The sequence below is a fragment of the Sphingopyxis sp. A083 genome (assembly GCF_001468495.1).
Taxonomy (GTDB): Bacteria; Pseudomonadota; Alphaproteobacteria; order Sphingomonadales; family Sphingomonadaceae; genus Sphingopyxis; species Sphingopyxis terrae.
The window spans coordinates 1-56,986 of record NZ_LNSK01000001.1 but is presented as its reverse complement, the minus strand read 5'-3'; the positions used below and the strand labels follow the sequence as shown (position 1 = coordinate 56,986).

The window sequence follows — 56,986 nt, the reverse complement described above, 5'->3', positions numbered from 1 at the left end:
ACCTGGCGCACGATATGGACGAAGGCATCGTGCAAGCCGGGGCGGGCGATCGACAGGCCGGCGACGCCATGCCCGCTTGCGGTGATCCGCGCGAGCAGCGGTTCGACCCCCGCGTCGTCGATCGCAAAATGCCAGGCGTCGCCGCGCCGCTGCGCATCGGCGGGCAGCAGCGCCGCGATCACGCCATCGTCGGCGCCGGTGCGCGGCGCGTAGCGCACCTGCATCGGCAGCAGCGCGCGCGCCTCGTCGACCGTGCCCTCGAAGCGGCGCTGCGACCGCGCGATGATCGCGAGCCGGTCGCACAGTCGCTCGGCATGCGCCATGACATGGGTGGAGAAAAGGATCGTCGCGCCGCGATCGCGTTCGCGCCGCACGAGCGTTTCAAGCCGCTCCTGATTGACCGGGTCGAGTCCCGAAAAGGGTTCGTCGAGCACGATCAGGTCGGGAGCATGGACGATCGAGCCGATGAGCTGGACCATCTGGGCCATACCCTTCGACATCTTGCGGATCTTTTCGTCGATGACGCGCTCGAGCCCGAGTTCGGCCATGAAGGTCGCGGCGCGGCGGCGGCCTTCGCCCCAGTCGAGTCCGCGCAGCGCGCCCATGAAAGCGATCGCCTCGCGCGCCTTCATGCCGGGATAGAGGCCGCGTTCTTCGGGCAGATAGCCGATGCGGTGGCGCACCGATTGCGGCTTGTGGCTGCCGAACAGGCGGCTCGTCCCCTCGTCGGGATCGATGATGCCCAGCGTCATGCGCAGGCTGGTGGTCTTGCCCGCGCCATTGGGACCGAGAACGCCATAGATGCTGCCGACCGGCACCTCGAGGTCGACATGATCGACCGCCTTGAATTCGTCGAAATATTTGGTGAGGCCGCGCGCCTCCACGCAATAATCGGTCAAACGCTGGTCCCCGCTCGCTGAATCGGCCCGCATATCATCACTGTATCATCGCTCTATGGCACGGCCCGCCGCCTGTCGTATAGGGGCGCAATGCTTTCCAATGCCTTGCCCCCGATCGAAGAGCGGCTCGCGGCCACCGCGCGCGCGTATGGCTTCGCGGCGTTCGGCATCGCGCACGCCGACGCGGCACCGCAAACCGCGGCGCGGCTGAGGCAATGGCTCGCCGAGGGATGCCATGGCGACATGATCTGGATGGAAAGCCGCGCCGAACAACGCGGATCGCCGCAAGGGCTGTGGCCCGAGGTGCGGTCGGTGATCGCGCTCGGCATGAGCTACGCCCCCGGCACCGATCCGCTGGCGCTCGCGGGGGCGCCCGACCGCGGCCGCATCTCGGTCTATGCGCAAGGGGCCGATTATCATGACATCGTGAAAAAGGCGCTGAAGCATGTCGCGCGCTGGCTCGTCGCCGAGGCGCCGGGGGCGGAAGTGAAGGTCTTTGTCGACACCGCGCCGGTGATGGAAAAGCCGCTCGCCGCCGCCGCCGGGCTTGGCTGGCAGGGCAAGCACAGCAATATGGTCAGCCGCGAGCATGGCAGCTGGCTGTTTCTGGGCGCGATCTACACGACGCTCGATCTGGCGCCGTCGGTTCCGGGGCGCGATCGGTGCGGCAGTTGCACCGCCTGTCAGCAGGCCTGCCCGACTGCGGCCTTTCCGGCGCCCTATCGCGTCGATGCCCGCCGCTGCATCTCCTATCTGACGATCGAGCATGATGGGCCGATCCCGACCGAATTCCGGCGCGCGATCGGCAACCGCGTCTATGGCTGCGACGACTGCCTAGCGGTGTGTCCGTGGAACAAGTTTGCCGACACCGCGGCGCGGCACCGCGCCTTTCTGCCGCGCGGCGAACTGGCGGCGCCCGCGCTCGCCGATCTGCTCGCGCTCGACGATGCGGGGTTCCGGCAGGTCTTTTCGGGATCGCCGATCAAGCGGATCGGGCGGGGCCGCATGGTGCGCAACGCCGCGATCGCGGCGGGCAACAGCGGCGATCGCAGCTTGCGGCCACGCCTGATGCTGCTGGCGAGCGACGAATCGCCGATGGTCGCCGATGCCGCACGATGGGCGCTCGAGCAACTGGCGGACTGACGGCGGGAGACGGCGATCGTGCCGCCCCCCTCCGTCGCCGGTCCGCCTTCTTGCTTAGAATCCCCGCATGAAGGTCGCGGTGATCGGGGCGGTAATCGCGCCGATAACGAGTGCGACGACAATCGCCGCGACCACGATCAGGATCGTGTACGTCATCGCCTTGTCCTGCGGCGCGCGCATCAGGCGGGGCAGTCCGAGGTAAAGGAGATAGAGGCCGTAGAGGCCGAGCAGCGACAGCCAGGATAGTGCGGGCAGGATCGCGAAGATGCCCGCAACCCAACTCGCGGTGCCCGAATAGGCCGCAACCTTGAACGCCTGAACGCGGTTCTGCGTCGCGCCGAAGCTGGGGGCGAGCGCGTCGATGATGAGCGCGAGGATGAAGACCCCGATCAAGGTCGTGGCATATTGCACGACGGCCGAGGCGACGGCCGAGCCGACCGAGGGGCGATAGGTGAAGCCCATTACCGAAAAGCCGAAGGCGAGCATGCCGATCAGCCCCGCCACCGCGGGAATCGCCGCCAGCGGGATGATATAGCGGCGATAGAGGCCGCCGATCGTTTCGGCTTCGCCGTCGATCACCTCCCACTCGCGCGCGGGCTGGAGCAAGATATTCTTGACGCGATCGACGATCGAGCGCGGCTGCTGGTCATTCCCTGTCATAGTCGGTCTCCACCCAATGGCTGAACCGCGACCCCGGATGTCTCCCCCGATGGACCGCGATACTCTCGCATTCGGGGATAGGGCGCAAGGGTGTGCATCGCTGTGCGCGGGCGCACAGGAGCAGCTACCAGCGGTTGCGCACTTCTTCGGCAAAGCCCGTGAGCCCGGCAATGTCGAGCGCGCTGCCGTCGTCGAGGATGATGCGCCCCGAAAAGCGGCCGAAAACCTGATCCTGCACCGTCCTGAACAGGCCGAGGTTGGTGCTGTGGTGGCGATTGACGATCGGGTCCATCGTCATTTCGAACCGTCCGTCGTTGCTCGTGAAGCGCCACGGCCCTGCGTCGGGTCCGCCCGCCGGCATATGAAAGGCGATGCGGTCGAGCTTGTGCGCGGTGCCGTCGACGAACACCATATTCTCGGATGCCGCCGCCGTGTCGCCGAAGCCATAGCCGATGTTGAAACCGATGCGGCGTCCGTCCGCCATTCCCGAGGCCGATCCCCAATACCAGACATTGTCGTAGGTCCAGACGCCGCGCCCCCAGTCGAGCACGCCAAAGGCGCGGTCGGGGCTGAAGCGATGGAGGGTGTTCCCCACCCGAATCTCGCCCTCGGCGGCGAGGCAGTTGATCTTCTGATTATAATAGAAGGCCCTTGGCGCCTCCGAGAAAGGTGTGGCGATCACCATGCGGTCCATCGGCGGCTGCGCGAGCCATAATTCGCCCGAGAGCCCCTGTCCGCCGCCGAAATGCGGGGCCTCGACCGTCAGGCGCCGGCCGCCCGGTTCGTGCCGGAAGCGCAGCAGCATGCCGCCGCGGCGCTGTTCGATATCGCCCGCATCGGCGCTTTCGGGCAACCGCATGCGGCCCATCGGCCAAGGGATCACCGCGCCATCGTTGATCGCGGTGCCAGCCGCCAGATCCATCCACGACACGCCGAGGAAGCCCAGATAGCCATTGTCCGCGACGGTCAGCGCGATGCCGAAGGCGTCAGTCAGGATGCAATAATAGTCCCATTCCTTGATCCGCAGCTTGCCCGCCGCGATTCGCGCGCGGTCGTAGCGGCGCACCTCGGCGGTCGCCCAGCCGCGTTCGGCGAGCTGCCCGCGCGCGTCGAGCAGCGGTCCCGCTCCCATTTTTGTCTGCATCCTCGCCTCCCTGCGGGGCCGTCTATGCCAGCCGCGCACGGTGGCTGGCAACGGGCGGCGCATCTGATAGGCTGCGCGCGACGCAGGATGCAGGAGGATGGCATGGCGCAGGGCAGCGCGCGAATCGGCAAGGACCGCTATCGCACCGAGATCGATGTCGGCGGCCATGCGCTGATCGCCGACGAGCCGCCCGCGCTCGGCGGCGGCGGGGTTGGCCCGGCGCCCTACGATCTGCTGCTCGCGAGCCTGGGCGCCTGCACCGCGATCACGCTGCGCATGTATGCCGACCGCAAGGGCTGGCCGCTCGAATCGGTCGAGGTCGGCCTGCGCCTGTCGGGGCGCGACGAGAAGCGGATCGACCGCACGCTGGCGATCGTCGGGCTCGACGACGAACAGCGCGCGCGCATGGCCGACATCGCCGAGCGTACGCCGGTCACGCTGACGCTGAAGGCCGGGTTGCCGATCGCCACCACGCTCGCCTGACGGCGCGGCGCGCGGCGGCTGCGGAGCGCATCGTTTACGCCACTTTTACCACTGTCGGTGCATGACATCCCCGATGTTTGCGACTGGGGACGAATGATGGACAGCATGCGCGGACTGCTTTCGGGCAGCCACGATCAGGACGATGGCGCGATCGATGCGCCGCCGGCTGTCGGTGTCGACGAACGGCGGATGCAGGTGCGCGCTTATAATCATTGGGCGTCGCTGCTTGCCGACCGCGCCTATCCGTCGGTCGAGGATCTCGACCTCGACGGCGCCGACTTCGGCCCCAATGCGGTGCTGCTCGACTTTACCGCGGGTATCGAAAATCCGGGCATCTCCTATCTCGGCGAACGGTTGCGCGAAGAATCGCAGATCGACGAGGATGTCCATTATATCAGCCAGATTCCGGGGCGGTCGCTGCTGTCGCGGCTGACCGACCATTATCTCCAGATCATCGCCAACCGCGCGCCGATCGGCTTCGAGGCCGAGTTCGTCAACGATCGCGGCGCGACGATCATGTACCGCGGCATCCTGCTGCCCTTCTCGACCGACGACGACACCATCGATTTCATCATGGGCGTCATCAACTGGAAGGAAGCGGTCGCCGCCGACGAGGCCGAAGAGCTGCAACTGTCGGTCGAGCAGGCGCTGCGCAGCGCTGCGCCGCTGACCGCACCGGTGCCGGTGTGGGCCGATGGCCCCGATTCGGAGCATATCGACGACGAAGTGGCGCCGGGTTTCGCCGCGCTTGGCGACGCCGAGCCCGAAACGGTTGCGTTCGGCGACGCCATGCTGCTGACCGAGCGGTTCGACGATCCCGCGGTACCGGTTTCCGAAAGCGACGAAGCCGCCGACGAGACTGCCGACGACGGCGCGGCCGGGCCGGGCGACGATGCCGAGCTGGCCGACTGGCTGGCCCTGGCGCGCGAGACCGCCGAACGCGCGATGGCGGCCGACAGCCGCAGCCGCAGCGCGCTCTATCAGGCGGTCGGCAAGGCGTGGGATTTCGCCCTCGCCGCCGAAGCGCAGCCCGACGCCTTTGCCGAATTGCTCGAGGATGCGGGGCTGCAGGCGCAGGAGCGTGCGCCGATGACGCCAGTCGTCAAGCTGGTGTTCGGCGCCTCCTACGACAAGACGCGCCTCGCCGAATATGCCTGCGTACTCGGCCATGCGAAGGACGCGGGGCTGGAGCGCGGGTCGCTTCCTGCCTATCTCGACCGCTATCCGGGCGGGCTCAAGGGTCTGGTCAAGGATGTGCGCGCGCGCCGCAAGCCCGCGGGCGATGCAGCGGCGAAGGTCGATGAGCAACTGGCGGCGCTGCGCACCGCGCACCCGGCGCTGATCCTGGAACATGATGCGGGCGATGCCGAATTCGTGGTGCTGATTGCGCGCGCGATGCCCGGCGGACATATCGGCATCGTCGCCAAGGCGGCCGACGATCCGGCGCTCGTTGCGAAGCTGGCGAAGAAGGCAATCGCGATCACCCCGGCCGATTGACCCGCATAGCGTAACAGACAATCCAAAAGTTGAAATAATTTTGCGCGGCATGCGCGGGGGGTCTTGAGCCTTTCGCGGCGCGGGCGCATAGGGAGCCGTAGCGCAAGGCGCCGCCGTCCCCCCGGCGGATGCTCGCTTCAACTTGGTCCGGGATGCTGCAACCCTATGCCTGAAAAATCGACTGAAGACACCGCAGCCGGCACGTCGTCGGCGGCGCAAGTTCCTGCGAAATTCGCCAAGGCCTATCAGGCCGCCTTGCAGGGCAGCGCGCTGCCCGGCGAGAGCGACGACCTCGATGCCAAGGCGCTCGCCGAAGCGGGCGAATTCGCCGCGCGCGCGTCGCTCGACCGCGCGCCGGGCCAACCGTCGTTCCTGCTCGAACCGGTGGCGGCCGACGGCACCGACCGCCGGATGCGCCTGGTCGTCGTCAACGACGACATGCCCTTCCTCGTCGATTCGACCTCGCAGATCGCGGGCGCACAGGGCCTTGCCGTGCACCGCATTCTCCACCCGGTGGTGTCGGTCGAGCGCGACGCGAAAAATCATCTGACCGCGGTCGACGCCGGCAAGGACGGCGCGCGCGAGTCGGTCATCTATATGGAACTCGAACGCGGCGACGCGCGCGCCCGGCGCCGTCTGCTCGATGCGCTCGAAGCCTCGCTCGCCGATGTGCGCGCCGCGGTCGCCGACTGGAAGGCGATGCGCGCCGCGATGCTCGCCGATTCGACGATGCGCGCCGACGGCGATGGCGCCGAGCTGCTGCGCTGGTTCGAAAGCGGCGCGATGACGCAGCTTGGCCACGAATGGCGCACGCGCGACGGCAAGCGCCACGACCCGCTGGGTATCTGTGCCGCGGGGACGAGCGAAATCCTGTCCGAAACCGCACTCGAAGCGGCCTTCGCCTGGTTCGAAAAGGGTCGCACGGCGCCGCTGCTCATCAAGTCGAACCGCCTGTCGTCGGTGCATCGCCGCGTGCTGCTCGACTTGGTCGTCGTTCCCGAGATGAAGGGCAAGACGGTCGAGCGCCTGTCGATCCACGCGGGCCTTTGGACCAGCGCCGCGCTGTCGACGCCGCCCGCCAAGGTGCCCGTGCTGCGCGCGCAACTCGAGGCGCTGATGGCCAAATTCGGTTTCGATCCCGGCGGCCACGCGGGCAAGGCGCTCGCGCATGCGCTGACCGCGCTGCCCCACGACCTGCTGATCGCGTTCGACGCCGAATCGCTCGAGGAGCTGGTGCTCACCTCGATGTCGATTACCGATCGCCCGCGCCCGAAGCTGGTGATGATACGCAGCCCGCTCGGCCGCCATCTCTTCACCTTCGTCTGGCTGCCGCGCGACGAGGTGTCGACGGGACGCCGGCTGGCGATCGAATCGCTGTTGGTGCGCGAGGCCAAGGCGGGTGTCATCGGCTGGACGATGGCGCTCGAAGACGGCGGCGCTGCCTTGCTGCGCTACACGCTCGACCTGCGCGGCGGCGGCATCGTCCCCGATACTGACGCGCTGAATGCGCAGCTGGAGCAGATGGTGCGCGGCTGGCAGCCCGAGGTCGAGGGCGCGCTGGCGCGCCGCGGCGATCCGGGCCGCGCCGCGGCGCTCGCGGCGCGGTTCGCATCGCTGTTTCCGGCCAATTACCGCAATCTCTATAATCCCGAAGAGGCGGCGCGCGATATATTGCGTCTCCGCGACCTTGATGCCGACCGCCCGCGCAATGTGCGGCTGGCGAAAAAGAGCCTCGACGGCGACGACCGGCTGCGGCTGAAAGTCTATAGCGCGGCCGGACCGCTCGCGCTGTCGGACGTGGTTCCGGCGCTCGAACATTTCGGATTCGAGGTGCTCGAGGAAATCCCGACCGAGTTGCACGTCCATGGCGGCGGTGAGGGCGATGCCGAGGCAACCTTCATCCACGATTTCTCGCTGCGCCTGCCCGCCAATGTCGACGAAACCGCGCTGATGCCGCATGTCGAGACGATCGAAGGCGCGATTGCTGCGGTGCTCGATGGCAAGGCCGAAAACGACGCCTTCAACCAGCTCGTGCTGGTGACGCAGACCGATCCGCAGGCGATTGTGTGGCTGCGCGCCTGGTTCCGCTACATGCGCCAGGGCGGATCGAGCTATGGCATGGATACGGTGGTGGCGGCGCTGCGCGGCGCCCCGGCGCTGACCGCCGCGCTGGTCGATCGCTTCCGTGCGCTCCACGACCCCAAGGCAAAGGATGCCGCGCGCGCCGAAGCGCTTGCCGCCGAAATCCAGACCGGCTTTGCGGCGATCCAGTCGATCGACGACGACCGCATCCTGCGCCTGTTCCATGCGGTGATCGGCGCGACGCTGCGTACCAACGCCTTTGCGCCCGCCGCCGCCGAGGCGCTGGCGTTCAAGATCGATTCGAGTCTGGTTCCGGGCCTGCCCAAGCCGCTGCCTTGGCGCGAGGTGTGGGTGTACAGCCCGCGCGTCGAGGGCATCCATCTGCGCGCCGGCCCGGTCGCGCGCGGCGGCCTGCGCTGGTCCGACCGGCGCGACGACTTCCGTACCGAAATTCTGGGGCTGATGAAGGCGCAGCGCGTCAAGAACGCCGTCATCGTCCCGACCGGCGCGAAGGGCGGCTTCTATCCCAAGCAGTTGCCGAGCCCGGCCGAGGATCGCGACGCCTGGTTCGCCGAAGGCACCGAATGCTATCGCATCTTCATCAGGTCGCTGTTGTCGATCACCGACAATATCGTCGGCGGCAAGGTGGTGCACCCCAAGGGCGTCGTGATCCGCGATGGCGAAGACCCCTATTTCGTGGTCGCCGCCGACAAGGGCACCGCGACCTTCTCCGACGTCGCCAACGGTCTTGCGATGGAGCGCGACTTCTGGCTCGGCGATGCGTTCGCGAGCGGCGGGTCGAAAGGCTATGACCATAAGGCGATGGGCATCACCGCCAAGGGCGCGTGGGTTTCGGTCCAGCGTCACTTCGCCGAAATGGGCATCGACGTGCAGACCGACACGATCCGTGTCGTCGGTTGCGGCGACATGTCGGGCGACGTGTTCGGCAACGGCATGCTGCTGTCCAAGGCGATCAGGCTGTGCGCGGCCTTCGACCATCGCCACATCTTCCTCGATCCCGACCCCGATCCGGCCAAGAGCTGGAAAGAACGCGACCGCATGTTCAAACTGCCGCGGTCGAGCTGGGACGATTATGACAAGAAGCTGATCTCGAAGGGCGGCGGCGTTTTCGCGCGCAGCCAGAAGAGCATCCCGCTGACCCCCGAGGTGCAGGCGCTACTGGGCCTGTCGGTTGCCGAAATCGACCCCGCCGGGCTGATCTCCGCTATTCTGCGCGCGCCCGCCGATCTGCTGTGGTTTGGCGGCATCGGCACTTATGTGAAGGCCGCGAGCCAGAACAATGCCGAGGTCGGCGATCCCGCCAATGACGCGCTGCGCGTCGATGCCGAGGATCTGCGCGTCCGCGCGGTGGGTGAGGGCGCCAATCTGGGCGTCACGCAGGCCGCACGTATCGCCTTTGCGGCGAAGGGCGGGCGCATCAACACCGACTTCATCGACAACAGCGCCGGCGTCGACTGTTCGGATAATGAGGTCAACATCAAGATCGCGCTCAACCGCGAGATGGCCGAAGGCCGGCTGAGCCAGGACGATCGCGACGCGCTGCTCGTCCGCATGACCGACGATGTCGCGGCGCTGGTGCTCGAGGACAACCGGCTGCAGGCACTCGCGCTGTCGATCGCCGAAAAGGGCGGCGCCGCCGCGGTGCCGTCGCTGGTGCGGATCATGGAGACGTTCGAGGCATCGGGCCGGCTCGACCGCAAGGTCGAAGGGCTGGCGGCGAACGACGAGCTGCTGCGCCGCTCGGCCGAAGGGGGCGGGCTGACGCGGCCCGAACTCGCCGTGCTGCTGTCGACTGCGAAACTGGCGCTGCAGGATGCGATCGAAGCGAGCGCGCTGCCCGACGATCCCGCTCTGGCGAGCGATCTTGCCGCGGCCTTCCCGGCCGAGATGCAGCACGATTTCGCCGGCGCGATCGCCGATCACCAGCTGCGCCGCGAGATCATTGCGACCAAGCTTGCGAACCGCATCGTCAACCGCATGGGCATCGTCCACCCGCTCGAACTGGTCGAAGAAGAGGGCTGCTCGCTCGGTGAGGTCGCGGCGGCATTCGTCGCCGTCGAACGCTTGCTGGATATGAAGGGGCTGTGGGCTTCGCTCGACAGCGCAGGGATCAACGAATCCATCCGCTTGTCGCTGTTCAGCCAGGCCGCCTCGGCGATGGCATCGCAGATGGCCGACCTGCTCCGCGTCAGCCCCGGCCTGGCGCAGCCGGGCGCGCTCGTTGCGCGGCTCGAACCCGGCGTCGACCGCCTGACCGCGACCGTCGACACGCTGCTCAGCGCGTCAGTGCGGCGTCAGTGGGACGCGCTGGCGCAGCAGCTGCTCGATGCCGGCGCGCCCGAGGCGCTGACCGCGGCGGTCGTCCGCTTGTTCAAGACCGACGGCGCGATCGGAATCGTCGACCTTGCCGAACGTCGCGGCGACGACGAGGTCGGGGTGACGCGGGCCTTCACCCATCTGGGCGACGCGCTCGGGCTCGACTGGGCGCAGACGCTGGCGGCGCACATGAGCCCCGCCGATCCATGGGAACGCCTGCTCGTCAACAGCCTGGCGCGCGATTTCCAGCAGATGCGGCTGAGCTTCCTCGCGGGGTTGCCCAAGGGCGATCTCGATACCGGGGTCAGCAAATGGCTGGAAGCGAACGCACCGCGCGTCGCGCAATTCCGCACGACGGTCGACCGCGCGCGCACCATCCCCAATCCCAATGGCGCGATGCTGTCGCACATTGCGGGGCAGGCGCGCGGGCTGCTCGGCCGGTAACAGGTCTGACCCTCCCCTTCGGGGGAGGGCTTCAGGAGGCTCTATGCCGTTCCAACCGCGCGTCGCGATCCTCGTCCCGGCACCCGATTATGAGGAAAATTGGCGGCCCGCCTTCGCGCGCAAGGCGGCGGCGCTGGCGGCGGCCGGGCTTGCGGTCGAGCAGCGCGTCTGGACCGACCCCGGCGACCTGACGGGGTTCGACCTGATCCTGCCGCTGTTCGCCTGGGGCTACCAGCGCGACGTTGCCGTCTGGTATGCGCTGCTCGACCGGCTCGCGGGACTGCCCGTCGTCAATCCGGTGCCGGTGCTGCGCTGGAACAGCGACAAGGCCTATCTTGCCGAACTTGGCGCGAAGGGCGTTGCGGTGGTGCCGACGGTTGAGGTCGCGGCGCTGGACGACGCATCGCTGGCGCAGGCGCGCGCGGCGCTCGGCGTGGAAGAGGTGGTGGTGAAGCCCGCCGTTTCGGGCGGTGCCGACGGTACGCACCGTGTCGCGCCCGGCGCGCCGATCCCCACCGATGCGCTGGGGCAGCGCCGCCTTGTCCAGCCGCTGATGCCCGGCATCCTCGCCGACGGGGAATATTCGCTCTTCTTTTTCGGCGGCGCCTTCAGCCACGCGATCGTCAAGCGCCCGGCTTCGGGCGATTTCCGCGTCCAGGAACAGTTCGGCGGGCGCGAGACGGGATGGGACGCGAGCGCGGCGGCGCGCCGGCTCGCCGCCGCCGCGCTGGCCGCCGCTCCCGCGCCGCCCATCTATGCGCGCGTCGACATGGTCGGCGACGCGGCGGGCGTGCTGCACATCATGGAACTCGAACTGATCGAGCCATCGCTGTTCCTGCATCATGCGGCCGACAAGGGCGCGGCCTTCGGTCGGGCGATTTACGCCGCCGTCTGATCAGCACTGCGCGCGTGCCACAACCATTGGCGGATGGCCGAGGTCAGGTTGGGCGGATCGGCGGCCTCCATCCGTTCGACGTCGATCCGCGCGACGAGCGCATTGACCGGCAGGCCGCGCTGCGCCGCCGCGGCTTCGAGCGCGTCCCAGAATAGCGGTTCGAGGCTGATCGACGTCGGGTGCCCGGCAATCGTCACCGAGCGTTTGACGGGGGGGTGGAGAGGGGCAGCCATGCATCCTGTCTGCCGTTCGTATCGCGCGAAGTCGAGGGATTGTCGAACCGGCGCCGCGCCTGGCGGCGACGGCAAAGCCGTCGCCGTGACGTCAGACGGGCTCGGCGATCTTTCGGATCGCCGCCCCGCTCGCCGAGCCGGGCCGTGGCTTCGCCACCGGTTGCCAGCTCGTCGTTCGCTTTGCGAACGCCTTCACTGGCGCCCTCGGCCCGTCAATACATATGCTGGCCGCCGTTGATCGACATCGTCGATCCGGTGACGAAGCCCGCATCCTCGCTGCACAGAAAGGCGACCCCGCGGGCGATTTCTTCGGCGTGGCCGAGGCGCCCCACCGGGATTTTCGCGACGATCTTTTCAAGCACGGGGGCGGGAACGGCGGCGACCATGTCGGTGTCGATATAGCCCGGCGCGATCGCGTTGACGGTCACGCCCTTCTTGGCGCCTTCCTGCGCCAGCGCCTTGGTAAAGCCGTGGATGCCCGATTTGGCCGCGGCATAGTTGACCTGACCATATTGGCCCGCCTGGCCGTTGATCGAGCCGATGTTGACGATACGGCCCCAGCCGCGTTCGACCATGCCGCCGAAGGTGGCCTTGGCCATGTTGAAACAGCCGCCCAGATTGATGCGCATGACGTCGTTCCAGTCGTCGAAGGTCATGCGCGCCAGCGTGCCGTCGCGGGTGATCCCGGCGTTGTTGACGACGATGTCGATCGGGCCGAGGTCTGCGGCGACCTGTGCACAGCCGTCGAGGCAGGCCTGATGGTCGCCGACGTCCCAGCGATAGGCGGGGATGCCGGTGCGGTCGGTGAAGGCGCGCGCCTTTTCGTCATTGCCCGCATAATTGGCGGCGACGCGGACGCCCATATCCTTCAGCGCCAGCGAAATGGCCTCGCCGATGCCGCGGCTGCCGCCGGTGACGATTGCTACGCGTGTCATGAAATCGCTCTCCCACACAATCTTGCTTCGTTTTTGATTAGGGCGCGCGCGAAGCGGCCGCAAGTTGACCGGAACGTCAATCGCGCGGCTTTGCGGGGAAAGTTTTTCAGTTTCCGGTCAGTGCCTTCAGCGCCGTAAAATTTCCGACGGCGAGATCGGCCTTGCGGATCGCGAGGATCAGGCTGGCGCCCTGCGCGGGCGCGATGCCGGTCAGGGCGCTCGCGGGCAATTCGACGAGCATCGCGTCGCGCTCCTCGTCGAAGCCGGGTGCATAGTGGCGCGGCTGCCCGCCCACGAGAGGCGCTTCGGCGGCGGCGAGTGCGGCCCAGACGGGCTCGAACAGCGCGCGGGCCGGGGCCGAAAGCGAATCGGGGTCGGCACACCAGCGATGACGCGCGTGATCAAAGAGCAGCGCGCGATAGTCGCTGACCCACAGATCGGCATCCGGATGGTGGCGCGTCAGCGGCAAAGTGATGGTTTCGGTACGGTCTTCGCCGCTTTCGGGGTCGCTTTCGACCACCACCCGCGACCAGTGGATCGCGTGCAGCGCGGTCATCACCGCGGTCGCGTCGGAGGCCGAAAAGCCGTCCTGCCCCGCGCTTTCGTCGATGATCGCCAATATCTCGCGCGCGCGCTCGGCCGCGTCGCGGTTGGTTGCCGCGGCATCGGCCAGCGCCTCGGTCAGTTCGTCGCTTGCGTCGGGCGGCGGCGGCGTACCGGTTTCGAGTGCAGGAAGCCGGGAGGCGAGCAGCGCCGCCAGCGCGGTCATCGTCGGCCAGTCGAACGGATGAAAGGCCGGGTCGGCAAGATCATAGCCCGTGGCCGCGAAAAAGGCGTCGGCGGCGTCCGCTTCGGCCGGCGTGCCGGGCGCATCGGGGCCGCGGACGTCGACCGCCCATTCGGGAAAGGCCCGCACCGCGAGGCGGTGCAGCGCATCATCATCGAGCCCGGCGGGACGGAAATAGGCGCGGCCGACGGGCTTGGGCGCCGCGCGTGGCGGTCCCACCTCGGGCAAATGGAGCGCCGTCGCCGCGCCCGTTTCGGGATGGACGAAAAAGGCGAGCGCCCCGGTGCGCGGCCCCAACCCGTCCCAGAGTCCGGCAGGCAGGTCGGCGCAGGCGATCTGCGCGATGAAGTCGGCATCGGTACCATCGATCCGCGGCCAGGGCATTGCGTCCGGCAGGCGCGGGCGTCCGCCGACCCAGTTGCGCGTCAGTATCGCGTCGCGCGGCGGGATTTGCGCGACCAGTCGCGCCTGGCCGACAGGCACGGCGTGACCGGATATGGGATTGTCCGCGATGGGCGACGGCTCCGGTGCGGCATGGGCCTGCGCCTCGACCGCCTGAACCTGCGCCGCAAGCATCGCCTCGATCGGTTCGGGCGGCAGAGGGTCTAGTGGCGATTCGGCTTCGGCGACTATCGGAGCCACCTCGGTCGGCGGTTCGTCTTCGGGCAACGGATCATAGACCGGCTGGGCGCGCAGCCGCGCGAGGCGCGCGGGCGCGATTTCGACCGGCTCGATTTCGGGTTCGGCGCGGCGCGACAGCCGTGGCATGCGGATTTCGCGCGGCATTTTGGGGCTCTTGGGCAGCGTAACCAGCGGGCGGGGGCGGCGTATCCACCAGACGATGGCGACGGCGAGCAGAAAGGCCAGGGTCAGGCCGGCAAGCGTCATGGCTGCCCGGTCGAGTTCGCTCATCGCATGTCTCCGCGCGGGTGCCGGCGCAACATGCCGGAAGCCGCTGGAAACAGAGCTTAAGGCGCAGAGTTAAACAGGAGGTAAGCGCCCGCTATTTCAATGCCATCCGGCGAGTTCGCGCCGCACCAGCGCCTCGAGCATCGCCATCCCCGGCGGGGTGTCGTTGAGGCAGCCAAGATAGGCGAAGTCGCGCCCACCCGCCGCCTCGAACTGTTCCTTGCCGCGGATCGCGAGCTCTTCGAGCGTTTCGAGGCAATCGGCCGAAAAACCCGGCGCGAAAATCGCCACGCGGCGCCCCTCGCGGCCGAGCCGTTCGAGCAGCGCGTCGGTCGCGGGTTCGAGCCACTTGGCGCGTCCGAAACGCGACTGGAAGGCAATCTCGACCGGCCGCCCGATCGCTTCGGACAGCAGCCGCGCGCTCTTCACGCACTGGCAATGATAAGGGTCGCCCAGATGCAGCGTCCGTTCGGGCATGCCGTGAAAACTGGCGACGAGCGTATCGGGCGCGAAATCGAGCGCGGCGACCCCCGCCTCGACCGACGCGGCAAGCGCCGCGATATAAGCGGGATCGTCGTGATAGGGGGGCAGGAAACGCAGCGTGGGTTGCCAGCGCAGGCGCGCAAGATGCGCGCCGACCGCATCGACCACCGTTGCCGTCGTCGCGGCGCAATATTGCGGATAGAGCGGCGCAATCAGGATGCGGCGGCACCCTTCGCCGACAAGCTCGTCGATCGCGCCGCCTATTGCCGGAGCGCCATAGCGCATCGCCCAGGACACGCGGACATCGTCGCCGAGCGCCGCCTGCAACGCTCCGGCCTGGCGCCGGGTGATCGCGGCGAGCGGCGAGCCTTCGTCGGTCCAAACCTGTGCATAGGCGTGGGCCGATTTTTTCGGTCGCGTGTTGAGGATGATGCCGCGCAGGATCGGCTGCCACAGCAGCGACGGGATTTCGACGACGCGCCGGTCGGACAGGAACTCGCGCAGATAGCGGCGTACCGGCCCGGGTTCGGGCGCGTCGGGGGTGCCGAGGTTGACGAGCAGCACGCCGATGCGCGGCGCGGGCACCGCGGGATGGGAAGGGGGGCGTTCGATCATAGCGGATCGGGCGATAGCGGAATGCGGCGGATTCGGCGACCGGTTGCGGCGAACATTGCATTGGCGATCGCCGGCGCAACGACGGGCACGCCGATTTCGCCGACGCCGCCGGGATCGCGGTCGCTGTCGATGAATTCGACGACGATCTGCGGCACTTGCGACAGGCGAGGCAGGCCAAGCTGGCCGAGCTTGCGCGCGGTCGCGACGCCGCCGTCATAATCGGTCGTCGCGCCGACCGCGGCGGCGAGACCGAAGATCAGCCCGCCTTCGATCTGCTGGCGTGCGATCGCCGGATTGACGAGCCGCCCGGCGTCGACGACGGCGACGATCTGTTCGACCTGCAGCCCCCGGTCGCTGGGCCGCGCGGTAGCGACGAGCGCGATGTGGCTGCCGCGCATCGAATGGCAGGCAAGCCCCTGTGCCGTGCCCGACAGGCCCCCCTCCCATCCCGCAAGGCTGGTCGCGGTGAGCAGGCAGCGGGCGAGCAGCGGCGCCTGTCCAAGCATCGCCATCCGGTACGAGAGTGCGTCCGATCCGGCGCGCACCGCCATTTCGTCGATGAAACATTCGGTGAAGAAGGCGGTGTAGCTGTCGGCGTTGCCGCGCCAGCGCGCGGTCGGCAGGCCGATGTCGGCGGGGCAATGATCGACCGCGAAATGGCGGAAATTATAGGGTCCGCCCGCGCCCTCGACCGCTGCGGCGTCGGGCGTTCCCGCCGCCTCGCGCTGCGCGACGTCGGCCGGGGTTCCGTCGAACAGGCGAGCGCGGAATTCATGGTTGGTCGATGGCACCGCGATCCGCGCGACAAGCGCGTCGATCCCGCCCGCGGCGTCGAGCGTCGCATAGATTTTGGCGCGCGCCGGCGCGCGCGGAATGTCGCGCATGATTTCCTCGGCGCGCGACCAGGCGAGCTGCACCGGGCGCTTGATCTGCGTCGCGATGATCGCCGCCTGCACCGCGACGCTGTGATCGAGGCAGGCGTCGAACGATCCGCCTGCCATCATCGGGAACAGCGTCACCTTGCCCGGCGGCAATCCGACGGCCCGCGCGACCGCTTCGCGGCACTGTGCGGGCGCCTGCGTCGCGACCCACAGGCGCAGCCGTTCACCGTCCGGGGCGGCGGTTGCGGTGCGCGTCTCGATCGGCGCATGAAGCGCGGGCGCGACGGCATAATGCGCCGAAACCTTGGTGCGCCCCTCCATCGCCTCGGCGACATCGCCCTTTTTGGCGATTCGATAGCCGTCGGCTTTCAGTGCGGCCTTCAGCGCCTTGTCGATGCCGGCGCTGGAAATCGGCGGACCGGCGGTTTCGAACTGCGGTGCAAAGCGATCGAGCGCGCGATTCGCGGCCCACCAGTTGCGCGCGACGGTCGCGATCCACCGGTCGTGCAGCACGATGTCGAGCAGGCCGGGCGACGCCATCCCCGCCTTGCGGTCGATGCTCTTGAGCCGGGTGGCGCCGAACGGTCCCTGGCGTATCGCGGCGAAGACCATGTCGGGAAGGCGGATGTCGCCGGCGAAATTGGCCGAGCCGTCGACCTTTGCCGGCAGGTCGAGACGCGTCAGTTCCTTGCCGTAGAGCGGGTCATTGTTGTTGGCGCGATAGACGGGTTCGGCGGGCGGATCGAGGGTTGCGGCCACCGCCGCGACGTCGCCGAAGCGCAGCTTGCGGTTCTTCCAGGTGACGAAGCCGTCCTGCGTGTCGCAATCCTGCCAATCGGCGTCCCACCGCTTGGCCGCGGCCATCATCAGCAGCGTGCGGGCCTGCGCCGCGGCGTCGCGGCACGGCCCCTCGAACATGCGGACTGACGAGCTGTTGGCAGTCAGCATCACCGCATGGCGCACCGCCCATTCGCGTCGGACCCAGCTACGCACGTCGGCGACGACATCGGGCACCAGCGCGCGCGGCATGAAGGTGGCGCTATCCTCGTCGACGAGCAGTGTGTTGGTATAGAGCGGGCTGATCGGCGCGGTTTCGACGGCGATGGTGCGCCAGTCGGCGCCGAGCTCGTCGGCAATGATCTGCGGCAGCAGCGTAGTGATGCCCTGCCCCATTTCGCATTGCGGCACGACGACGGCGATATGCCCGTCGTCGCCGATCTTCAGAAAGGCGTTGAAGATATGTTCGTCGGGCGCAGCGGTCAGATTGGGTGCATAATGACGCGGCCAAAACGACCAGGCCAGCGCAAGGCCGCCCGCCGCGGTGGCGCCGACGAGCAGCGACCGGCGGCTGACATGCGGCAGGCGCGATTTCTTGGTCCCCACTTTGTCCCGAATGCCGGTCATGCCCGCTGCTGATAATCGCGGCGAGTCGGCGACGCAAAGCCTTTCGTAAGCGCTAGCGCAGCAGGCCCAGCCGCGGAATCTCGATCTTGGGGCAGCGGTCCATGACGACGGCCAGTCCGGCCTTTTCGGCGCGGCGCGCGGCGGCTTCGTCGATGACGCCGAGTTGCATCCACACCGCTTTCGCGCCGTGGACGATCGCATCGTCGACGGCGGCGCCCGCGTCGGCGCTGTTGCGGAAGATGTCGACGATCTCGGCCGCCGGCTCGACATCGGCGAGCGTCGCGACCACCGGTGCGCCGTGGATCGTCTTGCCGGCATGGCCGGGATTGACCGCAATCACGTCATGCCCCTGCGCGGCCAGGAAGGCGAGAACGCCGTTCGAGGGGCGTGCGGGGTTGGGCGAGGCGCCGACGACGGCAATACGGCGCGGCCGTTCGAGCAGGGCGCGAATTTCAGCCTCGTCGTTGATCGCCATCATATGCCCTTTCGCGCCGCTAGCCACGCCGCGACCTTCGCGGCTATCGCGTGGAACGGCTCGCCCAGCGGATCGGTTCCAGCGGCGGGCGGGACGCCGCCGTCGCTCGCGAGGCGGATGCCCATCGACAGTGGTACGCGGCCGAGAAAATCGAGCTCCATCTCCTTCGCCGCCGCCTCGGCGCCGCCGCTTCCGAACGGGTCGCTGACCTCACCGCAATGCGGGCAGGCATAGCCGGCCATATTCTCGACGACGCCGATGATCGGCACCTCGGCCTGCTCGAACAGCGACACGGCGCGCGCCGCGTCCATCAGCGCCAGATCCTGCGGCGTCGAGACGACGACCGCGCCGGTGGGCTTGTGCTTCTGGATCATCGTGAGCTGGACGTCGCCGGTGCCGGGGGGCAGGTCGACGAGGAGCGTGTCGATATCGCCCCAGCTTGCGTCGATCAGCTGTTCGAGCGCGCGGCCGGCCATCGGGCCGCGCCAGGCGATGGCCTGACCCGGGGCGGCGATCTGGCCGGTCGACAGCATCGGAACGCCATAGGCGCTCTGCACCGGCGAGAGCTTGGATCCGCGCGCTTCGGGCTTCACGCCCTCGCTGTCCATCAGGCGCGGCTGCGACGGACCGTAGATGTCAGCATCGACCAGTCCGACCTTCACACCGGCGCGGCGCAGCGCGACGGCAAGATTGGCGGCGAGCGTCGATTTGCCGACTCCGCCCTTGCCACTGCCCACTGCGATGATCGTCATCGCTTGGCGCTCGGCGGTCATGGCGACGCGGACGCTGGCGACGCCGGGACGGGCGAGCAGGCCGGCGCGGAGCTTTTCCTCGAGCGGCTTGCGGTCGTCTTCGGCGAGCCCGGTGACGTCGAGCACAATCGCGAGGGTGCCCTGATCGTCGAGATAACGGAGCCCCGACGTGCGGCCGCCGGTCAGGTCGGTGGCGAGGCTGGCGAGGATGGCGATGTCGGTCATGTCCGCGGCAGATAGGGATAAGCGGGGCGATTGCCACCCATTTTCGCCTGGCCCCCCTGTTAATCGCGCGCGCCGCCCCTATAAAAGCATTCATGAGCAACAAAAGTGATGGCAGCATGGGAGGCCGCGCCCCGCAGGGAGTGCGGCAATTTTTCCATCAGATTGCGCTGATGGCGAACAGTCCGTGGGGCAATGGCCCGAAGGATAACGGCGATGGCGATGACCGGTCGGGTCCGCGCAATCCCTGGGTGACGCCCGATCCCGTAGACGGACTGCGCGGGCGCAAGCCGCGCGGCCCCTCCGCACTCGACGAACTTCTGCGCAAGGGACGCGGCGGCTTCGGCGGCGGCGGTTCGGGTGGGGGCGGCGGCAATTTGCAGATGCCCGAATCGGCGCGGCTGTGGAAATGGGGCGTTGGTGCGCTCGTTGCGGTGTGGTTCCTCTTTTCCTCCTTCCACATCGTGCCGCCCGAAAAGGAAGGCGTCGTCACCCGGCTCGGAAGCTATTCGCGCACCGTCGGCCCCGGCGTGAAATTCACCTGGCCGGCGCCGATCGAGCGCATCCGCATGGAAGACGTGCGCGCGATCCGCACGATGCAGGTCGGCTCGCCCAATGCGAGCGACGAGAATTTCGTGCTCACCCGCGACCAGAGCATCGTCGATCTGGCCTATGAAGTGCGCTGGTCGATCCGCGACCCCGAACTCTATATCTTCCAGCTCGCCGATCCCGACGGCACAATCCGCGAGGTCGCCGAAAGCGCGATGCGCGCGACGGTCGCCAATTTCGACCTGGTGCAGGCGATCGGTCCCGGCCGCGTCGAGATCGAGACGCAGGTTCAGCAGCGCATGCAGGCCCTGCTCGATCAATATCGCGCCGGCGTGACAATCCAGGGCATCGCGATCCGCCAGGCCGATCCGCCGAAGCAGGTCGACGAGGCGTTCAAGGAAGTGACGGCGGCGCGGCAGGAACGCGAATCGTCGATCAACCTGGCACGCGCCTATGAACAACAGGTGCTCGAACGCGCACGCGGTGACACCTCGGCGTTCGACAAGATTTACGAACAATATAAGCTGGCACCGGGCGTGACCCGCAAGCGGCTATATTATGAAACGATGGAGAATGTTTTGTCGAACGTCGACAAGACGATTGTCGAGGCGCGCGGCGTCACCCCCTATCTGCCGCTGAGCGAAGTCCAGCGGCGCGCGCGCGCGGCGTCCGACGCCGCGTCCGATGCGGCGAAGGGAGGCCAGTGATGTTCGAATCGATCACCCGCCACCCGATGCGGCTGCTCGTCGGCCTCGTCGCCATTCTCGTCATCCTGTCCCAGACGCTGGCGATCGTTCCCGAAGACAAGCAGGCGCTGATCCTGCGCTTCGGCGAAATCGAGCGCACGGTGAATCGCTACAAGCCGAACGAGGAATTCGGCCGGTCGGGTGCGGGCCTTGTCCTGCGCGTGCCGTTCACCGATGGGATCCAATATATCGATAAGCGCATCCTGGGCATCAACATGGAGCGCCAGCAGGTGCTGTCGACCGACCAGCAACGGCTGCAGGTCGATGCCTTCGCACGCTTCCGCATCACCAACCCGGTGCGCATGTACACCGCGATCCGGACCGAGGATAAATTGCAGCAGCAGCTTGCGACGATCCTCGGCTCGTCGCTGCGCAACGAACTGGGCAAGCGGACCTTCGCGACCCTGCTCTCGCCCGAACGCGGTGCGGTGATGGACAATATCCAGGTCGCGCTCAATCGCGAGGCGCACAAATATGGCGCCGAGATCATCGACGTGCGGATCAAGCGCGCCGACCTCCCCGAAGGCGCGACGCTGCAGGCGGCCTATGACCGCATGCGCACCGCGCGCCAGCAGGAAGCGATCGCGATCCGCGCCGAAGGGCAGAAGGAAGCACAGATCATTCGCGGTAACGCCGATGGCGAAGCCGCGCGCATCTATGCCGCCAGCTTTGGCAAGGATCCCGAATTCTACGATTTCTATCGCGCCATGCAGAGCTATCGTCAGACATTCCTGGGTGAGAATAACAAGGGCGGAACGTCGATCATCATGTCGCCTGACAATGAATATCTGAAGCGCTTCAGCGGCGGATAGGGGCCGGACGGCGGATGAACCGGACGTGCAGTCGCCGTTCATGTTCAATTGCCGTTCAGCCGCACGGCCCCAAATGAAGCCTGCCGGGGTCCTTGGGTTTTTTCGCAAGAGAGAAGGATTTGCGATCGTGCGTTATGTTTATGGCATCACTTCGGCTTTGCTGGTGGGTGGCACAGCGCTCGCGCTCGTCACCCAGTCGCCCGTTATCGCGCAGGTCGCGCAGAACGAGCGCAGCGAAATCGCGAAGGCGGTTCCGCGCGCCGGCGCGCCAGAAAGCTTCGCCGACCTGGTCGAGCAGCTGCAGCCCGCAGTGGTCAACATCTCGACCAAGCAGGAAGTCACGCTGGGCGTCCGGCTCGATCCGTTCGCGGGAACGCGCGAACCGGTCACGCAGGAACAGCAGGGCGGCGGTTCGGGCTTTCTGATCTCGGACGACGGCTATATCGTCACCAACAACCATGTCGTCACCGGCGGCCCGCGCGGCGAACAGGTGAACCAGGTCACGGTGACGCTGACCAACGGCAAGGAATTTCAGGCCAAGATCGTCGGCCGCGACGTCGCCTCCGACCTCGCGCTGCTCAAGATCGACGCGACCGGCATGCCGTTCGTGAAATTCGGCGACAGCGGCAAGGCGCGCGTCGGCGACTGGGTGGTCGCGATCGGCAACCCGCTCGGCCTCGGCTCGACCGTCACCGCTGGCATCATCTCGGCGGTGCAGCGCAATATCGGCAACGGCGGTGCCTATGACCGCTACATCCAGACCGACACGGCGATCAATCGCGGCAACTCGGGCGGTCCGCTGTTCGACCTGCACGGCAATGTCGTCGGCATCAACAACATGCTGATCTCGCCCGTCGGCGCGAACATCGGCGTCAATTTCGCCATCCCGGCCGATGCGGCGATCCCGGTGATCAACGCGCTGCGCGCCGGCGAGCGCGTCGAGCGCGGCTATCTGGGCATCGGCATTGCGCCGGTCGGCGAGGATATGGCGGCGGCGCTCGGCCTGCCCAAGGATCGCGGCGAATTTGTCCAGCGCGTCGAGGATGACGGTGCCGCGGCGAAGGCGGGGATCAAGCGCGGCGACGTCGTGACCAAGGTCAACGGCAAGGATGTGACGCCGCAGCAGACGCTGTCCTACATCGTCGCGAACACCAAGCCGGGGACGCGTATCCCGATCGAGGTCGTGCGTGACGGCAAGACGATGACGCTCAACGCCGTCGTCGGAACGCGTCCGCCCGAAGACCAGCTCGCGGGCAATGATTTCGACCCCGAAGACGATCAGGCGACGCCGGATGACAATAGCGGCAGCGTTTCCGACAAGGCGGTCCAGGACAATCTGGGCCTGGCGGTGCAGACGCTGACCCCCGACATCGCGCGCGCCGTCGGCGTCGATGCCTCGACCAAGGGCCTCGTCATCGGCGCCGCGTCGAGCAACAGCGATGCCGGCCGCAAGGGCCTGCGCCGCGGCGACGTGATCCTCAGCGTCAACCGCACCCCGGTCACAACGAGCGAGGGCTTGGCCAAGGCGGTGGCGGAAGCGAAGAAGGCTGGCCGCGACGCGGTGCTGATGGAAATTCTCCGCCGCGGCGGTCCCTCGGCGTTCATCGCGATCCGTATCAAGCCGTAATCGCGCGGCATCTTCAGCGTTTCAAAGGGGCGCCCGGATATGGACCGGGCGCCCTTTTCTTTGCTTGCCGCCCGCATCGTTCCTGATATGTTCTTGCTTCAACGAATCGGGAGACGACCAATGATCGGATATGTGACGCTCGGCACCAACGACCTTGCCAAGGCGGCGGCCTTTTACGACGCGATCGCCGCCGAACTGGGCGTGCCGCGGATGATGGAATTCGACAATTTCATCGCCTGGGGCAAGGAAGGCGGCGGCGCGGGCATCGGCCTCACCAAGCCGTTCGACGGCAACGTCGCGACCGTCGGCAATGGCGTGATGGTGGCGCTGGAGGCCAGCGACACCGATCAGGTCCAGCGCCTCTATGATATTGCGCTGGCGCATGGCGGCAGCGACGAAGGCGCCCCCGGTCCGCGCGGCGAAGGCTTTTACGCGGGCTATTTTCGCGATCCCGACGGCAACAAGCTCAACGCCTTCGTCATGGGGTGACGACGCGTTGGCGGCGCGTACGGGCGTTGCACCCATAGCCAGTCCTAACGGCCGGCCGCGGCGGATTGCCGTCGTCCCGGCCGGCTGTTAGCCTGCGGCGCTCGTCCGTTTGCGAAAGGATCGTCATGCGTTGGAAATCGGCCGTTGGTGTCGCGGTGATGCTCGGCTGTGCGTCGCCTGCGATCGCGCAGGAAAGCGCGGGGCAGAGCGTCGATGAGGTCGCGCCTCAGATCGACGCGCTCTTTGCCCGCTATCAGGCCGATCAGCATATCCCGGGCCTCGTCTATGGCATCGTGCAGGACGGCAAGCTCGTCTATCTGAAGGGGCGCGGGGTCCAGGATGTGACGACCGGAACGCCGGTCGACGGCGATACGCTGTTCCGGATCGCCTCGATGACCAAGGCCTTCACCGCGCTGGCAGTGCTCAACCTGCGCGACCAGGGCAAGCTGCGGCTCGACGATCTGGCCGAAGATTATGTCCCCGAAATGAAGCACTGGACCTATCCCACCGCGGACAGTCCGCGCATCCGCGTGCGCGATTTGCTCCACCATGTCGCGGGGTTCGTCACCGACGATCCGTGGGGCGACCGCCAGCAGATATTGTCGCAGGATGATTTCACGAAGATGCTGGCCGCCGGCGTCCCGTTCACACAGGTGCCGCAGAGCCGGTTCGAATATTCGAACTTCGGCTATGCCCTGCTCGGCCGCATCGTCGCCAATGCATCGGGAATGCCCTATGCCGACTATGTCCGCATCACGATCCTCCGCCCGCTTGGGATGGATGCGAGGGGCTATGACGTGACGCGCGCGCCGCGCGCGCATTATGCGCGCGGCTACCGCTGGGAAGGCGAGGCGTGGGTGCCCGAACCCGAAATGGCCGACGGTGCTTTCAACAGCATGGGCGGGCTGCAGGTCAGCGCGAGGGATTATGCCAAATGGGTCGCCTTTCTGCTGTCGGCCTGGCCGCCACGCGACGACGCCGACGCGGGGCCGATCCGGCGCGCGACGGTGCGCGAGATCGCGCAGGGCCTGAACTTCGTCTCGCTGGCGACGCGCGCCGGCGCGAGTGGCGAGACGGCGTGCAAGCAGGCCGCGGCCTATGGCATGGGCTGGCGTGTTGCGCAGGACTGCGACCTCGGGCTCACCCTGTCGCACGGCGGTGGCTATCCGGGCTATGGCAGCCATGTGATGCTGATGCCCGACTTCGGCGCCGGCGTCTTTGCACTGTCGAACCGCACCTATGCCGGGCCGTCGGCGCCCGCCTGGGAAACGGCGGTGGCGATGGAGAGGGCGGGATTGCTCAAAGACCGGCCAGTGCCGGTGACGCCCGATATGGTCGCGATTATCGCGGTGGCGCGCGCCGTCTATGACGCGGGCGACCTGACGCCGATGCAGGACCGGTTGGCGATGAACTTCCTGATGGACCGCTCGGCGGCGCTATGGGCGAAGGATCTGGCGGCGCTGAAAGATCAGCTGGGCGCATGTCCGACCGCCGAGCCGCCGGTCGCGCGCGGCGCGCTGGGGGCGGTGTTCCGGCTCAATTGCGAACACGGCAGGCTCGACGGTCAGATTCTGCTGGCCCCGACGCGTCCGCTGACGGTTCAGGCCCTGCGCCTCCGGTCGGCACGCGATTAGCTCGCGGGGCGAACCGGAGCCGCTTTGGCCGCGCCGCGCGGGCGCCGGGCGAAAAGCGGCTTCAAGGCAGCACCGAGCTGCGCGAAGCCGCGGTCGAGGTCGGCGCTGAAGCGCGCATGATCGGCGTTCCAGCTCCGCATCCAGATTTCATCCATCATCGTCTGTCTCCATCGGTTGCGATAGGGTGCAGATGCGCCTTCGCTGGCGCCTTCGCCAATTAAAGCTTTGCACCGAGGTATAAGCTTGCCTTATACTCTGGCGATGCCGAAGCTGCCGCCCCTCGCTGCCGTCCGCGCTTTCGAATCGGCTGCAAGGCTGGAAAATTTCTCGCGCGCCGCCGAGGAACTGGGGATGACGCAGGCGGCGGTCAGCTATCAGGTCCGCCAATTGGAAGACAGGCTCGGCCGCGCGCTGTTCGTGCGTGAGAAAGGGCGCGTGCGGTTGTCGGAGACCGGGCAACGCGTGTTTCCCGCGATCCGCGCCGCCTTTGCCGCAATGCACGATGCCTTCGCTGCACTTGGCAGCGACGAAACCGACGTGCTGACGATCAGCGCCGTGACGAGCTTCGGCGGCGCGTGGCTGAGCGCGCGTATCGGCCGCTTCCAGCTCGCGTACCCCGACCTTGCCGTGCGCATGTCGATGAGCAACGATCTGGTCGACTTCGACGCGTCGAACGTCGATGTTGCGATCCGCCTTGGAATGGGGCCGTGGCCCGGCCTGCGCAGCGACTTTCTGATGCGCCAGACGCTGGCACCGCTCGCCGCACCATCGTTCATCGCCGAGCATGCGATCCGCGAACCCGCCGATCTGCTGCGCGTCCAGCGGCTCGCCCCGAACGACAGCTGGTGGGCCGACTGGTTCGTCGCCGCGGGGGTCGCGACTCCGCTGGCGCCATCGCGCCTCGGCATCGAACTCGACAGCCAGTTGCAGGAGGCGAGCGCGGTGCAGGCGGGCTTCGGGGTCGCGATGATGACCCCGCTGTTCTGGCAGGCCGACCTTGCCAGCGGCCGGATGGTCCAGCCCTTCGATACGCTCTATGCCGCCGATGCCGGCCTGTGGCTCGTCCACCGCGAAAATCGCGTCGGGGTGCGCAAGATCGAGCGCTTCCGCGAATGGCTGCACGCCGAATTGAAGAAGGATCGCCACCTGCTGCCCGAGGCGCTATGGCAGCCGTCATGACCTTCACCGCCGTCCCGCTCACGCTCTATCCCGACATGTTCCCCGGTCCGCTGGGGCACAGCATGGCGGGACGTGCGCTCGAAAGCGGGACATGGGCGTGCGCGCCCGTCCAGATCCGCGATTTTGCCACCGACCGGCACCGCACCGTCGACGATACGCCCGCGGGCGGCGGCGCCGGCATGGTGCTGAAGGCCGATGTCCTCGGCGCTGCGATCGATCATGCGACGGCGGCGCATCCGGGGTTGCCGCTGCTCGCCATGACCCCGCGCGGTGCGCCGGTCACGCAGAAGCGCGTGCGCGACCTTGCCGCGGGTCCGGGGGCGATCATCCTGTGCGGCCGGTTCGAGGGTTTCGACGAACGCATCTTCGACGCACGGCCGATCGAGCAGCTTTCGATGGGCGACATCGTGCTTTCGGGCGGCGAGATGGGGGCGCTAATGCTGCTCGACGCTTGCATTCGGCTGCTTCCCGGCGTAATGGGCGCGGCTTCAAGCGGCGACGACGAATCGTTCGAGAACGGTTTGCTCGAATATCCGCACTATACCCGGCCCGTCACATGGGAAGGGCGCACGATCCCCGAAGTGCTGCGATCGGGGGATCATGCGAAGATCGCCGCCTGGCGGAAACAACAGGCGCAAGATCATACACGGTTACGCAGGCCGGACCTTTGGGAGCGTCATGAGGACGCTCGGGCCCGACCTGCCTCTGGCGCGCGGCAAAAGAAGAAGGACTAGAGGCATGAACCTCATCCAGACGATCGAAGCCGAAGAAATCGCCAAGGCCGGCAAAGAGATTCCGACGTTCCGCCCCGGCGACACGCTGCGCGTCGGCGTGAAGGTGGTCGAAGGCGAACGCACCCGCGTCCAGAATTTCGAAGGCGTGTGCATCGCGCGCTCGAACAAGGGCATGGGCTCGAACTTCACCGTGCGCAAAATGTCGTTCGGCGAAGGCGTCGAGCGCGTCTTCCCGCTTTATTCGCCGAACATCGATTCGATTACCGTCGTCCGCAAGGGCGCCGTGCGCCGTGCGAAGCTCTACTATCTGCGGGGCCGCACCGGTAAATCGGCTCGTATTGCGGAGCGCCGCGATTACCGGTCGGAAGCCGGCGAAGGCTGAGGAGAGGTTTCTCCCCACAAAGCCGAAACAGCTTTCCAAAACGACCGGTTCCGCCAAAGCGCAGAACCGGTCGTTTTTCATTTCACGCCAAGACAAAGGACATATTTCATGGGTTACCGGATCGTCGTCGCTGGTGCGACGGGCAATGTCGGACGCGAAGTCCTCGCCATCCTCGCCGAACGCGAATTTCCGATCGCCGAACTGGCAGCGGTCGCGTCATCGCGCAGCCAGGGCGACGAAGTCGAGATCGGCGATACCGGCAAGACCGTGAAATGTCAGAATATCGAGAATTTCGACTGGTCGGGCTGGGACATGGCGATTTTCGCCATCGGCAGCGACGCGACCGCGATTCACGCGCCCAAGGCTGCGGCCGCCGGCTGCGTCGTGATCGACAACTCGTCGCTCTATCGCATGGACCCCGACGTGCCGCTGATCGTGCCCGAGGTGAACCCCGACGCGATCGATGGCTATACCAAGCGCAACATCATCGCGAACCCGAACTGCTCGACCGCGCAGATGGTCGTCGCGCTGAAGCCGCTGCACGATGCGGCGAAAATCAAGCGCGTCGTGGTTTCGACCTATCAGTCGGTGTCGGGCGCCGGCAAGGCGGGGATGGACGAGCTATGGAACCAGACGCGCCAGATCTTCGTCGGCGACGAAAAGGACATCAAGAAGTTCACCAAGCAGATCGCCTTCAACGTCATTCCGCACATCGACAAATTCCTCGACGACGGATCGACGAAGGAAGAATGGAAGATGGTCGCCGAGACGAAGAAGATCCTCGATCCGAAGATCAAGGTCACCGCGACCTGCGTCCGCGTTCCCGTCTTCGTCGGCCATTCCGAAGCCATCAATATCGAGATGGAGAAGGAACTGCCCGCCGAGGAAGCGCAGCGCATCCTGCGCGAGGCGCCGGGCGTCATGCTGGTCGATAAGCGTGAGGACGGCGGATATATCACCCCCGTCGAATGCGTCGGCGACTATGCGACCTTCGTCAGCCGCGTTCGCGACGACAGCACCGTCGACAATGGCCTGAACCTGTGGTGCGTCAGCGACAACCTGCGCAAGGGCGCGGCGCTGAACGCGGTGCAGATCGCCGAATTGCTCGGCCGCCGGCACCTCAAGAAGGGTTGATCCTGTTATCCTCCCTGTCGCGCAGCGATGGGGAGGCGGCAGCCCGAAGGACTGACGGAGGGGCTTTGACGCCGGTGCGCTCGCGGCCCCTCCACCATCCGCATCGCGGACGGTCCCCCTCCCCACCGCTGCGCGGCAGGGAGGATTGCCTTGGCGAGATCGGGGCATCCGGACTATGCCCAGTGACATGACCGCGCCCTTCGCTTTCACCCACGCGCTTTGCCGGACCCCGGCGCCGTCGGCCGTCAACGGCATCCGCGCGGGCGGCGGCCCCGATCCCGATCTGGCGGGAATCATGGCCGAGCATGTCGCCTATGTCGCGGCGCTGCGCGAGCTGGGACTGACGGTCGATGTCCTGCCGCCGCTCGATGCCTTTCCTGATGCCTTGTTCGTCGAAGACGTCGCGCTGACCTTTGCCGAAGGCGCGATCCTGCTTCGTCCCGGGGCGCCGAGCCGCGCGGGCGAGGTCGCGCATATCCGCGCCGCGCTCGCCGAACGGCACGGCCGCGTCCTTGAACTGGCCGGGCCAGGACATGTCGACGGCGGTGATGTGCTACGCCTTGCCGACCGCGTCATCATCGGCCTGTCCGACCGCACCGACCGGGCGGGGGCTGAAACGCTGACTGCGCTGCTCGGCGATCTTGGATACCGCGCGCAGATCGCGCAGACCCCGCCCGGCGTGCTGCATTTCAAGACCGGCTGCGGCCTCATCGACGACCGCCCCGTGCTCGCCGTCCCCGCCATGCGCGACTGCCCCGAATTTGCGGGGCTGGAGGTGGTGCTGACGCCGATGGGCGAAGAAGGCGCGGCGAATATCCTGCGCGTCCGCGACACGGTGCTGATCGGCGCGCGCTGGCTTGCAACGCAAGCGCTGCTGGCGGCGCGCGGCGTCCCGTTTCGCGCGCTGCCCACCGATCAGATCGCGCGGATCGACGCCGGGCTCAGCTGCATGTCGCTGCGCTGGTAATCGCCCCGCGCTCTGGCGTATAGCGGCGCGTCCCCTTCGGAGTCCTGCCATGCGCAAGCTGCCCGCCATCGTCCTCCTCGCGCTGCTCGCCGCGTGCAAGCCCGCCGCCGACAAGCCGGCCGCCGACGACCGCCCGCCGGTCGTGCCCGACGTGCCCGAGGCGAAGCTCGACGGTCCGGCCGCTGCGTCGCTGTCGGTCGCGCTCGACGCTGCGGGGCTGCGCTTCATCGACAAGGCCAGCGGTAAGGCCAGCTTGCTAGCGTTCGGCATCCCGCGAAAACAGGCCGAAGAGGCGTTGGCGCGCGTTGCGGGGGTCGTCGACGACCGCAGCGACAATGACGAGTGCGGCGCGGGGCCGATGCAATTTTCGCGCTTCGATGCAATGACGCTCAATTTTCAGGACGACAAGTTCGTCGGCTGGTTTCTGGGCGACGAGGCGGGCGCCGAATTCTATTCGACGGTCAGCGGCATCGGTATCGGCACGACGCGCGCCAAGGCATCCGCATCGGCCACCGTCGTCGATCACAAGGACAGCACGCTGGGCGAGGAGTTCAGCCTGGGCACCGGCGATGCAGCGATCGGCGGCATGTTCGCCGAACCGGGCAAGGATGCGAAGATCGAGGCGCTGTTCGCCGGGGCCAATTGCTTCTTCCGTTAACGGTCACGCAGATCGCCGGCGAGATTTGATCGACGGCGTTGCCGGGGCTAGTCTGCCGCCATGTCGGCTTTCCTTCCCTATGCGCCGCTCAACACGCCCAAAGCCTTTGGTGACCGATTGTGGATCGTCGATGGTCCCGAAATCCGCATGGATTACGGGCCGACTTCGATTCCCTTTCCAACCCGGATGACGATTGCGCGGCTTGCCGACGGCACGCTGTGGGTTCATTCGCCGATCGCTCCCGACAAGGATCTGCTTTCTGCCATCGACCGCCTCGGCCCGGTCGCCTGGCTGATCGCGCCGAACAGTCTTCATTATTGGCATATCGCCGACTGGCAGGCGATCTATCCCGGCGCGCGAACGCTCGCGGTGCCCGATCTCGCCACGCGCGCGAAGCGGCCCTTCCGCATCGACGCGACGCTCGACAGCGAGGCGGCGGTGCTGCCCGAAGAGCTGGAGACGGTTTTCGTTCCGGGCACGCTGGTCAATGAAGCGGTGTTTTTCCACCGGCCCTCGCGCACCGTCGTGCTGACCGACCTGATCGAGAATTTTGAGCCGCAGCGGATACGCAGCCGCTTTTATCGCGGGCTCGTCCGCCTCTCGGGCGCGGCGCATCCCGACGGCAAGGCGCCGATCGACCTGCGGCTGACCTTCTGGCCGCGCCGCGCGCGTGTTCGCCGGGCGGTCGCTGCGATATTGGGCTGGGATTGCGAGCGTGTCGTGATGGCGCACGGCTTGCCATATGAGCGGGACGGCGCCGCCGAGCTTCGGCGTGCCTTGCGCTGGGCCTGCTGACGCGGCGCTGGCGCGACCCTGTCAGTGCCCCATGTCGGCGGCCGAAGCCTGGGCCGCGCCGGGCCTGGGCGGACGCAGCAGGACGACGAGCGGCACGGCCGCGAGCGTGACCCACATCATCAGCCAGAAATCGTCGATATAGGCGACCATCGCCGCCTGCCGGTTGATTTCGCCATTGACCATCTGCATCGCGACGTCGCCGATGATGCCGAAGCGGTCGGCGGTCGAGGGATCGACGAGGCTGACCGAGCTGTTGGTGACATGCGCGACCAGATCCTGGTGGCTGGTCTGCGTATTCGATCCGAGCAGCGTCGTGACGACCGAAATGCCCACCGACGCCCCCATGCTGCGGAACAGATTGAGAAGGCTCGATCCGTCGGTGCGGAACTGCATCGGGATCGTGGCAAAGGCCATCGTGTTGAGCGGGATGAAGATCAGCCCCATCCCTAGCCCCTGCACCAGCCCGCTGACGACCACGGGACCGGTGCCCATCATCAGCGACCATTGGCTCATCTGATACAGCGAATAGGCGGCGATCAGCAGTCCCGAACCGACCATCCAGCGCGCATCGATCTTGCCGAGCAGGCGCCCGGCGACCCACATGCTCATCAGGATGCCGATCCCGCGCACCGCGAGCACCAGCCCTGTATCGATCACCGGCCAGCCGAACAGGCGTTGCAGCATCGGCGGCAGCAGCGCCATCGACGAGAACATGACGACCCCGATCACGATCATGAAGCCCATGCCCATGACGAGGTTGCGATCGGCGAGCATCTTGCGGTTGAACAGGGTCACCGGCGCGGTGAGCAGGTGGATGACGAACATCCACAGGCAAGCCACCGAAACGCCGAGCTCGATCCAGATTTCGATGCTGTCGAACCAGTCCTGCTGTGCGCCGCGGTCGAGCATAAGCTGCAGCGCGGCGAGGCCGAGCGCGAGCATCGAGAAACCGAACAGGTCGAACTTGCGTTCGCGGCTATGCGTTCTGGGCAGCAGCGCCCACATCAGCACCAGCGTGATCAGCCCGACGGGCAGATTGACGTAGAACACCCAGCGCCAATTCGCCGATTCGGTGAGCCAGCCGCCCAGGATGGGCCCCAGAATCGGACCGATCATGATCCCCATCCCCCAGATCGACATCGCCCGCGCGTGCCGTTCGGGCGGGTTGATGTCGAGCATCACCGATTGCGACAGCGGGCTGATGAAGGCGGCGGCGATCCCCTGCAGGAAGCGGAAGGCGACCATCTCCTCGAGATTCTGCGCGGCGCCGCACGCCATCGAGGTCAGGACGAAGCCGATGATCGCCGCAAGGAACAATTGCCGCCGCCCGATCCGGTCAGCGAGCCAACCGGTGATCGGCATCGCCACTGCCGAGGCGATGATATAGCTGGTGAGAACCCAGTTGACCGTCTCGCTCGTCGCGCCGAGCGCGCTTTGCATATGCGGGATCGCGACATTGGCGATGGTCGTGTCGAGGATCTGCATCACCGACGCGCCCATCACCGCCACCGTCAGCAGGCCGCGATAGCGCACCTGTTGATAGAGCGGGATCGACGCATCGACCGGCGATGCCGCTCTGGGCGACCGGCGGGGAAGGGCGCGGCTCGCCATCGGCCCGCCCCTATTTCGCGGTGATCACTTTGACGTCGGCGGACAGGCCGGCGATCATGTCGCGCGACGGCGTTTCGTCGAGCGCGATGCGCACCGGCACGCGCTGCGTCACCTTCACCCAGTTGCCGGTCGCATTCTGGGCGGGGAGTACCGAAAATTCGCTGCCGGTTCCGGCGCCGATGCTTTCGACATGGCCGCGTACCTTGAGCCCCGGATAGGCGTCGAAGCGGATCTCGGCGCGCTGGCCGACGCGCATGTCGGCAAGGTCGGTTTCCTTGAAATTGGCCTCGACATAGGGGTGCAGCGTATCGACGAGCGTCACCGCGGGGAGCCCCGCGACCATCATCTGGCCGAGTTGCAGCCGGTCCGACTGGGCGATTCGCCCGGCGCTCGGCGCGCGCACTTCGGTGCGGCCGAGGTTGACCTGCGCCTGCGCGCGCTGAACTTTTGCCGATTCGACCTCGGGATTCACGCCGCTGCCCCCGGTAGCAAGCTTGGCGCGCGCCTCCGCGGCGTCGGCGCGGGCCTGCGCAAGGCCTGCGCGCGCCTGTTCGACCGCATGCTTCGATGCGTCATAGGCCGCCTTGGTGGTGAAACCCTTTTCCATGAGCGCCGCCTGCCGCGCGAAATTGGATTCGGCAAAGCCCACCGCCTCCTGTGCCGCCTTGATGTCGACGCCGGTCGCGGCGAGGCTGGCCGACAGATTGCCGACATTGACCTTGGCCGCGTCGATCGCGGCATTCGCCTGCGCCACCGTCAGCGCATAAGGCTCGCCGTCGATACGAAAGAGCAGCTGACCCTTGTCGACCATCTGGCCGTCGCGCACCGCAACCTCGGTGATCCGTCCGCCGACTTCGGCCGCGATCGATACCTTGTCCATCTGGACATAGGCATTGTCGGTCGACACCGCACCGCCGCTTGTCAGCCAGTACCAGCCGCCGCCGACGAGCAGCGCCAGCGGCACGCCGAACATCAACAGGCGGGTGCGCCAGCCCGGCTTGCGGGCCTCGTCGGTTTCGGCCTCGGGCGCGGGCGGCACGGGATCGGCCTTGGGTTTCGCCTTCGGCACCGAAACCTCTTCGCCCGTGGGAGCGGCGGGAGCGGCGGCAGGACGGGAGGGGGAGAGCTGATCCATCACATTGTCTCTTTTGTCGTTTCCTTGCCGCATTCGCGGCGCGAAAGATTGGCTCGGACGCGCTCGACCAGTTCGACGAGCTGCGTGCGTTCGGCGGCGCTGAGCCCTTCGGTCGCCTCTTCGGTCAGCGCGTCGGCGATGTCGCGCATGCTGCCGACAATAGTGTTGGTGCGCGGCGTCAGATACAGCTGCCAGGCGCGGCGGTCGGTCGGATCGGCGCGGCGTTCGACCAGCTCCGCCTCGACCAACCGGTCGACCATGCGCGACAGGGTGATCGGTTCGACCTCGATCAGTTCGGCGAGCGGCCCCTGCCGGATCCCCTCGTGCCGCTTCAGATAGCTGATCAGCCGCCACTGGAGCGCGGTGATTCCGCTGTGTTTCGTGCGTGCGTTGAAGGCGCGGCGAAATAGCCGCGCGGTGTCGTTGAGCAGGAATCCGATCGTCTCACTCATGGCATGCGATATAATAGCAACTGCTATAATATTCAATGACGATTATGCTGCATGTGCGAAGCATCTGATTTGGAGCAAAAAATTGCCGTTTCGCTTGCGCGGCGCCGCATTTTTTGCAGGATGCCGCGCATGAGTCTGTCTGCTGATCTTTTCTGGTCCTTCCGCTCGCCCTACAGCTATCTGGCGATCGGCCGCTACCGCGCGCTGATGGCGAGCCACGATGTGACGATCAACCTGCGCCCGGTCTATCCGCTGGCCGTGCGCCAGCCCGACTTTTTCGAGCGCAACCACCCCAATTGGCTCAGCTACACGATGCGCGACATGATCCGCGTCGCGCAGTTCCACGGCATCCCCTTCGGGCCGCCGCGTCCCGACCCGATCGTCCAGAATGTGATGACGCGCGAGATCGCCGCCGAACAACCCTACATCTATCGCCTCACCCGGCTGGGGCAGGCGGCGTCGCGGCGCGGCAAGAGCCTGGCCTTTTGCGACGAGGTGGCGCAGCTCATCTGGGGCGGCGCGCAGGACTGGCACCTCGGCGACCATCTGGCGGGCGCAGCGAAGCGCGCCGGGCTCGATCTCGCCGAACTCGATGCGGAGGCGGAAAGCGACGCCGAAACGCTCGATCAGGAGATCGCCGCCAACCAGGTCGCGCTCGAAATCGCCGGCCATTGGGGCGTGCCGACATTGGTGTTCGAAGGCGAGCCCTTCTTCGGACAGGACCGCATCGAAATGGCGAAGTGGCGCATGGAGCAAAAAGGGTTGCGCCCGCGATAGCTTGCGGACGTTCGCGCTTATCCTCGCCCGTTTGCATGGAGCGAAGTCCGCTCCCTACCCCAAAACCACCATGTGTGGCCGCGGCTGATGTCGGTCGGTTCGTGCGAACGCCCGCTTGGGGATTTCACCCGCTTGCCCTTGCGCGTCTTCCCCGCATAAGGACGGGCATGAGCATCGAACCGCAATTTTTCGACGCGCGCGATGGGGTGCGCCTGGCCTGGCGCGCAATGGGCGAAGGTCGGCCGATCCTGTTGCTGCATGGGCTGTTTTCCAGTGCCGAAGTCAACTGGATCAAATTCGGCACCGCAGCACGGATCGCGCGCGCGGGATATCAGGTCATCATGCCCGACCTGCGCGTCCACGGATCGAGCGCGGCGCCGCATGGGGCGGAGCATTATCCTTCCGACATATTGGTGGACGATCTGCAGGATCTGGTCGCGCATCTGAACCTCACCGATTTCGACCTTGGCGGCTTCTCGCTCGGCGCGCGGACGAGCGTGCGCGCCGTCGTCACCGGGATGCGCCCGGCGCGCCTGATCCTTGGCGGCATGGGGCTGGCGGGGCTCGCGGGGTGGCAGCGGCGCGGGCAGTTCTTCAAGCGCGTGATCGCCGAATATGACAGCGCGAAGCGCGGCGACGACACATGGCTGTCGATCCAGTTCATGAAGACGATGAAGATCGACCGCGTCGCGGCGGGGCTTTTGCTCGACAGCTTCGCCGACACGCCGCCCGAGGCGCTGGCGGCGATCACGATGCCGACGCTGGTGGTGTGCGGCGAACAGGATCAGGACAATGGCTCGGCGCCCGAGCTGGTCGCGGCGCTGGCCGATGCCCAACTCGCGACGATCCCCGGCACGCACATGTCGAGCGTCACCGAGCCCGAGTTGGGTGAGGCGATCGCAGCCTTTCTGACCGCTTGACCCTCCGGCGCCGACGCGCCAAGCTGGTTTTACGGCGCCGCAGAGCGCACCCCCAAAGTCCAGAGGATTGCACCCCATGAAAGCCATGATTTCGACTATGTCGCTTGCCCTGTCGCTCGCGCTCGCCGCGCCGGCATATGCACAGGACGATGCCGCCGCGACCGCGGCCCCCGCCGCCGCGCCGACCGCGGCTGACGCCGATGCCTTCATCGCCGCCGTCGAGAAGGATCTGTTCGACTATACGGTCGAGGCGAGCCAGGTGAACTGGGTCAACGCCACCTACATCACCGACGACACCGATGCGATGGCCGCGCGGATCAATGCGGTGGGGACCGAAAAGTCGGTCAAATATGCGCTCGAAGCCGCGAAATATATGGATGTGCCGGGGCTGAGCGCCGATACGAAGCGCAAGCTCGACATCCTGCGCACCGGCCTTGTCCTTCCCGCGCCGACCAAGCCCGGTGCGGCGACCGAGCTCAATACGATCGCGACCGACCTGCAGTCGCAATATGGCAAGGGCCGCGGCACGCTCGACGGCAAGGAAATTTCGGGCTCGGATATCGAGGCGGAGATGGGCAATCTCCAGCACACGCCCGCCGAATTCGCCGAAATGTGGACGAGCTGGCACGACAATGTCGGCGCCCCGATGAAGGACGATTATGCGCGCATGGTCGCGATCGCCAACGAAGGCGCGAAGGAGCTCGGCTTTGCCGATACCGGCGCGATGTGGCGGTCGGGCTATGACATGTCGCCCGAGGATTTCGCGAAGACCACGGAACGGCTGTGGCAGGAAGTGAAACCGCTCTACATGGCGCTTCACACCTATGTCCGCTGGAAACTCAACGAGAAATATGGCGACGCGGTGCAGCCGAAAACCGGCCCGATCCGCGCCGACCTGCTCGGCAATATGTGGGCGCAGGAATGGGGCAATATCTACCCGCTCGTCGCGCCGCCGGGATCGGGCGACCTAGGTTACGACATCGGCGATCTGCTCAAGGAAAAGGGCAAGGCGCCGCTCGACATGGTCAAGGCGGGCGAGAATTTCTATTCCTCGCTCGGCTTCGCGAAGCTGCCCGATACCTTCTGGAAGCGCAGCCAGTTCCTGAAGCCCGCCGACCGCGAAGTCGTGTGCCATGCCTCGGCCTGGGACGTCGACAACAAGGACGACATCCGCATCAAGATGTGCATCAAGGTGAACAGCGACGATTTCGTCACCATCCACCACGAGCTTGGCCACAACTATTATCAGCGCGCCTATAACAAGCAGCCGTTCCTCTATCTGAACGGCGCCAACGATGGCTTCCACGAAGCGATCGGCGATTTCATCGCGCTGTCGATCACCCCGCAATATCTGGTCGACATCGGCCTGCTCGACAAGGCGAAGGTGCCGAGCGCCGACAAGGATATCGGCTTGCTGCTGCGTCAGGCGATGGACAAGGTCGCCTTCCTGCCCTTCGGCCTGCTCGTCGACCGCTGGCGCTGGGGGGTGTTCGACGGGTCGATCAAGCCCGCCGATTACAACAAGGCCTGGACCCAGCTTCGCCTGCAATATCAGGGCATCACGCCGCCGGTCGCGCGCCCCGACACCGCGTTCGACCCCGGCGCCAAATATCATATCCCCGGCAACACGCCCTACACCCGCTATTTCCTGGCGCGCGTGCTGCAGTTCCAATTCTATCAGGCGGCGTGCAAGCAGGCGGGATGGAAGGGCCCGCTCCACCGTTGCTCCTTCTATGGCAACAAGGAAGTGGGGCAGAAGCTGAACGCGATGCTCGAAATGGGCGCCTCCAAGCCCTGGCCTGACGCGCTCGAGGTCTTCACCGGCAGCCGCGACATGTCGGGCAAGGCGATGATGGAATATTTCGCCCCGCTCAAGAAATGGCTCGACGAACAGAATAAGGGCAAGCCGTCGGGCTGGTAAGGCACGCGGCGTCACGACAAAGCGACCGGAAAGAGAGCTTTCCGGTCCCTTTGCATGTCGGCCGGGGGACGGGCCGTAGCCGCATTGCCGATTGCCTGATTTCCTGCGCCGTTCTAGGCTCTTGGCCGGGTGCCCAGAGCGGAGGAATGCAGCAGTGAGCGACGGCAACGAAGCGACCGAAATCTACATCGGCTTGGGCGGAGGCGGTGCGCCCGACGGGCCGCGCCAGTCGCTGGTGCTGAAGCGCGCGAACCGCCACGGGCTGATCGCGGGCGCGACCGGGACCGGCAAGACGGTGACGCTGCAGGGACTGGCCGAGGGCTTTTCGGCTGTCGGCGTGCCGGTCTTCGTTGCCGACGTGAAGGGCGACCTGTCGGGCCTCGCGATGGCGGGCAGTCCGACATCGAAACTGCACGAGGTCTTTGCCAAACGCGCGGCCGAAATCGGCGACAGCGACTGGGCCTATCACGACAATCCGGCGATCTTCTGGGACCTGTTCGGCGAACAGGGCCACCCCATCCGCACCACCATTTCCGAAATGGGGCCGCTGCTGCTCGCGCGGCTGATGGATCTCAACGAGGTGCAGGAAGGGGTTTTGTCGATCGCCTTCCGCGTCGCTGACGAACAGAATCTGCTGCTGCTCGATATGGGCGATTTGCAGGCGATGCTCGCCTGGTGCGCCGAAAATGCCGGCGATCTGTCGACCAAATATGGCAATGTGACCAAGGCAACGGTGGGGACGATCCAGCGCCAGCTTTTGTCGCTGCAAAGCCAGGGCGGCGACCATTTCTTCGGCGAACCCGCGCTGGACATCATGGATATGATCCAGTGCGACGACAAGGGCCGCGGCTATGTGAACATTCTTGCCGCCGACAAGCTGATGGCCAGTCCGAAGCTTTATGCGACCTTCCTGCTCTGGCTGCTGTCCGAGATGTTCGAGACGCTTCCCGAGATCGGCGATCCCGACAAGCCGAAGCTCGTCTTCTTCTTTGACGAAGCGCATCTGCTGTTCGACGACGCGCCGCCCGCGCTGGTCGACAAGATCGAACAGGTCGTGCGCCTGATCCGATCGAAGGGCGTCGGCGTCTATTTCGTGACGCAGAACCCGATCGACGTGCCCGAAGAAGTCGCGGGGCAGCTCGGCAACCGCGTCCAGCACGCGCTACGCGCCTTCACCCCGCGCGACCAGAAGGCGGTGAAGGCGGCGGCCGACACCTTTCGTCCCAATCCGAAGGTCGACGTCGCGCGCGAGATCACCGAGCTCAAGGTCGGCGAGGCGCTGGTCTCGCTGCTGATGCCCGACGGCGCACCCTCGCCGGTCGAGCGCACGCTGATCAAGCCGCCCTGCTCGCGCGCCGGTCCGCTCGACCCCAAGGAGCGTGCGATCATCCAGTCGATCTCGCCGGTCGCGGGCAAATATGACACGCTGGTCAATCGTGAAAGCGCCGAAGAACTGCTCGCCGCCAAGGCCGAGCAGGCGCAGGCGGCCGCTGCTGAAGCCAAGGCGCAGGAGGAAGCCGACAAAGCGGCGGCAATCGCAGCGAAGGAAGAGGCCAAGCGCAAGGCGGCCGACGAGCGCGTCCGCCTGCAACAGGAACGCGCGGCGGCGCGCGAGGCGGCGAAGCCGAGCATGGCCGAAAAGATGATGGAGTCGGCGGCGCGCTCCGCTGCGACGAGTCTCGGCCGGCAGGTCGCGGGCAAGTTCGGCGGCCAGTTGATGCGCGGCATATTGGGCAGCCTGTTCAAATGACCGCCGACGATGCCGCGCGGATGGAGGCGGCGCTGCTTGCCGTTGCCGACGCGGGCATCGATATCCGCCATGCGCTGTTCGACCGGTTCCTCGACGCCTTTCCGCATCGCCGTGCGGCCTTCCTGAACCTCGACGCCGCGTCGCGGCGCATGACCGACGAGACGTTGCAGGCGATGTTCGGGCTGGCGCAGGGTGAGGGCTGGGTCTGGCCGCAGATTGCCGAACTGGTGGTAACGCATCGCAACTATGGGACGCTGACAGCGGCCGAATATGACGCCTTCGTCGATATGGCAGTCGATGCGCTTGCGGTAGCGGCGGGGGCGGCGTGGGACGCGGATTGCGACGCGGCATGGCGCCGTCAGGCCGCGGCGTTCAAGGCGATGATCCACCGCGCGCTCGCCGAATGGCAGGCGGCGCTTCCCGAAGCGCGCCAGCAGGTCGCAGGCTGACCCAAGCCAGCGCGCGGCGCGCTTTATTGCATCTCGACAGCGGCCAAGGCTTCGGGCAATTTGGTTGCATGACAAAACCTATATTGCCTGGAGAGGTAGCCGCCGCCGTCGTCGATCCCGTCGCTTACGGGGCATGGGATGGCTTGCACCAACAGCTTGCCTGGGCGCGCGCCAATGCGCCGCTCGCGGTGGCCGAGAACCCGGACTATGATCCCTTCTGGCTGGTAACGCGGCACGCCGATGTCATGGCGATCGGCCGTGACCCGCAGCGCTTTGCCAATGCGGTGCGCCCGACCGTGCTCACCAATCGCGATGGCGAGGCGCTCGCCCGTGCCGCGACGCCGGGCAATGATGGGCATCTGATCCGCTCGCTCGTCCAGATGGATGCGCCCGACCATATGAAATACCGGCTGCTGACGCAGAGCTGGTTCATGCCCAAGAATCTGAAGCAGGTCGAAGACCGCATCCGCCAGATCGCGCGCGAGACGGTCGACAAATTGCTCGCGACCGGCGGCGAATGCGATTTCGCGCGCGACGTCGCGGCGCATTATCCGCTGCACGTCGTGATGGACATATTGGGCGTGCCGCCGGAAGACGAGCCGCGGATGCTGATGCTGACCCAGCAATTGTTCGGATCGACCGACCCCGACCTCAACCGCAGCCGCGAGGCGATCACCAGCGCCGAACAGGCGATCGCGATGCTCCATTATGTCATCGCCGATTTCGAAAATTATTTCCGCGAACTGACCGCCGACCGCCGGGCCAATCCGCGTGAGGATATTGCGACGGTGATCGCCAATGCGACGATCGACGGCGGCCAGATCCCCGACCGCGAACTTGCCGGCTATTATATGATCATCGCGACGGCGGGGCACGACACGACGAGTGCGTCGACCGCCGGCGCGATCATGGAGCTGGCAAAAAATCCGGCGCTTTTCGAACGCTTTCGCGCCGCCGACAGCGACAAGGCGGGGCTGATCGAAGAGGCGATCCGCTGGACGACGCCGGTGCAGCATTTCATGCGCACCGCACGGGCCGATGTCGAGATTGGCGGGCAGCAGATCCGCGAAGGCGACTGGCTGATGCTCAACTATGTCTCGGCCAATCGCGACGAAGCGGTGTTCGGCGACGCCTTTGCCTTCGACCCCGACCGCGCGAAGAACCAGCAGATCGCGTTCGGCTTCGGCGCGCATGTGTGCCTCGGCCAGCATCTGGCGCGTATGGAAATGCGGATCATGATGGAAGAATTGCTGCCGCGCCTGAAAAAGCTGGAACTCGCGGGCGAGCCGGCGCGCGTCGAGTCGGTGTTCGTCGGCGGCTTGAAGCGCCTGCCGATCCGGTTCGAGGCGGCGTAGGGGGCTGCAAGCGACCGAAGTTTGCGAGGTTCACCGAAGGAATGAGAGTCCCGAGTCGGTAGTGTGTTCCCCGGCGAAGGCCGGCGTCCAGGGCTTTAAAGCTCCAACGTCAGCGATTGGCGCTCTGGACCCCGGCCTTCGCCGGGGAACACAAAGCTGTCGCAGAGACGCTATCCTAAACCTTCTCGCCCGGAAAGAAGCGTGCGATCACGTCGCTGGCAAGGCGCGCCGGGCGCAGCGTTTCGGCGTCGATGCAGCACCAGCTCGATTTGACTTCGGCAAGCACCTCTTCGCCACGCTTGATGATCGTTTCATAGAAGGCGCGCGCGCCCTGGACCTTTTCCAGGATCACCGTCGCGATGACCTCATCGTCCAGAAAGGCGGGGCGGCGATAAGTGATTTCATGCTTCAGCGCGACCCACAGATGCTGGGCAACCGCCTCGGGCGGCGCGATCTTGCGCCAGTGCGACAGGACGGCATCCTGCACCCAGCTCAGATAATGGGCGTTGTTGACGTGGCCCATGAAGTCGATGACGTCGGGGCCGACGGTGATGTCATGGTCGTGGGGAAGCGCAGCGCTGCTCATATCGTTGACACTAGTGTCAACAATTGGTGACGGAAAGATGAAATCCGATTCTTTTCTGGTCCGGTCTCGGGAAGGGCCATCTTCGACGTCGGCGAAGCAGGCACTCAGCCGCGGCCGCGATAGGGGGCGACCCCCTGATCGGGCAGCCACAGCCCCTGGGGCGGCGGCCCCGATTGCCAGAACACGTCGATAGGAATGCCGCCGCGCGGATACCAATAGCCGCCGATGCGCAGCCATTGCGGCTGCATCTCGTCGAACAGGCGGCGGCCGATACCGACGGTGCAGTCTTCGTGAAAGCCCGCATGATTGCGGAAGGAGCCGAGGAACAGCTTGAGGCTCTTCGATTCGACGATCGTTTCGCCCGGCGCATAGTCGATCACCAGATGCGCAAAGTCGGGCTGCCCGGTGACGGGGCAGAGCGAGGTGAATTCGGGCGCGGCAAAGCGCACGAGATACAGCTCGCCGGGGCGCGGATTGGGTACATAGTCGAGCAATGCCGCCTCGGGCGAGGCAGGCAGTTCACTCGATTGGCCGAGATGTTTGGGCTGAAGCGGCGTATGGCTGGAATCACTCATGGCTTTCGTCTAGTGCGGCGCGCAGCCGATGTCACCGTCGATCGGGACGGGATGGCGGTGCGATGCGCCCGCGCGATACGCAAGGCGCAGGCCATACAGAGTTTTCGGGATCGCATAATATCATGACGAAGCGGAGTTTCGGGCGGACAGCGAAGACGGCGCGGCTATCGACCGCCGCGCTGGCGGCGGTGCTGATCGCGGGCGCGGCGGGGACGCCGGCGCTGGCGCAACAGGACGAAACGCCCGCCCCGACCCCGGCGCCATCGGCCACCAGTCCGTCGACCTTCCGCCTGCCGTCGACCAACGATGGCCGCACCACGGGGATGCAGGGTCCGGCGGACAATGGTATTCCGCCGCTTGCGCCGGGCGAGCGCCGCGGGACTCCGGCACCGACGCCTGCGCCTGCGCCGACCGTGGTCGTCCCGACGCGCCCTGCGACCGCGCCGACGACCCAGCGTCCGACCGCGACTACGCCCGCGCCGACCCCCGCGCCCACCCCGACGCGCCGCGATGCCCCCGCTGCGGCGCAGACGCGCCCGCCTTCCGCGACGCCGACGCCCGCGCCGACCCCGGCACCGACCGCGTCGCAGGACGCGCCCGCTGCGACCCCGCCGTCCGACGATGCCGCCACGCTGCCGGGCTTCACCAGCGATCCGACGAGCGCGGCGGGCACGCTCGACGCGCCGGTGCAGCCGTCGGACGAGGCGGCCGGTCCGGCGGCGCCGATCGACAAGGGCGCGGTGCCGATCTGGGCGTGGCTGCTCGCCGGGCTCGCCGCTGCCGGGGCAGGGCTATGGTATTGGCGCCGCCGTCCGGCGCCCGCCGCTGACGCCCCGGCCGATTACGAGCAGCCCGCACCGCGTCCCGCCGCCCCTGCACCGCGCGCCGCCGCGCCGCAATCCGTTCCCCCGGCGCCGCAGCCTGCGCCGCAACCCGCGCCGCAACCGGATCGTGCGCCCCAGCCGCAATTCCGTCCGACGCCGCTTCCGGTTGCCTCGCCGCCCGTTCCCTCCCCGCTCGTCACGCGCCCCGCGGCAGAACGGCGCGCGCAGGTGTCGATGGCGTTCGAGGTGCGCGACATTCGCCTGACGTCCGAGCATCTGGTCGTGTCCTTCACGCTCAACCTGCTCAACGAGGGGCTGCTCGACGCCACCGGTCTGCTCGTCCGTATCGCGCTCCATCAGGCGTCGGCGATGCCCGAAGCGGTGCTCGCGCGCTTTTTCGACGGCGCGGGGGGCAGCGTGCTGCGCGACGACATGACATTGGCGGCAGGCGCGGGCGAGGCGCTGACGACCGAGGTCATGTTGCCGCGCGCGATCGTCGAGCCGCTGGTGATCGGCGGCCGCCCGATGCTCATCCCGGTCATCGCGCTCGACGTCACCTATCATTGGGACGGCCCGGGCGAGGCTTTCGGCCAGAATGCCGGCAGTTTCGTGCTCGGCCGCGAACAGGGGACCAGCGGCAGCGACAAGCTGGCGCCGCTGCCCTTCGATCGCCCGATGCTGGTCATTGACCGCCCCGGTGCACGCACGACCGCCGTGCGCCGGATGCAGTGATTCCCCGCGTCGCGCGGGCGCCACGCTCCGCTTTGCCTCCGCTTTTGTGTTGCGGCGCAACATTGACTGGGGCAGAGCGCCACTGCGCTTGAAAAAGCGCAGGGGGGGGCATAGGCTGATGCTCCCCGGAAAGATTAAGAGCCACAGCAGGATGGCCGGCGGAGGGAATGGATAGAAGGTCCACCGCCCGGTCGTAACAGGAGCATGACATGGACGCCTTGGTTTCTACCGAATGGCTGGAACGCGAACTGGGGGCATCGGACCTGCGGGTTGTCGATGCGACGAAATTCATGGCGGGAACCGACCGCGACGCGCGCGCCGAATATGAAGCCGGCCATATCCCCGGCGCGGTGTTCATGGACCTGACCGAATTGGCCGACACGGCGAGCGCGGTCGAAAATATGGCACCGCCGCCCGAAAAATTCGCAAGCCGCATGCAGTCGCTCGGCCTCGGCGACGGCAGCCGGATCGTGATCTATGACGACAGCCCGCTCAAGAGCGCGGCGCGCGCCTGGTGGCTGCTCAAACTGTTCGGCGCGCATGATGTCGCGCTCCTCGACGGCGGCCTCGCCAAGTGGAAGGCCGAGGGGCGCCCGCTCGAAATGGGCAAGCAGACGCTGCGCCACCGTCACTTTACCGTATGGCGCGACGCGAAGGCCGTCCGCACCAAGGATCAGATGCTCGCCAATGTCGATGGCGGCACCGAACAGGTCGTCGACGCGCGCCCGGCGGCGCGCTTCACGGGCGAGGAACGCGATCCGCGTCCGGGCATGGCACCGGGACATATTCCCGGTTCGCGCAGCCTGCCGCACGGCCAGCTGTTCAACGACGATGGCACGTGGAAGCAGGGCGATGCGCTGAAGGCGGCTTTCGATGCCGCCGGGATCGATCTCGACAAGCCGCTCGTCGCAACTTGCGGCAGCGGTATGACTGCGACCGTCCTTGCCTTTGGCGCGCATCTGCTCGGCAAGGATGATGTCGCCGTCTATGACGGCAGCTGGAGCGAATGGGGCGCCGACGCGGCCACCCCGAAAGCGACCGGCGCGGCCTGACCGGGCGGTGGCCGGCCCGGCGGACAAGGATGATCGACGCCGCCCCGCGACGAAGCTCGTCCAGGGCGGGCGGCGTCCCGAATGGACGGGCGACCCGCGGCTTGGCGGGGGCATCGTCAATCCGCCGGTCTGGCGTGCCTCGACGATCCTTTACGACAGTATCGCCGATCTGAAGGCGCGCGGCCATGCGACGCACGACAAGCTCTATTACGGTCGCCGCGGTACGCCGACGGTATGGGCGCTTGCCGACGCGTTGACCGAACTCGAACCGGGTGCGGAGGGCACGCTGCTCTATCCTTCGGGCGTTGCGGCGATATCGTCGGGGCTGCTCGCGCTGCTGGCGCCGGGCGATCATCTGCTGATGGTCGACAGCGCCTATGAACCGACGCGCAGCTTTTGCGACGGCATGCTCGCGCGTTTCGGGGTGCGGACGAGTTATTATGATCCGTGCGTCGGCGCGCGCATCGCCGATTTGATCGAACCCGAAACGCGGCTGATCTTCCTCGAATCGCCGGGCAGCCTGACCTTCGAGGTGCAGGATGTGCCAGCGATCACGCGCATTGCCCGCGATCGCGGCATCGTGACGATGCTCGACAACACTTGGGCGACTCCGCTGCTCTTTCCGGCGATCGCGCATGGCATCGACGTGACGATGATGAGCCTGACAAAATATGTTGGCGGTCATTCAGACGCGATGATGGGCTCGCTCACCGCGACGCGCAGCCTCTGGCCGCGGCTGCGGCAGGCGACCTATCAGCTCGGCCATTCGGTATCGCCCGACGATTGCGCGCTGATGCTGCGCGGGCTGCGCACGCTGGATGTGCGGCTGGAGCGACACGGCGCCAATGCGCTTGCGGTGGCGCGATGGCTTGCGGCGCGGCCCGAGGTCGGGCGGGTTCTCTACCCGGCGCTGGCGGACGATCCGGGCCATGCGCTTTGGACGCGCGATTTTTCGGGAGCGAGCGGCCTGTTCGGCTTTACGCTGAAAGGCGCCGACGATGCTGCACGCGCGCGCTTTATCGACGCGCTCACCCTGTTCGGCATCGGTTTCAGCTGGGGCGGCTTCGAAAGCCTGGTGGTGCCAAGCGATCCGCAGGCGATTCGCACCGCGACCGACTGGACCGACCCCGATGCGCTCATCCGCCTGTCGATCGGACTCGAGGATCCGGCCGACCTGATCGCCGATCTCGAACGCGGATTCGCGGCGCTCGGCGGCGCATCATGATGGACGCGCTGCTCGTCCGGCTGGGCTTGCCGCGCATGGCGGAGGCCCAGTTGGCCGAGCTCGGCGTCGCCGCGATGATCGCCGGGGCCGCGTTGATCGTTGGCTGGACGCTGAAGGTCCGGCTCGGGCCGCGGCTGGCCGACTGGCTCCATGGCCGCGAACGCCATTCCCGCGGGCCGCTGACCGAACGAGCGCCCGCGATTCTCGGCTGGCTGGTCGCGCTTCTGATCGCCGGAATTGGCTGGAGCGTCTGGGCCTGGACGCCCTATCCCGCGCTGCTGCTCGGGCTGGTGCTCGCTTTCTCGGCCGCGGCGACGGCGCGCAATCTGGTGCTGGGTGTCGGGCTGGGCCGCGTGTCGGCGCTGATGCTGGCGGCGGGGCTTTTCGTGGCGCTGTTGTCGCATGTCGTCGGCGGACTGGCGACCCTGCAGGACCGGCTCGATGCGATCGGCTTCAGCGCCGGGCGCATGCATGTTTCGCTGCTGTCGCTCATCAATATCGCGCTGACGGCGCTGGTGCTGTTCCTGCTGGTGCGTATCGCCAACCGGGTCGTGCGGCGCGTCGTGCGCGGCGGTCCTGACCTTGATCCCACGCAGCAATTGCTGGTCGAGAAGATCGCGAGCGTCGTGATCGTCATCGCCGCCTTCTTCGTCGGCATCGATCTGCTCGGCATCGACCTGACTGCCTTTGCGGTCTTTTCGGGCGCGCTCGGGCTGGCAGTTGGCTTCGGCCTGCAAAAGACGTTCGGCAATCTGATCGCCGGGATCATCCTGTTGATGGACCGGTCGATCAAGCCGGGCGACGTCATCGTCGTCGCCGATGCGGTGGGACGGGTGAACAAGATCGGGGTGCGCGCGGTGTCGGTCATCACGCGCGACGGCAAGGAACATCTGATTCCGAACGAGCTGCTGATGACCGAGCGGGTCGAGAACTGGAGTTATTCGAGCCGCGAAGTGCGAATCAAGATGGCGGTCGGCGTCAGCTATGACAGCGATCTGCGGCTGGCGCAGCGGTTGATGCTCGAGGCCGCCGACGAAGCGCCGCGCGTTCTAAAAAAACCCGCCCCGGTGTGCTGGATCACCGGCTTCGGCGACAGCGCGGTCAACCATGAACTGCGGCTGTGGATTTCAGACCCCGAAAGCGGGCTCGGCAATATCCAGGGCGACGTCTTTCTGCGCATCTGGGACAAGTTCAAGGCGGCGGGAATCGAAATTCCCTTTCCGCAGCGCGACGTCCATGTCCGCTCGCTACCCGAAAAAACGCCCGCTACGGCAAAGCCGAAGCGGGCGTCTCGAAAGCCGGACTGAGCGATACCGCCGCCCGCGTCAGAATCCCTTGGCCTTGGCGCGTTCGATCCCTTGGAGAATGATCGCCTTGGCTTCATCGACGTCGCCCCAGCCGCCGAGCTTCACCCATTTTCCGGGTTCGAGATCCTTGTAGTGGGCAAAGAAATGCTCGATCTGCTGCAGCACGATCGGCGGCATGTCGGAGTAGCTTGCGACGTTCGCATAATAAGGAAAGGTCGAATTGACCGGCACGCACAGAAGCTTTTCATCGCCGCCGCCATCGTCTTCCATCTTGAGGACGCCGATCGGGCGGCATTTGACGACCGCACCGGCAACGACCGGCGACCGCGCAACCACCAAGGCATCGAGCGGATCGCCGTCTTCGCCCAGCGTATGCGGAATGAAGCCATAATTGGCGGGATAGCGCATCGGCGTGTGCAGGAAGCGATCGACGAACAGCGCTCCCGAAGCCTTGTCGAATTCATATTTCACCGGCTCGCCGCCGATCGGCACCTCGATCAGCACGTTCAGGCTGTCGGGCGGACTGTCGCCGGCGGGGATCAGGTCGATGCGCATGGGAGAGTTTCCTTGTTTGGTGATTTGCGCGCGCCTTTAGCGCCCGTGGGCGCCGAAAGTCGAGGCCATTACGACCAAAGATAGGCCGGCGCGATCAGAGCGCGCGTTTGGGCGCGAGCAGCTGGTCGAACCAGTCGGGGCCCGTGCCGACCTTTTCGAGGTGCGGCCAGCGCAGCCCGCCATGATAGTCGATCTCGACCGTCCGGTAGCGGCCGCCGCGTTCGACGAGCAGCCGAACCGGCGTCTTGCCGTCGGCGGCGGCACGGATCGCCGCCTCCAGCCGCTCGCGGTTATAGGCCATGCCGTCGACCGCCAGGATTTTGGTGCCGTTGATGATGTCGGCGCGAAAGGCGGGGCCGTCCCACAGGATGCTGCCGGCGACGCCGTCCTTGTCCACGGTCATGCCCAGCGAATGGGTGAGGTCGAAATTCTTCGCCCGCGCCATCCGCGCCCGGTCATAGGCGTTGGGGGCATCGCGCCAGACGAGGCGGTAGCCCGCCTTTTCGATACCGCCGACGGGCGCCGGCTGGCCGGGTTCCTGAAGCCGCGTGCGCAGGAACTTGTCCCAGTCATAGGGATAGACGGCGTTGAGCGCCGCGACGACATCGGCGAAATTATAGGTAACCTCGCCCCAGTCGCCGTCGCGGCCGCCGAAGAAGCCGCGCGCGAAATCGTCGAGGCTCTTGGCATTGTTGGTCGCGCCGCGGATCAGCATGTCGGCCTCGAGCCAGACAAGCGAGCCTTCGTTGTAATAATCCTCGGTGCGCGTCGCGCTGGGGAAGGGGCGCGGCTTGCGCGCCGCGATCACCGGATCGAGCGTCGTATCCTCGACCGATCGCCATGCGCGCCCCGGCTGGACGCTGTAGAAGGCGGCGTTGCTCGCCCATTCGCCGAGGATCGTGTCCTTCGACTGCATCCCCGACCGGCCGGCGAGGACCAGATCCCAGAAGCTCGTCTGGCCTTCATAGACCCACAGCAGATTGCCCTGCATCGGGGTGCGATAGTCGGGGGTCCATAATTTGTCGGGGCGGCGATATTTGCCGTTCCAGCTATGCACGAATTCGTGCGGCAGCAGCCCGCGATCCGAATCGCCATCGTCCCATTTGGTGAAATAGTCGGTGCCGCGGCTGTTCTCGCTGCTGCGATGATGCTCGAGGCCAATGCCGCCCAGCTCGTCGGTCAGGGCGAGCAGAAATTCGTAGCGGTCGAAATGTTTCGTCCCGAACAGCGCCAGCGTTTCCGACACCAGCGCAGCGTGGCGTGCGATCTGGTCGGGCGTCGCGTCGAGATATTTGGCCTCGTCGGCGACGACGTTCAGCGTGACATTCTGACCCAGATCCCATTTGCGGAAATAGCGCCCCGCAAACATCGGGCTGTCGATCAGCGTTTCATAGCTCGTCGGCGCATAACTGTATCGGTTGCCCGAAATCTTGAGCCCGTCGAGCGCGGCGGCGCCGGTCCAACCTTCGGGAAGCGTCAGGTCGAGCTGCACCGGAATCTGGCGGGTGAAATAGCCCGCGGGGTACATGCTGACCTGTTCCCATTGCAGGTTCATCATCGCCGGAGTCACCACGACCCGGCCTTCGCTGCTGCGCGTCGGCGACAGGAAGTCGAAGGCGATATCGATGTTCTTGGTGCCGGCGGGCACGTCGATGTCGAAGGCGTAGACGTCGGTCGGCTGCCGCGTCCAGCCGAGCGGCTTGCCGCCGGCGCTTGCCTTGAACCCGGCGATTTCGGCGATCGCGCCGCGCGGCGCGTGCTTGCCGGGAAGCCATTGCGGATAGAGCAGGGTGAATTTGCCCGCACGCGGCACCGGAATCGTCTGGCGCACGCGATAGATGCCGCGCGCGAAGTCGGTCGCATCGACCTTGAGCAGCATCGTGCCGGGATAGGGCTTGTCGGCGGGCAGCGGGATCACATGTGGCTGAACCACCGGTTGCGGTCGGCTGTTGGCCTCCTGGGCGGCAGTGGCGGATACGAAAAGGGCGGGGGCCGCAATCAGCGCGGCGGCGACGAACGGTGCTTTTTTCATGGGCAGCGACTCTGCCGCCAATTGCCGCCGCCGTCCAGCGCGGGCTTGCGCAAGCGCGCTTTGCCTTTCGACGAAAAAAGATTAGACGCGCGGCGCATGAGCAAGGACAAAAACGCAAAGATCAGCGTCCCCCAACCGGTGCGCGGCACCCAGGACATGCTCGGCGATTTCGCCGACCGCTTTGCGCATGTCGTCGACGCGTTCGACCGGGTGCGCCGCCTCTATGGTTTCAAGCGCGTCGAGGTGCCGGTGATCGAGCCGACCGCGGTGTTCGCCCGCTCGCTCGGCGAAACGACCGACGTCGTGTCGAAGGAAATGTATTCGTTCGAGGATCGCGGCGGCGAATCGATCACGCTGCGCCCCGAATTCACCGCCGGCATCGCACGCGCTTATATTACCAATGGCTGGCAGCAGTTCGCGCCGCTGAAGGTTGCGACGCATGGGCCGCTGTTCCGGTACGAGCGCCCGCAGAAGGGCCGCTACCGCCAGTTTCACCAGCTCGACGCCGAAGTGATCGGCAGCGACAGCCCGCTCGCCGATGCCGAACTGCTCGTCTTCGCCGATCAGTTGCTGAAGGAGCTTGGCGTCGCCGAGGGCGTGACGCTGACGCTCAACACGCTCGGCGATGCGGCAAGCCGCGATGCGTGGCGCGCGGCGCTGGTCGAGCATTTCGAGGCGCACAAGGGCGACCTGTCCGAAGACAGCCTGGCGCGGCTCGACAAGAACCCACTGCGGATCTTGGACAGCAAGGATCCTCGGGATCGCCCGGTCGCCGACAGCGCGCCCGATATCGACGCCTTTCTGACGAGCGAGGCACAGGATTTCTTCGGCGCCGTAACCGCCGGGCTCGACGCTGCGGGCGTCGCGTGGGAACGCAACGCGCGGCTGGTGCGCGGGCTCGACTATTACCGCCACACTGCCTTCGAATTCGTCACCGACCGGCTGGGCGCGCAGGGCACGGTGCTCGGCGGCGGCCGCTATGACGGGCTGATCGAAGCACTCGGCGGCCCGCCGACCGCAGCCGTCGGCTGGGCGGCGGGGATCGAGCGGTTGGCGATGTTGCTTGGCGACGATGTGATCGACACGCGACTCGACGCGGTGATTGCGGTCGAGGACGATGGCCAGCTTGCGCTTGCAATGCGGGCTCTTGCGGCGCTTCGTACCGGAGGCTTTGCAACCGAAATTGTGGCGACCGGGTCGCCGCGCAAGCGTTTCGACAAGGCGGCAAAAATTCCGGCGCAAGCGCTGGTGTCCATCGGCGCGCGCGACGGTTCGCCGTACGTCAACGTGCGCGGCGACGGAGAACGGGTGCGCGCGATCGAGGCGCTCGTCCGCGCGCTCTGATGACCACCGTTTCCGCCAAGCAGATCGACGCGATCATCGAACGGCATGCGGCGCTGCAGGCGCGCATGGCGACGGGCGATATGGCGCCCGCCGATTTCGTCGCGGCGTCGAAGGAATTTGCCGAGCTCGAACCGGTCGCCAAGGCGGCGGCCGAAGTGACGCGACTGCGCGGTGAGCTGGTGTCGCTCGCCGAAATGCTCGCCGATCCCGAGATGAAGGCGATGGCGGCCGAGGAAATCGCGGCGGTCGAGGAAGCGCTGCCCGCCGCCGAACACGACCTAGCGATCAAGCTGCTGCCCAAGGATGTCGCCGACGAACGCGCCGCGATGCTCGAAATCCGCGCCGGCACCGGCGGCGACGAGGCGGCGCTGTTCGCAGGGGACCTGCTGCGCATGTACAGCCGCTATGCCGACAGCCAGGGCTGGAAGGTCGAAATCATCTCGGCCAACGAGGCCGAGGTTGGCGGCTACAAGGAAGTCGTCGCGTCGGTCAGCGGGCAGGGCGTCTTCGCGAAGCTCAAGTTCGAAAGCGGCGTCCACCGCGTCCAGCGCGTCCCCGTCACCGAAAGCGGCGGACGCATCCACACGAGCGCTGCGACCGTCGCGGTGCTGCCCGAGGCCGAAGAGGTCGACGTCGCGATCAACGACAACGACCTCAAGATCGATATCTACCGAGCGTCGGGCGCGGGCGGACAGCACGTCAACACGACCGATTCGGCGATCCGCATCACACATATTCCGACCGGGCTCGTCGTGATCCAGCAGGACCAGCGCAGCCAGCACAAGAATCGCGCCAAGGCGATGCAGGTGCTGCGTGCGCGGCTCTATGATCTGGAGCGCGAGAAGATCCACAGCGCCGAGGCGTCGGCGCGCAAGTCGATGGTGGGGTCTGGCGACCGGTCGGAGCGCATCCGCACCTATAATTTCCCGCAAGGCCGCGTCACCGATCACCGCATCAACCTGACGCTCCACCGTCTGCCCGAGATATTGGAAGGGCAGATGGACGAACTGATCGACGCGCTGATCGCCGAGGATCAGGCGCAGCGGCTGGCGGGGCTCGCCGATGGCTGACCGGCGCGGCGAAGTGGACAATAATCTCCGCACCGCGACCAATCTCCTGTCGGCGACGAGCGACACGCCCCGGCTCGATGCCGAATTGCTGATGGCGCACGCGCTCGGCATCGACCGCCAGGCCCTGTTGCTCGATTCTTCGCGCTATGAGGTGCCCGAGAGTTTCGTGCAGCTGGTCGCGCGGCGCATGGGTTACGAGCCGATCGCCTATATTGTCGGCTATCGCGATTTCTGGACGATCCGCGTCGAAGTGGGGCCAGGCGTGCTGATTCCGCGGCCCGACAGCGAAACGCTGATCGAGGTCGCCATCGACATTGCGCGCGAGCGTGGGGCGGGCTGGCCGCGCGCCATTCTCGATCTCGGCACCGGTCCGGGAACGCTGCTGCTCGCGGCGCTCGACGTCTTTCGGGGCGCGACCGGGCTGGGCGTCGATGCGTCCGAACAGGCGCTTGCCTATGCCCGCGACAATGCGGAAGCGCTGGGCGTCGCGGCGCGGGCAAGCTTCTGCTCCGGCGACTGGGCGGCGGGGCTCGACGGCGCGTTCGACCTCATATTGTGCAATCCGCCCTATATCGCCGACGACGAGGCGCTGATGTCCGACGTTGCCGATCATGAACCCGCCGAGGCGCTGTTTGCGGGTGCCGACGGGCTCGACGACTATCGCCGGATCATTCCCGATCTGCCGCGGCTGCTCGCTCCGGGCGGGGCCGCGATCCTTGAAATCGGGCACACGCAACGCATATCGGTGTCGGAACTGGCCGAGGCGGCGGGTTTCGCCGTCGCCTGTCGCCGCGACCTCGGCGGCCGCGATCGGGCTCTGGTGCTGACCCGGCCCGAATGATGCAGCGCAAGAATTTGCTTGGTTTCCGCCGCAAAGCCCTGTAGGGGCGGCCTACAGACCCGAGCGGGAACCTTCATTGGTCCGGCCGGTCTGCTTCCCACTTGCGATGCTGGTGCGGGGCCTTGGCCCGGCGCAGGCGGTAAGGGCAAAAACCGCGCGGCAAGCGCGGGCGCGGCGCGCAAATGGCGCGGTCGGCCAAAAGGGGTTGGCGTAGCTTATCAGCTTATCAGGATGTCTCAGTTGAACATGAACAACCGGCAGAGCGGTCGCCGTCGCGGCCGCAACAATAACAACAACCGTTCGCAGTCGGGTGGCGGCCGCGGCGGTGTCGACCAGGCCAATCGTATCGACAGCCGGGCGCGCGGCAACGCGGCGCAGATGATCGAGAAATACAAAAATCTCGCGCGCGACGCCCAGCTTTCGGGCGACCGTGTCCAGACCGAATATTATCTTCAGTTTGCCGACCATTATTTCCGCGTGCACAGCGATTTCCGCGCCCGCCAGGAAGAACGGAACGGCGGCCCGTCGGATCGCAACGATCGCCAGCGTGAAATCCGCGGCGTCGAGGATTTCGACGCGCACGATGACACCGATCTCGATAGCGACGGCAATGACGGCGACGGCGATCAGAGCGAGAGCCGCGACCGCCAGAGCGACGACAATCGCAGCAACCGCCGCGATCGCGACCGCAACAATGACCGCGCCAATGATCGCGGCAACGACCGGGGCAACCGTCGCAACAATCGCGATGCGGCACGCGGCGATGACGACGCCGGTGGCGATGGCGAAAGCACGACCGAAGCCGAAGCGACCGAAGAGGCTGCACCGGCGCCGCGCCGCCGCGGCCCGCGCCGCGCCCGGCCCGAGGCCGCTGCCGAAGACAGCAGCAGCATCGACAGCGCCGCGCTGCCCCCCGCAATCGGGCGCAGCGAACGCGCCGCCGAGGCCGAAACCGCCGACGCCGATGCGCCTGCGCCGAAGGCGCGCCGCACCCGCCGCACGCTCGCCGCGCGCGACACCGGGGTCGAAGCGGCCGAATAAGCCCGCGATTTCGCACTGGTTTTTACCGGCGACATGACCTAGCCTCCCGCCATCGTTCGCGATGGCTGGGGGAGAATATCGATGCGCCGGTTGGTCTTGGCTTTGGGTCCGGTGATGCTCGCCGGCCTTGCATATCCGGCCCTGGCGCAGGACGGCGACCCTGCCACCGCGCAGGGCGATGTTGCAGTCACCATCTATAATAATGGTCAGTCGCTGGTGCAGGATGCGCGCCAGCTCTCGGTCGCGCGCGGCCGCAACCGGATCGAATTTCCCGACGTATCGGCGCGCATCCGGCCCGAGACGGTGACGCTCTCGGGCGCCGGGCTCTCGATCGTCGAGCAGAATTTCGATTTCGACCTGCTCACCCCCGACAAGCTGATGGACAAGGCGGTCGGCCAGTCGGTGACGCTGGTCCGCACCAATCCCGCGACCGGCGCCGAAAAGAGCGAGCGGGCCAAGGTGCTCGCGGCGAACGGCGGCATCGTGCTGCAGATCGGCGACCGGATCGAGGTGCTGCGCGACGACGGCCTGCCGGTGCGCACCGTGTTCGACCGCCTGCCGCCCAATTTGCGCGCGCGGCCGACGCTGTCGGTGACGGTCGACGCTGCCGAAGCGGGCGCGGTGCCGGCTCGGCTTTCCTATCTGACGCCCAATCTGGGCTGGACCGCCGATTATGTCGCGCTGTTCGACGCGGCGAAGGGCGCGATGGACCTTCAGGGCTGGGTGACGCTGACCAACACGACCGGTACGACCTTCACCAATGCGCGCACCCTTTTGGTGGCGGGCAATCCCAATGGCGGCGGTGGCGGCTTCACCCGGCTTGCCGGGACGATGGACAGCGCGGGCACCGAATCGAACGACCGCGAGCGGCTGGGCGACTATTATCTCTATCCGCTGCCCGCACGCACCACGATCGCCAATGCGCAGCAGAAACAGGTCAGCTTCCTCGACGTGAAGGGGGCGCCGGCGAAATCGACCTATGAGTTCACCAATCGCTGGCTCGGCAGCAGCAACGATCCGGTCAGCGCGGCGAGTGTGCTGCGCTTTTCGACCTCGCGCCAGGGCGGGCTCGGCGACCAGCTGCCCGCCGGAACGATCCGCGTCTACATGCGCGACGCGCGCGGCGATCCGCAATTCATCGGCGAAAATCGCATCGACCATACCCCGATGGGTTCGGCGATGTCGCTGCGCACCGGCGACGCGTTCGATGTGAAGGTGCTGCCCACCATCGTCTCGCGCACGCGCAAGGGCGATTCGCGCTGGGTGACGAAGATGAAATATACGCTCAGCAACGCGCGGCCGGGTCCGATCACGGTCCAACTGGCACAGGACGGGCTGTGGGGCGATGTGCGGATCGTCGACGAAAGCCTGAAGAGCGAACGCGTCTCCGCCGACCGCGTCGAATGGCAGGTGCCGGTCCCGGCCAACGGCAAGGCCGACGTCACCGTCACTTTCGACACCCGCTATTGAGCCGGGGCGTGGCACGCGGCTGGCCGCTGTTGATCTGGGCCGCGGCGCTGCTCGCGGCGCAGCCGGCGCTTGCGCAGACCGAGCGGCCGATCGTCGTTTCGGCGGCGGCGCAGGATGTCGCGGTCACCGTCTATCGTGCGCCGAATCGCGGCAGCGGGCCGATCGATCCGCGCTGGCCGCGCGGTTTTGCCTTCATCACCGAAAGCCGCCGCGTGACGCTGCCCGCGGGGGTGTCGGTGGTGCGGTTCGAAGGCGTGGCCGAAGGACTGCTCCCCGAAACCGCCGTGGTCAGCGGGCTTCCCGACGGGGTAATCGAAAAGAACCGCGATTCCCGCCTGCTTTCCCCCGCCGGGCTGGTCGACGCCTATCTGAAGCGCAGCGTGACGCTTCGCCGCACCAATCTGAAGACCGGCAAGGCGGTGGAGCAGGAGGCGGTGATCCAGGCCGGGCCGAATGGCGGGGTCATCGTGGAAACCGCGAACGGGATCGAAGCGCTCGGCTGTTCGGGCCTGCCCGAACGCATGCTCTATCCGCGCGTCCCCAAGGATCTGTCGCCGCGCCCGACGCTGTCGGTGCTTGTCGAAAGCACGGCGGCGCGCACCGTCACCATCCAGCTCCTCTATCTGGCCGAAGGGTTCGACTGGGCAGCCAATTATGTCGCGAATCGCGGTGCCGACGGCAAGACGCTCGACCTCACGGGCTGGGTCACGGTCGCCAATGGCGGCGTGACGAGTTTTCCCAATGCCCAACTCAACGTCATCGCGGGACGGCTCAACAAGATGTACAGCCCCCCGCTGCCGCGCAGCACGCCGGGGCCGCTGGTGCTCAAATGCTGGCCGATGGATGTCACGAGTACGCACCCCTATTGGGAGCTGCCGCCGATCGACGAGTATGAAAATTACGCCGCCGATGCGGTGCAGGAGGTTGTCGTGACCGCCCGGCGCCGGGGCGCGGACCTGCGCGCCCCGCCCGCTCC

General features: G+C 66.7%; 51 protein-coding genes (1 of these 51 cut by a window edge). 33 read left to right on the top strand and 18 right to left on the bottom strand.

Annotated features, from left to right (window positions below):
• Positions 1-932, bottom strand: the 5' portion of a protein-coding gene (locus tag ATE59_RS00250; RefSeq protein ID WP_058810805.1) for an ABC transporter ATP-binding protein. Its footprint begins 58 nt before the window's first position; only the first 932 of its 990 coding nucleotides appear in the window; the start codon lies at positions 930-932; the stop codon falls past the left edge of the window.
• A 57-nt stretch (positions 933-989) separates the two neighbouring features.
• Between ATE59_RS00250 and queG the strand changes: the two genes are divergently transcribed.
• On the top strand, positions 990-2,042 hold the full coding sequence (gene queG, locus ATE59_RS00245; RefSeq protein ID WP_058810804.1) for a tRNA epoxyqueuosine(34) reductase QueG: 1,053 nt from the start codon (positions 990-992) through the stop codon (positions 2,040-2,042).
• A gap of 54 nt (positions 2,043-2,096) precedes the next feature.
• On the opposite strand, the gene ATE59_RS00240 is transcribed toward queG, so the two are convergent.
• Positions 2,097-2,702 (bottom strand): Yip1 family protein, encoded by a 606-nt coding sequence (locus ATE59_RS00240; RefSeq protein ID WP_058810803.1) that lies wholly within the window; start codon positions 2,700-2,702, stop codon positions 2,097-2,099.
• Positions 2,703-2,826: 124 nt separating this feature from the next.
• On the bottom strand, positions 2,827-3,846 hold the full coding sequence (locus tag ATE59_RS00235; RefSeq protein ID WP_058810802.1) for a DUF2804 domain-containing protein: 1,020 nt from the start codon (positions 3,844-3,846) through the stop codon (positions 2,827-2,829).
• A gap of 102 nt (positions 3,847-3,948) precedes the next feature.
• On the opposite strand from ATE59_RS00235, the gene ATE59_RS00230 reads away from it, so the two are divergent.
• From ATE59_RS00230 to ATE59_RS00215, 4 genes are all read left to right on the top strand, one after another.
• Complete coding sequence (locus ATE59_RS00230; protein WP_058811254.1) at positions 3,949-4,329, top strand: OsmC family protein; 381 nt, start codon at positions 3,949-3,951, stop codon at positions 4,327-4,329.
• Between the two features lie 96 nt (positions 4,330-4,425).
• Positions 4,426-5,826: a PAS domain-containing protein gene (locus ATE59_RS00225; protein WP_058810801.1), complete on the top strand. Its 1,401-nt coding sequence runs from the start codon at positions 4,426-4,428 to the stop codon at positions 5,824-5,826.
• A 165-nt stretch (positions 5,827-5,991) separates the two neighbouring features.
• On the top strand, positions 5,992-10,689 hold the full coding sequence (locus tag ATE59_RS00220) for an NAD-glutamate dehydrogenase (RefSeq protein ID WP_058810800.1): 4,698 nt from the start codon (positions 5,992-5,994) through the stop codon (positions 10,687-10,689).
• Between the two features lie 43 nt (positions 10,690-10,732).
• On the top strand, positions 10,733-11,584 hold the full coding sequence (locus ATE59_RS00215) for an ATP-grasp domain-containing protein (protein ID WP_058810799.1): 852 nt from the start codon (positions 10,733-10,735) through the stop codon (positions 11,582-11,584).
• Here ATE59_RS00215 and ATE59_RS00210 read toward each other — a convergent pair.
• From ATE59_RS00210 to ATE59_RS00180, 7 genes are all read right to left on the bottom strand, one after another.
• Entirely contained in the window at positions 11,569-11,817 is a 249-nt protein-coding gene (locus tag ATE59_RS00210; RefSeq protein WP_040589494.1) for a ribbon-helix-helix domain-containing protein, read from the bottom strand. The two genes, ATE59_RS00215 and ATE59_RS00210, sit on opposite strands and share 16 nt — an antisense overlap.
• Before the next feature lie 212 nt (positions 11,818-12,029).
• Positions 12,030-12,752 (bottom strand): acetoacetyl-CoA reductase, encoded by a 723-nt coding sequence (gene phbB, locus ATE59_RS00205; RefSeq protein ID WP_058810798.1) that lies wholly within the window; start codon positions 12,750-12,752, stop codon positions 12,030-12,032.
• A 106-nt stretch (positions 12,753-12,858) separates the two neighbouring features.
• Positions 12,859-14,451 carry a DUF1963 domain-containing protein gene (locus ATE59_RS00200; protein ID WP_058810797.1) on the bottom strand — a complete coding sequence of 531 codons (1,593 nt, stop codon included), beginning with the start codon at positions 14,449-14,451 and terminating at the stop codon, positions 12,859-12,861.
• A 96-nt stretch (positions 14,452-14,547) separates the two neighbouring features.
• The gene (hemH, locus tag ATE59_RS00195) at positions 14,548-15,546 is read right to left on the bottom strand and encodes a ferrochelatase (protein ID WP_058810796.1); all 999 of its coding nucleotides are present in this window, start codon (positions 15,544-15,546) and stop codon (positions 14,548-14,550) included.
• Complete coding sequence (locus ATE59_RS00190; protein ID WP_058810795.1) at positions 15,543-17,831, bottom strand: xanthine dehydrogenase family protein molybdopterin-binding subunit; 2,289 nt, start codon at positions 17,829-17,831, stop codon at positions 15,543-15,545. The genes hemH and ATE59_RS00190 overlap by 4 nt, the downstream gene beginning before the upstream one ends.
• A 52-nt stretch (positions 17,832-17,883) precedes the next feature.
• A complete protein-coding gene (locus ATE59_RS00185; protein WP_058810794.1) occupies positions 17,884-18,306 on the bottom strand; it encodes a CoA-binding protein in 423 nt (140 codons plus the stop codon).
• Complete coding sequence (locus ATE59_RS00180; protein ID WP_058810793.1) at positions 18,306-19,283, bottom strand: Mrp/NBP35 family ATP-binding protein; 978 nt, start codon at positions 19,281-19,283, stop codon at positions 18,306-18,308. The genes ATE59_RS00185 and ATE59_RS00180 overlap by 1 nt, the downstream gene beginning before the upstream one ends.
• Positions 19,284-19,375: 92 nt before the next feature.
• Between ATE59_RS00180 and hflK the strand changes: the two genes are divergently transcribed.
• The 5 genes from hflK (at position 19,376) to ATE59_RS00155 (ending at position 25,137) form a co-directional block, all read left to right on the top strand.
• Complete coding sequence (hflK, locus tag ATE59_RS00175; protein ID WP_082657239.1) at positions 19,376-20,536, top strand: protease modulator HflK; 1,161 nt, start codon at positions 19,376-19,378, stop codon at positions 20,534-20,536.
• Positions 20,536-21,387 (top strand): protease modulator HflC, encoded by an 852-nt coding sequence (gene hflC / locus ATE59_RS00170; protein ID WP_003042000.1) that lies wholly within the window; start codon positions 20,536-20,538, stop codon positions 21,385-21,387. The genes hflK and hflC overlap by 1 nt, the downstream gene beginning before the upstream one ends.
• 127 nt (positions 21,388-21,514) lie before the next feature.
• Complete coding sequence (locus ATE59_RS00165) at positions 21,515-23,014, top strand: Do family serine endopeptidase (protein WP_058811252.1); 1,500 nt, start codon at positions 21,515-21,517, stop codon at positions 23,012-23,014.
• A gap of 120 nt (positions 23,015-23,134) precedes the next feature.
• Positions 23,135-23,503, top strand: coding sequence for a VOC family protein (locus ATE59_RS00160; protein WP_058810792.1), 369 nt, complete (start codon positions 23,135-23,137; stop codon positions 23,501-23,503).
• A gap of 125 nt (positions 23,504-23,628) precedes the next feature.
• Positions 23,629-25,137, top strand: coding sequence for a serine hydrolase domain-containing protein (locus ATE59_RS00155; protein ID WP_058810791.1), 1,509 nt, complete (start codon positions 23,629-23,631; stop codon positions 25,135-25,137).
• On the opposite strand, the gene ATE59_RS17685 is transcribed toward ATE59_RS00155, so the two are convergent.
• Complete coding sequence (locus tag ATE59_RS17685) at positions 25,134-25,295, bottom strand: hypothetical protein (RefSeq protein ID WP_156000993.1); 162 nt, start codon at positions 25,293-25,295, stop codon at positions 25,134-25,136. The genes ATE59_RS00155 and ATE59_RS17685 overlap by 4 nt on opposite strands.
• A gap of 103 nt (positions 25,296-25,398) precedes the next feature.
• Between ATE59_RS17685 and ATE59_RS00150 the strand changes: the two genes are divergently transcribed.
• The 7 genes from ATE59_RS00150 (at position 25,399) to ATE59_RS00120 (ending at position 30,986) form a co-directional block, all read left to right on the top strand.
• Complete coding sequence (locus tag ATE59_RS00150; RefSeq protein WP_058810790.1) at positions 25,399-26,316, top strand: LysR substrate-binding domain-containing protein; 918 nt, start codon at positions 25,399-25,401, stop codon at positions 26,314-26,316.
• The gene (gene trmD / locus ATE59_RS00145) at positions 26,313-27,050 is read left to right on the top strand and encodes a tRNA (guanosine(37)-N1)-methyltransferase TrmD (RefSeq protein ID WP_003041989.1); all 738 of its coding nucleotides are present in this window, start codon (positions 26,313-26,315) and stop codon (positions 27,048-27,050) included. The genes ATE59_RS00150 and trmD overlap by 4 nt, the downstream gene beginning before the upstream one ends.
• 4 nt (positions 27,051-27,054) lie before the next feature.
• A complete protein-coding gene (gene rplS / locus ATE59_RS00140; protein ID WP_003041987.1) occupies positions 27,055-27,432 on the top strand; it encodes a 50S ribosomal protein L19 in 378 nt (125 codons plus the stop codon).
• A gap of 108 nt (positions 27,433-27,540) precedes the next feature.
• On the top strand, positions 27,541-28,566 hold the full coding sequence (locus tag ATE59_RS00135; RefSeq protein ID WP_003041985.1) for an aspartate-semialdehyde dehydrogenase: 1,026 nt from the start codon (positions 27,541-27,543) through the stop codon (positions 28,564-28,566).
• A 175-nt stretch (positions 28,567-28,741) separates the two neighbouring features.
• Positions 28,742-29,533 (top strand): dimethylarginine dimethylaminohydrolase family protein, encoded by a 792-nt coding sequence (locus tag ATE59_RS00130; protein ID WP_197409111.1) that lies wholly within the window; start codon positions 28,742-28,744, stop codon positions 29,531-29,533.
• Between the two features lie 49 nt (positions 29,534-29,582).
• A complete protein-coding gene (locus ATE59_RS00125; protein ID WP_058810789.1) occupies positions 29,583-30,191 on the top strand; it encodes a hypothetical protein in 609 nt (202 codons plus the stop codon).
• A 60-nt stretch (positions 30,192-30,251) separates the two neighbouring features.
• A complete protein-coding gene (locus tag ATE59_RS00120; protein ID WP_058810788.1) occupies positions 30,252-30,986 on the top strand; it encodes a DUF4336 domain-containing protein in 735 nt (244 codons plus the stop codon).
• Positions 30,987-31,007: 21 nt separating this feature from the next.
• On the opposite strand, the gene ATE59_RS00115 is transcribed toward ATE59_RS00120, so the two are convergent.
• From ATE59_RS00115 to ATE59_RS00105, 3 genes are read right to left on the bottom strand one after another with little or no spacing between them, the layout of a single operon-like run.
• On the bottom strand, positions 31,008-32,597 hold the full coding sequence (locus ATE59_RS00115) for an MDR family MFS transporter (RefSeq protein ID WP_058810787.1): 1,590 nt from the start codon (positions 32,595-32,597) through the stop codon (positions 31,008-31,010).
• A 10-nt stretch (positions 32,598-32,607) separates the two neighbouring features.
• Positions 32,608-33,732 carry an HlyD family secretion protein gene (locus ATE59_RS00110; protein ID WP_058810786.1) on the bottom strand — a complete coding sequence of 375 codons (1,125 nt, stop codon included), beginning with the start codon at positions 33,730-33,732 and terminating at the stop codon, positions 32,608-32,610.
• Positions 33,732-34,184, bottom strand: a complete 453-nt coding sequence (locus tag ATE59_RS00105; RefSeq protein ID WP_058810785.1) for a MarR family winged helix-turn-helix transcriptional regulator — start codon at positions 34,182-34,184, stop codon at positions 33,732-33,734. The genes ATE59_RS00110 and ATE59_RS00105 overlap by 1 nt, the downstream gene beginning before the upstream one ends.
• A 129-nt stretch (positions 34,185-34,313) precedes the next feature.
• Between ATE59_RS00105 and ATE59_RS00100 the strand changes: the two genes are divergently transcribed.
• From ATE59_RS00100 to ATE59_RS00075, 6 genes are all read left to right on the top strand, one after another.
• Positions 34,314-34,961 (top strand): 2-hydroxychromene-2-carboxylate isomerase, encoded by a 648-nt coding sequence (locus tag ATE59_RS00100; RefSeq protein WP_003041968.1) that lies wholly within the window; start codon positions 34,314-34,316, stop codon positions 34,959-34,961.
• A 167-nt stretch (positions 34,962-35,128) separates the two neighbouring features.
• The gene (locus ATE59_RS00095) at positions 35,129-35,881 is read left to right on the top strand and encodes an alpha/beta fold hydrolase (protein WP_058810784.1); all 753 of its coding nucleotides are present in this window, start codon (positions 35,129-35,131) and stop codon (positions 35,879-35,881) included.
• A gap of 76 nt (positions 35,882-35,957) precedes the next feature.
• Positions 35,958-37,802: a M2 family metallopeptidase gene (locus ATE59_RS00090; RefSeq protein WP_058810783.1), complete on the top strand. Its 1,845-nt coding sequence runs from the start codon at positions 35,958-35,960 to the stop codon at positions 37,800-37,802.
• 154 nt (positions 37,803-37,956) lie between these two features.
• Positions 37,957-39,552 (top strand): helicase HerA-like domain-containing protein, encoded by a 1,596-nt coding sequence (locus ATE59_RS00085; protein ID WP_058810782.1) that lies wholly within the window; start codon positions 37,957-37,959, stop codon positions 39,550-39,552.
• On the top strand, positions 39,549-40,001 hold the full coding sequence (locus ATE59_RS00080) for a hypothetical protein (protein WP_058810781.1): 453 nt from the start codon (positions 39,549-39,551) through the stop codon (positions 39,999-40,001). The genes ATE59_RS00085 and ATE59_RS00080 overlap by 4 nt, the downstream gene beginning before the upstream one ends.
• Positions 40,002-40,069: 68 nt before the next feature.
• Positions 40,070-41,356 (top strand): cytochrome P450, encoded by a 1,287-nt coding sequence (locus ATE59_RS00075; RefSeq protein WP_058810780.1) that lies wholly within the window; start codon positions 40,070-40,072, stop codon positions 41,354-41,356.
• 175 nt (positions 41,357-41,531) lie between these two features.
• On the opposite strand, the gene ATE59_RS00070 is transcribed toward ATE59_RS00075, so the two are convergent.
• Both ATE59_RS00070 and queF read right to left on the bottom strand, forming a co-directional pair.
• Positions 41,532-41,942: an acyl-CoA thioesterase gene (locus tag ATE59_RS00070; RefSeq protein ID WP_058810779.1), complete on the bottom strand. Its 411-nt coding sequence runs from the start codon at positions 41,940-41,942 to the stop codon at positions 41,532-41,534.
• Positions 41,943-42,046: 104 nt separating this feature from the next.
• On the bottom strand, positions 42,047-42,517 hold the full coding sequence (gene queF / locus ATE59_RS00065) for a preQ(1) synthase (RefSeq protein WP_058810778.1): 471 nt from the start codon (positions 42,515-42,517) through the stop codon (positions 42,047-42,049).
• A gap of 122 nt (positions 42,518-42,639) precedes the next feature.
• On the opposite strand from queF, the gene ATE59_RS00060 reads away from it, so the two are divergent.
• The 4 genes from ATE59_RS00060 (at position 42,640) to ATE59_RS00045 (ending at position 47,657) form a co-directional block, all read left to right on the top strand.
• The gene (locus tag ATE59_RS00060; protein WP_058810777.1) at positions 42,640-44,073 is read left to right on the top strand and encodes a hypothetical protein; all 1,434 of its coding nucleotides are present in this window, start codon (positions 42,640-42,642) and stop codon (positions 44,071-44,073) included.
• 209 nt (positions 44,074-44,282) lie between these two features.
• Positions 44,283-45,125 (top strand): 3-mercaptopyruvate sulfurtransferase, encoded by an 843-nt coding sequence (gene sseA, locus ATE59_RS00055; RefSeq protein WP_058810776.1) that lies wholly within the window; start codon positions 44,283-44,285, stop codon positions 45,123-45,125.
• A 7-nt stretch (positions 45,126-45,132) separates the two neighbouring features.
• Complete coding sequence (gene metC, locus ATE59_RS00050) at positions 45,133-46,350, top strand: cystathionine beta-lyase (protein ID WP_058810775.1); 1,218 nt, start codon at positions 45,133-45,135, stop codon at positions 46,348-46,350.
• On the top strand, positions 46,347-47,657 hold the full coding sequence (locus tag ATE59_RS00045) for a mechanosensitive ion channel family protein (protein WP_058810774.1): 1,311 nt from the start codon (positions 46,347-46,349) through the stop codon (positions 47,655-47,657). The genes metC and ATE59_RS00045 overlap by 4 nt, the downstream gene beginning before the upstream one ends.
• Positions 47,658-47,675: 18 nt before the next feature.
• Here ATE59_RS00045 and ppa read toward each other — a convergent pair whose 3' ends face one another.
• Together ppa and ATE59_RS00035 are read right to left on the bottom strand one after the other, a co-directional pair.
• Positions 47,676-48,212 carry an inorganic diphosphatase gene (ppa, locus tag ATE59_RS00040; RefSeq protein WP_003041938.1) on the bottom strand — a complete coding sequence of 179 codons (537 nt, stop codon included), beginning with the start codon at positions 48,210-48,212 and terminating at the stop codon, positions 47,676-47,678.
• A 94-nt stretch (positions 48,213-48,306) separates the two neighbouring features.
• Positions 48,307-50,244, bottom strand: a complete 1,938-nt coding sequence (locus ATE59_RS00035) for a M61 family metallopeptidase (protein ID WP_058810773.1) — start codon at positions 50,242-50,244, stop codon at positions 48,307-48,309.
• A gap of 96 nt (positions 50,245-50,340) precedes the next feature.
• Here ATE59_RS00035 and hisS point away from each other — a divergent pair, with 96 nt between their 5' ends.
• From hisS to ATE59_RS00005, 6 genes are all read left to right on the top strand, one after another.
• Entirely contained in the window at positions 50,341-51,588 is a 1,248-nt protein-coding gene (hisS, locus tag ATE59_RS00030; protein ID WP_058810772.1) for a histidine--tRNA ligase, read from the top strand.
• Positions 51,588-52,658 carry a peptide chain release factor 1 gene (gene prfA / locus ATE59_RS00025; protein ID WP_058810771.1) on the top strand — a complete coding sequence of 357 codons (1,071 nt, stop codon included), beginning with the start codon at positions 51,588-51,590 and terminating at the stop codon, positions 52,656-52,658. The genes hisS and prfA overlap by 1 nt, the downstream gene beginning before the upstream one ends.
• A complete protein-coding gene (gene prmC, locus ATE59_RS00020; RefSeq protein ID WP_082657238.1) occupies positions 52,651-53,499 on the top strand; it encodes a peptide chain release factor N(5)-glutamine methyltransferase in 849 nt (282 codons plus the stop codon). Before prfA ends, prmC begins: the two co-directional genes overlap by 8 nt.
• Before the next feature lie 246 nt (positions 53,500-53,745).
• A complete protein-coding gene (locus ATE59_RS00015; RefSeq protein ID WP_058810770.1) occupies positions 53,746-54,540 on the top strand; it encodes a DUF4167 domain-containing protein in 795 nt (264 codons plus the stop codon).
• A gap of 81 nt (positions 54,541-54,621) precedes the next feature.
• On the top strand, positions 54,622-56,010 hold the full coding sequence (locus tag ATE59_RS00010; RefSeq protein ID WP_156416673.1) for a DUF4139 domain-containing protein: 1,389 nt from the start codon (positions 54,622-54,624) through the stop codon (positions 56,008-56,010).
• 8 nt (positions 56,011-56,018) lie between these two features.
• Positions 56,019-56,986, top strand: a 968-nt coding sequence (locus ATE59_RS00005) for a DUF4139 domain-containing protein (RefSeq protein WP_443029270.1), incomplete at its 3' end; no start/stop codon positions are given.

Bases quoted from the DNA above. Each gene is read 5' to 3' on its own strand.
- ATE59_RS00180 (WP_058810793.1), bottom strand. From the start codon at position 19,283: ATGACCGACATCGCCATCCTCGCCAGCCTCGCCACCGACCTGACCGGC.
- ATE59_RS17685 (WP_156000993.1), bottom strand. From the start codon at position 25,295: ATGATGGATGAAATCTGGATGCGGAGCTGGAACGCCGATCATGCGCGC.
- ATE59_RS00240 (WP_058810803.1), bottom strand. From the start codon at position 2,702: ATGACAGGGAATGACCAGCAGCCGCGCTCGATCGTCGATCGCGTCAAG.
- hflK (WP_082657239.1), top strand. From the start codon at position 19,376: ATGAGCAACAAAAGTGATGGCAGCATGGGAGGCCGCGCCCCGCAGGGA.
- prmC (WP_082657238.1), top strand. From the start codon at position 52,651: ATGGCTGACCGGCGCGGCGAAGTGGACAATAATCTCCGCACCGCGACC.
- ATE59_RS00200 (WP_058810797.1), bottom strand. From the start codon at position 14,451: ATGAGCGAACTCGACCGGGCAGCCATGACGCTTGCCGGCCTGACCCTG.
- ATE59_RS00135 (WP_003041985.1), top strand. From the start codon at position 27,541: ATGGGTTACCGGATCGTCGTCGCTGGTGCGACGGGCAATGTCGGACGC.
- ATE59_RS00090 (WP_058810783.1), top strand. From the start codon at position 35,958: ATGAAAGCCATGATTTCGACTATGTCGCTTGCCCTGTCGCTCGCGCTC.
- ATE59_RS00230 (WP_058811254.1), top strand. From the start codon at position 3,949: ATGGCGCAGGGCAGCGCGCGAATCGGCAAGGACCGCTATCGCACCGAG.
- ATE59_RS00210 (WP_040589494.1), bottom strand. From the start codon at position 11,817: ATGGCTGCCCCTCTCCACCCCCCCGTCAAACGCTCGGTGACGATTGCC.
- ATE59_RS00035 (WP_058810773.1), bottom strand. From the start codon at position 50,244: ATGAAAAAAGCACCGTTCGTCGCCGCCGCGCTGATTGCGGCCCCCGCC.
- ATE59_RS00150 (WP_058810790.1), top strand. From the start codon at position 25,399: ATGCCGAAGCTGCCGCCCCTCGCTGCCGTCCGCGCTTTCGAATCGGCT.
- ATE59_RS00060 (WP_058810777.1), top strand. From the start codon at position 42,640: ATGACGAAGCGGAGTTTCGGGCGGACAGCGAAGACGGCGCGGCTATCG.
- hemH (WP_058810796.1), bottom strand. From the start codon at position 15,546: ATGATCGAACGCCCCCCTTCCCATCCCGCGGTGCCCGCGCCGCGCATC.
- ATE59_RS00045 (WP_058810774.1), top strand. From the start codon at position 46,347: ATGATGGACGCGCTGCTCGTCCGGCTGGGCTTGCCGCGCATGGCGGAG.
- ATE59_RS00220 (WP_058810800.1), top strand. From the start codon at position 5,992: ATGCCTGAAAAATCGACTGAAGACACCGCAGCCGGCACGTCGTCGGCG.
- ATE59_RS00160 (WP_058810792.1), top strand. From the start codon at position 23,135: ATGATCGGATATGTGACGCTCGGCACCAACGACCTTGCCAAGGCGGCG.
- hflC (WP_003042000.1), top strand. From the start codon at position 20,536: ATGTTCGAATCGATCACCCGCCACCCGATGCGGCTGCTCGTCGGCCTC.
- ATE59_RS00120 (WP_058810788.1), top strand. From the start codon at position 30,252: ATGTCGGCTTTCCTTCCCTATGCGCCGCTCAACACGCCCAAAGCCTTT.
- queF (WP_058810778.1), bottom strand. From the start codon at position 42,517: ATGAGTGATTCCAGCCATACGCCGCTTCAGCCCAAACATCTCGGCCAA.
- hisS (WP_058810772.1), top strand. From the start codon at position 50,341: ATGAGCAAGGACAAAAACGCAAAGATCAGCGTCCCCCAACCGGTGCGC.
- ATE59_RS00115 (WP_058810787.1), bottom strand. From the start codon at position 32,597: ATGGCGAGCCGCGCCCTTCCCCGCCGGTCGCCCAGAGCGGCATCGCCG.
- ATE59_RS00235 (WP_058810802.1), bottom strand. From the start codon at position 3,846: ATGCAGACAAAAATGGGAGCGGGACCGCTGCTCGACGCGCGCGGGCAG.
- rplS (WP_003041987.1), top strand. From the start codon at position 27,055: ATGAACCTCATCCAGACGATCGAAGCCGAAGAAATCGCCAAGGCCGGC.
- trmD (WP_003041989.1), top strand. From the start codon at position 26,313: ATGACCTTCACCGCCGTCCCGCTCACGCTCTATCCCGACATGTTCCCC.
- ATE59_RS00185 (WP_058810794.1), bottom strand. From the start codon at position 18,306: ATGGCGATCAACGACGAGGCTGAAATTCGCGCCCTGCTCGAACGGCCG.
- ATE59_RS00015 (WP_058810770.1), top strand. From the start codon at position 53,746: ATGAACAACCGGCAGAGCGGTCGCCGTCGCGGCCGCAACAATAACAAC.
- ATE59_RS00080 (WP_058810781.1), top strand. From the start codon at position 39,549: ATGACCGCCGACGATGCCGCGCGGATGGAGGCGGCGCTGCTTGCCGTT.
- ATE59_RS00215 (WP_058810799.1), top strand. From the start codon at position 10,733: ATGCCGTTCCAACCGCGCGTCGCGATCCTCGTCCCGGCACCCGATTAT.
- ATE59_RS00125 (WP_058810789.1), top strand. From the start codon at position 29,583: ATGCGCAAGCTGCCCGCCATCGTCCTCCTCGCGCTGCTCGCCGCGTGC.
- ATE59_RS00075 (WP_058810780.1), top strand. From the start codon at position 40,070: ATGACAAAACCTATATTGCCTGGAGAGGTAGCCGCCGCCGTCGTCGAT.
- ATE59_RS00130 (WP_197409111.1), top strand. From the start codon at position 28,742: ATGCCCAGTGACATGACCGCGCCCTTCGCTTTCACCCACGCGCTTTGC.
- ATE59_RS00105 (WP_058810785.1), bottom strand. From the start codon at position 34,184: ATGAGTGAGACGATCGGATTCCTGCTCAACGACACCGCGCGGCTATTT.
- ATE59_RS00100 (WP_003041968.1), top strand. From the start codon at position 34,314: ATGAGTCTGTCTGCTGATCTTTTCTGGTCCTTCCGCTCGCCCTACAGC.
- ATE59_RS00095 (WP_058810784.1), top strand. From the start codon at position 35,129: ATGAGCATCGAACCGCAATTTTTCGACGCGCGCGATGGGGTGCGCCTG.
- ATE59_RS00110 (WP_058810786.1), bottom strand. From the start codon at position 33,732: ATGGATCAGCTCTCCCCCTCCCGTCCTGCCGCCGCTCCCGCCGCTCCC.
- queG (WP_058810804.1), top strand. From the start codon at position 990: ATGCTTTCCAATGCCTTGCCCCCGATCGAAGAGCGGCTCGCGGCCACC.
- ppa (WP_003041938.1), bottom strand. From the start codon at position 48,212: ATGCGCATCGACCTGATCCCCGCCGGCGACAGTCCGCCCGACAGCCTG.
- phbB (WP_058810798.1), bottom strand. From the start codon at position 12,752: ATGACACGCGTAGCAATCGTCACCGGCGGCAGCCGCGGCATCGGCGAG.
- ATE59_RS00070 (WP_058810779.1), bottom strand. From the start codon at position 41,942: ATGAGCAGCGCTGCGCTTCCCCACGACCATGACATCACCGTCGGCCCC.
- ATE59_RS00155 (WP_058810791.1), top strand. From the start codon at position 23,629: ATGCGTTGGAAATCGGCCGTTGGTGTCGCGGTGATGCTCGGCTGTGCG.
- ATE59_RS00190 (WP_058810795.1), bottom strand. From the start codon at position 17,831: ATGACCGGCATTCGGGACAAAGTGGGGACCAAGAAATCGCGCCTGCCG.
- prfA (WP_058810771.1), top strand. From the start codon at position 51,588: ATGACCACCGTTTCCGCCAAGCAGATCGACGCGATCATCGAACGGCAT.
- sseA (WP_058810776.1), top strand. From the start codon at position 44,283: ATGGACGCCTTGGTTTCTACCGAATGGCTGGAACGCGAACTGGGGGCA.
- ATE59_RS00010 (WP_156416673.1), top strand. From the start codon at position 54,622: ATGCGCCGGTTGGTCTTGGCTTTGGGTCCGGTGATGCTCGCCGGCCTT.
- ATE59_RS00225 (WP_058810801.1), top strand. From the start codon at position 4,426: ATGGACAGCATGCGCGGACTGCTTTCGGGCAGCCACGATCAGGACGAT.